Origin of the sequence: Nocardia brasiliensis IFM 10847 (assembly GCF_000710915.1) — a bacterium.
Taxonomy (GTDB): domain Bacteria; phylum Actinomycetota; class Actinomycetes; order Mycobacteriales; family Mycobacteriaceae; genus Nocardia; species Nocardia brasiliensis_A.
Genome location: NZ_BAUA01000024.1, coordinates 56065 through 113532 on the forward strand (window position 1 = coordinate 56065; position 57468 = coordinate 113532).

Here is a 57468-nt window from a genome sequence, read left to right on the forward strand (position 1 = left end):
CATCGACCACCGCTCCCGCCGACGCGTCGAACAGCGCTCCCGCCGACGCACCGACGACCGCGCCCACCGACGCAGCAATCCCCGCGACCGAGCCGACCACCTTCCCCGACACCGCCGCGGGTGCCGAAGCCCCCGCCCCGCTCGAGGAGATCGAGCCCACCGCGGGCCGCCTGGTCCGCCTACGCGGCCGCCTGTCCCGTTCGCAGAACGCGGTCGGCAAGAGCCTGCTCGGCCTGCTCGGCGGCGGCGACCTGGACGACGACTCGTGGGAAGAGGTCGAGGACACCCTGGTGCTGGCCGACCTGGGCACCGCGAGCACCGCCGCGGTGGTGGCCCGCCTGCGCGAGGAGATGGCCTCGCGCAGTGTCCGGACCACCGACGCGGCTCGTGCGGTGCTGCGGGACGTGCTGATCGAGGCGCTGCGCCCCGACCTGGACCGCTCGATCCGGGCGCTGCCACACGCCGATCACCCGTCGATCCTGCTGGTCGTCGGCGTCAACGGCACCGGAAAGACCACCACCACCGGCAAACTCGCGCGCGTGCTCGTCGCGGACGGCCGCCGCGTGCTGCTCGGCGCGGCCGACACCTTCCGGGCCGCCGCTGCCGACCAGCTGCAGACCTGGGGCGAGCGGGTCGGCGCGGAAACCGTGCGCGGCAAGGAGGCCGCCGACCCGGCCGCGGTCGCGTTCGACGCGGTGAGCGCGGGCATCGATCGCGGCGTCGACGTGGTCCTCATCGATACCGCGGGCCGCCTGCACACCAAGACCGGTCTGATGGACGAGCTGGGCAAGGTCAAGCGCGTCGTGGAGAAGAAGGCCGCCGTCGATGAGGTGCTGCTGGTGCTCGACGCCACCGTCGGTCAGAACGGCCTGATGCAGGCGCGCGTGTTCGCCGACGTGGTCGATATCAGTGGCGTGGTGCTCACCAAGCTGGACGGGACCGCCAAAGGCGGCATCGTCTTCCAGGTGCAGCACGAACTGGGGGTGCCGGTGAAGCTGGTCGGTCTCGGCGAGGGAGCCGACGATCTGGCGCCGTTCGAGCCGGGCGCCTTCGTGGACGCGCTGCTCGGCTGAGCCGCGCCGGTCGGGCCGGAAACCGCCTTACGTACCAGCATCGTCTCGGCAAACTGAGCCCGTGACCGAATTGTCCGACTCGTCCCGACATCTCGACGGGGCATCGCGGCTGACGCGGCAGTGTTTGCGGCGAAACCCGCCGAAAACCGAATGTTTGCTGTTTCTAGCGGGCCGGTAACCGGAGCCGCACCGGCGCCGGCCCGCACCGCACCGCCGCCCGAAAACTCCCGGTGTAAAGCGCGAAACGTGGCCGCAACACAACTGGCTCATCCGTTCACGCAGGTGAAACACCGCAGCTCTGTAGATGAAACACCGAGTGACCACCCTTCTGGTCAGGTCCATTTGCCGGAGTCGGCAGGGCCCGAGATGAGGAGGACATTAAGGTGGCATTTCCCCTTACCGGTGCACCGGACACCGGTGACACCGCATGGATGCTGGCGAGCTCAGCGCTCGTGTTGTTGATGACGCCCGGTCTGGCGTTCTTCTACGGCGGCATGGTCCGTTCGAAGAACGTGCTGAACATGATCATGATGAGCGTCAGCGCCATGGGCCTCGTCGGCGTGCTCTGGTCGCTGTACGGTTTCTCGACCGCCTTCGGTGACAACACCCTCGGCCTGATCGGTGACCCGACGCAGTTCTTCGGGCTGAAGGGTCTGCTCGGCGGCAACGCGGTGGCCGAGGTGAAGGACGCCACCGGCGCCGTCACCACCGCCGCCTCCGGCATTCCGCTCGCGGGCACGATTCCGATGAGCGTGTTCGTCGCGTTCCAGCTGATGTTCGCCATCATCACGGTTGCCCTCATCTCGGGTGCGGTCGCCGACCGCATGAAGTTCGGGGCCTGGCTGCTCTTCGCGGGCATCTGGGTCACGGTCGTCTACTTCCCGGTCGCGCACTGGGTCTTCGACTTCGACGCCAAGGACGCCGACGGCAATGTCGTGCACGAGGGCGGCTGGATCGCCAACAAGCTGCTCGCGGTCGACTTCGCCGGTGGCACCGCGGTGCACATCAACGCCGGTGCGGCGGCGCTCGCCCTGGTGCTGGTGCTCGGTAAGCGCAAGGGTTGGCCGACCACCGCGTTCCGCCCGCACAACCTGCCCTTCGTCATGCTCGGCGCCGGCCTGCTGTGGTTCGGCTGGTTCGGGTTCAACGCCGGCTCCGCGCTGACCTCCGGTGGTCTCGCCGGCACCACCTTCGTGACCACCGCGGTGGCGACGGCCGCGGCCATGCTGGCCTGGCTGCTGGTGGAGAAGCTGCGCGACGGGCACGCCACGTCCCTGGGCGCGGCTTCGGGCATCGTGGCCGGTCTGGTCGCGATCACCCCGTCCTGTTCGTCGGTGAACGTGCTCGGCGCGCTCGCGGTCGGCGTGGTCGCCGGTGCACTGTGCGCCCTCGCGGTCGGCCTGAAGTTCAAGTTCGGGTTCGACGACTCGCTCGACGTGGTGGGCGTGCACCTGGTCGGCGGCGTCGTCGGCACCCTGATGGTCGGTTTCGTCGCCGCGCCCGAGATGGGCGCCGCGAAGACCGGCCTGTTCTATGGCGGCGGCATCGATCAGCTGTGGCGTCAGGCGGTGGGCGCCGGTGTGGTACTTGCCTTCTCCTTCGTCGCCAGCCTGATCATTGCCTATATCGTGAAGTTCACCATTGGGCTGCGCGCGAGCGAAGAAGCGGAGTCGGTGGGCTTGGACGAGTCCGAGCACGCCGAGACCGCGTATGACTTCGCCGCCGTGGGCAGCACGGCACGTTCGGCCGTCAAGGAGGCATGACGAACATGAAACTGATCACCGCAATCGTCAAACCGTTCACCCTCGAGGACGTCAAGACCGGTCTCGAGCAGGCGGGTGTGCTCGGCATGACCGTCAGCGAAGTGCAGGGATACGGCCGCCAGAAGGGGCACACCGAGGTCTATCGAGGTGCCGAGTACTCCGTGGATTTCGTGCCGAAGGTCCGGGTCGAGGTGGTCGTCGACGACGCGTCCGTGGACAAGGTCGTCGAGGTGATCGTCGAGGCCTCGCGCACCGGCAAGATCGGCGACGGCAAGGTCTGGGTGACGCCGGTGGAGACGATCATTCGCGTCCGTACCGGCGAACGCGGTACCGACGCGCTGTAGATCTCGAATATCTGAGCTGAGCGGCGGCCCCGCTCCCACCGGAGCTCCGGTCGGGGCGGGGCCGCGACTGTTAGGGATGGGTGGTGGGTTGTGGCAGGTCAGCACGAGCACGACGGCAAGGTGTCCAACGGGGCGGCGGATCTGGTCCGCGCGCGTGGCCAACTGCTCGACGGCGGGGTGCCGCGCAATCCCCGGCTCGACGCCGAATCCCTGCGGCAGGCCCTGGTCGACCTGTTCGAGCTGTGGCTGACCAGTAAAGGCGCCGAACTCGGCATCACCCGCGACAGCGGACTCGCCGTGGTCGCGGTCGGTGGTCTCGGCCGCGGGGAGATGCTGCCGTACTCCGATCTCGACCTGGTGCTGCTGCACGACGACGTCGACCCCGCCCGGGTCGCCGAGGTGGCCGATCAGCTCTGGTATCCGCTGTGGGACGCCCACATCAAGCTCGATCACAGCGTGCGGACCGTCCCGCAGGCGCTGCGGGTCGCCTCGGACGATCTGATCGCCGCGCTCGGCATGCTGGAGGCCAGGCATATCGTCGGCGATCAAGAGCTGAGCAACTTGCTGATCGGCGGGGTGCGCCGGGAATGGCGCAACGGAATCCGTTCTCGCTTCGACGAATTGATCGCGCAGGCGCAGGCGCGCTGGGAACGCAGCGGCGAGATCGCGCACCGCGCCGAACCGGATCTGAAGAACGGGCGGGGCGGCCTGCGCGACATCCAATTGCTCGACGCGCTCGCCATCGCCCAACTGACCGACGCCATGCCGGGGCTCGGTCCCGAGGTGCCCGGTGGCGGGCTGAAACACGCCCATCGGCGCCTGCTGGATGTGCGGACCGAACTGCACCGGGTGGCGGGCCGGGCCCGCGACCAGTTGCGAGCCCAGGACGCCGACGAGATCGGCGCGGCGTTGCGCATCGGCGACCGATTCGACCTCGCGCGCACGCTCAGCGATTCCGCGCGCACGGTCAGCTATTCCGTCGACGTCGGATTGCGTACCGCGGCAAACGCTTTGCCGCGGCGCGGGCTCGCTCGGCTGCGTCGGATGCCGGTGCGTCGACCACTCGATGAGGGGGTGGTCGAGCACGGCGGCGAGGTGGTGCTGGCCAGAGACGCACGGCCGCAACGTGATCCGGGCCTGATCCTGCGGGTGGCCGCGGCCTCGGCGCAGACCGGTCTGCCGATGTCGGCCACCACGCTCAACCGGCTCTCCGAGGACGCGCCCGAACTGCGCGAGCCCTGGCCCAAGGACGCGCTGAACGATCTGCTCGTGCTGCTCGGCGCGGGCCGCGGCGTCATCGACGCGATCGAGGCGCTGGACCGAACGGGCTTGTGGGGCAGGCTGCTTCCGGAATGGGGCGCCGTGCGTGACCTGCCGCCGCGCGACGCCCTGCACACCTGGACCGTGGACCGGCACCTGATGGAGACGGTGGCCTACGCGAGCGGGATGAGCACGCGGGTGGCGCGGCCGGATCTGCTGGCGCTCGGCGCGCTGCTGCACGATATCGGCAAGGGGCGCGCGGGCGATCACAGCGTGGTCGGCGCGGAACTGGCCACCCATATCGGGCGCCGGCTCGGGCTGTGGCCGTCGGACGTGCGCACGCTCAGCGCGATGGTCCGCCACCATCTGCTGCTCCCGGACACCGCCACCCGGCGTGACTTGGCCGACCCCGCCACCGTGCAGCACGTCGTCGACACCCTCGGCGGCGATCCGGAACTGCTGGAACTGCTGCACACCCTCGCCGAAGCGGACTCGCTGGCCACCGGGCCCGGCGTGTGGGGCGACTGGAAGGCCTCGCTCATCGGCGATCTCGTGCGCCGGTGCCGGCTGGTGATGGCGGGCGGCGAACTGCCGCAACCGGAACCGATCGCACCGGAACTCATCGCGAAGGCCAAAGCGGGCGGCGTGCACGTCGAGCTGAAGCAGGGGGAGAGCAAGTACACCTACGCGGTGACGGTGATCGCGCCGGACGGCGCCGGACTGTTGTCCGACGCCGCCGGGGTGCTCGCCCTGCACTCGTTGCGGGTGCTCTCGGCCGCGCTCGGCAGCGAGGGCGAATCCGCTATCGACACCTTCGTGGTGTCGCCCAAGTTCGGTGATCCGCCGGATGCCGGACTGTTGCGCCAGGAGCTCATCCGGGCCATCGGCGGTGACCTCGATGTCGCCGCCGTACTCGCCAAACGGGAACGGGAGGCGGGCGGCGTCAAGCCGAGCGAGTACGCGCAGGCGCAGCCGCGGGTGCTGTGGTCGAGCACTTCGGTGCCGGGTCAGGTGCTGCTCGAATTGCGGGCCGAGGACCGGATCGGCGTGCTCAGCAGGCTGGCCGCCGCGCTGGAGAACTGTGGCGCCGACGTGCGCTGGGCCAAGGTGGTGACCATGGGTTCGGCGGTGGTCGACACCTTCTGCCTCGACCTCGGCGCCGCGGACGGGCCGGCCCGCCGGATGGAGATCGAGCAGGCGATCCTGGCGGTCGTGCCGCGTCCCGCGCCGAAGAAGCCGGAGGCGGGTATCCCCGGTCCGGAGATCATCGGGACCTGACACGCCACGAAGTAACCAATCTGTTGCACACGATTTGCTGTAACCCATATGTCGGCGCCTCCGGTCGTCTTAGGATCAGAGCATCCGGCTATCGCTGCATGAGGGGAGCACGTCGTTGGCAATTGAAGTTGTTTCGGCGTCGATGATGACGAGCGACGAGACCACGCATATGGCGCGGTGCGTCGGCGGGGACCGCTGGGTTGTTTCCTGGCTTCCCGGTCGCACATTGACCGGACAACAGGCCGTGACCGCGATGACCATCGCCTCGACGGTGGCCAGCTCACGGATCCCCACCACGACGGAATGGGCCGTCCTCGACGACCTGGCCCTGGAGCTGGGACTGACCGCGCGCGAGGCGGTCTACATGGTCGCCAAGGAGAACCACGACTACCGCAAGACCGCCAAACCGCGTCGCCGCTCGCTCGACTGATCGACCCGTTCCGACCTCGAAGGACGCACCGCCTGCGCGGGTGGGTCGGCTATCCCATTACCCTGGGAGGCAATTGACGTCCCCCGAGATCAGGAGCGCGATCGGTGTTCGAATCCCTGTCCGACCGGCTTACCGGTGCCCTCAAGGATCTGCGCGGTAAGGGGCGTCTGTCACCGGCCGACATCGACGCCACCTGTCGCGAGATCCGGCTGGCGCTGCTCGAAGCCGACGTCGCGTTGCCGGTGGTGCGCGGCTTCATTGCCCGAATCAAGGAGCGCGCCAAGGGCGCCGAGGTCTCCGCCGCGCTGAATCCGGCGCAGCAGGTCGTCAAGATCGTCAACGAGGAACTCGTCACGATCCTCGGCGGCGAGACCAGGCGGCTCACCCTGGCGAAGAACCCGCCGACCGTGGTCATGCTGGCCGGTCTGCAGGGCGCCGGTAAGACCACGCTCGCCGGCAAGCTCGCGAAATGGCTGAAGGGCCAGGGGCATCAGCCCTTGCTGGTGGCCTGTGACCTGCAGCGGCCCGGTGCCGTCACGCAGCTGCAGGTGGTCGGTGAGCGCGCGGGCGTGCCCGTCTTCGCGCCGCATCCCGGCACCTCCACCGGCGGCGGCGAGAACGCGCTGGGCGTCACGGCCGCCGACCCGGTCGAGGTGGCGCGCGGTGGTATCGCCGAGGCCAAGTCCAAGCAGTACGACGTGGTCATCGTCGACACCGCCGGTCGCCTCGGCATCGACGAGGAACTGATGCGCCAGGCCGCGGGCATCCGCGACGCCGTGCAGCCCGATGAGACCCTGTTCGTGCTCGACGCCATGATCGGTCAGGACGCGGTCAACACCGCCGAGGCGTTCCGCGACGGCGTCGGCTTCACCGGCGTCGTGCTGACCAAGCTCGATGGTGACGCCCGCGGTGGTGCGGCGCTCTCGGTGCGCAACGTGACCGGCGCGCCGATCATGTTCGCCTCCACCGGTGAGAAGCTCGAGGACTTCGACGTCTTCCACCCGGACCGGATGGCCAGCCGCATCCTCGGCATGGGCGACGTGCTCAGCCTGATCGAGCAGGCCGAGCAGATCTACGACGCGCAGCAGGCCGAGGAGGCCGCGCGCAAGATCGGCAGCGGCGAGCTCACGCTGGAGGACTTCCTGGAGCAGATGCTCGCGATCCGCAAGATGGGCCCGATCGGCAACCTGCTCGGCATGCTGCCCGGCGCGGGCCAGATGAAGGACGCGCTCGCCGCCGTCGACGACAAGCAGCTCGACCGGGTGCAGGCGATCATCCGCGGCATGACCCCCGCCGAACGGGACAACCCGAAGATCATCAACGCCTCCCGCAGGCTGCGCATCGCCAACGGCTCGGGCGTCCAGGTGTCCGACGTCAACCAGCTCGTCGATCGCTTCTTCGAGGCCAAGAAGATGATGGCCGCCATGGGTCGCCAGATGGGCATGCCCGGCGCCCGCCGCGGCAACAACAAGAAGGGCAAGAAGGGCAAGAAGGGCGGTCGCGGACCGACCCCGCCCAAGGCGCGCGGCGGTTTCCCCGGGATGCCCGCCGGGATGCCGGGCATGCCCGCCGGGATGCCCGACCTGTCCAACATGCCGCCCGGCCTGGACCAGCTCCCGCCCGGCCTGGAAGGTTTCGACATCTCGAAGCTGAAGTTCCCGAAGAACTGACCGCGTGCCGCGCACGAATTCGCACGCCGCGCACGAATTCGCACGCCGCGCACGAATTCGCACGCCGCGCACGAATTCGCTGACGAATTCGTGCGCGGCACGCCATTACGCGCGCGTCGGCCGAAGCGCCACCGCGACCCGCACGCAGTAGGTTGGGAGCAACCGACGCCGGCCATAGGAGGTCTCTGTGCATCTGCGTGGTGTTCTTCTCCCCGGTGACGAGGTCCGCGACCTGTGGGTTCGGGACGGAAACGTCTCGTTCGAACCCGTGCCCGGAGCGGAAACACTGTGCCGCACAGGGTGGATCGTGCCGGGTCTGGTGGACGCGCACTGCCACGTCGGGATCCGCTACGGCGGTGGTGACGAGGACCGGGCGGGGGCGATCGCGCAGGCCGAGACCGAACGGGACGTGGGCGCGCTGCTCCTGCGGGACGCCGGGTCACCGATCGACACGCGGTTCATCGACGACCATCCAGAACTGCCGAAGATCATCCGCGCCGGCCGGCACATCGCGCGCCCGCGCCGCTACATCCGGGAACTCGGCATCGAGTTGGACGACGAGCGCGACCTGCCGGAGATCGTGGCCGAGCAGGCGCGCTTCGGCGACGGCTGGGTGAAGATCGTCGGCGACTGGATCGACCGCTCGGTGGGGGATCTGCGTCCGCTGTGGAGCGACGCCATCCTGAAGGAGGCGATCGACGCGGCCCACGCCAACGGCGCCAGGGTCACCGCGCACGTGTTCGGCGAGGACGCGCTGCCCGGCCTGATCGGCGCGGGCATCGACTGCCTGGAGCACGGCACCGGCCTCACCGACGACACCATCGAGCTGATGGCGGCGCACGGCACCGCGCTGGTGCCGACCCTGGTCAATATCGACACGTTCCCCGAAATCGCCGACAGCGCGGGCAAATTCCCCGTCTACGCCGCGCACATGCGTGACCTGCACCGCCGCGTGCGCACCACCGTCGCGAACGCGCACGACGCGGGCGTGCCGATCTTCGCGGGCACCGACGCGGGCGGGTCGATCCGGCACGGCCGCATCGCGGACGAAATCGCCGCGCTCGGTGGCGCGGGCCTGTCCCCGCACGACGCACTGGGCGCGGCCTCGTGGAATGCTCGCACCTGGCTCGGCCGTCCCGGCATCGAACCCGGCGCGCCCGCGGATTTCGTTGTCTACCAGGAGGATCCCCGCCTCCACCCCGAGACCCTCGCCGCGCCGTACGCGGTGATCCTGCGTGGCCGCGTCTACGCCCAGCGGGACCCGGTCACGGGTCACCGCTGACAAGATCGCGCTTCAGGTGCGCCAGTGGCGGGTCTCGTGCGCCCAGGCCTGGAGTCCCGCCGCGAAACCCGCGCGCTGCTCGGGCGTGAGGGTGGCCATCGCGGCGAGCAGCGGTTCGGCGCGGCGGGCGAGGAAGGTCTCCATGTGCTCGCGCCACTGCGGCAGCAGCGCGACCAGGGTCCGGCGGCGGTTGGCCGGATCGGGTTGTCTGCTCACCCACCCCGCGCGGTCGAGGTCGCCGACGAGCTCGCTGACCGTGGACAGGGCCAGTCCCATCCGCCGGGCCAGCTCGCTGACGCTGAGCGCCGCCTCGGGCACCAGCTGTACGCAGACCGCGCCGTGCCGGGCGGTGAGACCGTGGGTGGCGAACGAATCCTGGTGCGCGACAGGCATATCGGAGCGCGCCCGGTCGAAGAAGTTGGCGATCAGCGGTACGTAACCGATCACCTCGGTGATCTCCGCGCGGCTCGGCAACCGGGGTGCGCTGGGCTTGTCGGGCATGGGTACAGCATATATATTCGGATTCACGAACTATTCGTGTATCCAAACCATTGGGGGTTGGGGTGTCCAGCTATCAGGACGCGGTCGTCGACGCACTCGAGCGCCTCGACGACCTCGGTTACGAACGCAACCTCGGGGGCGGCGATCTCGCCAACCACGGACCGATGGGCGCCGAGGCGCTGGCGGTGCTCGGGCACGGCGACGCGATTCCGGCTTGGGTCGCGACCTACCGCAAGGCGGCGCCGCACCACGAACCGCCGGTGCCGTACCAGCGCATCGACGGCACCGACGAGTCGGATTGGCGGGCCGCGCTGGGTGATATCGGTCGCGCGGGCGATTTCGAGGAACTGTTCCTGCGCGAGATCGCCGAGGAAGGCTGGCAGGCCGTGCTGGTGCGCTGGTGGCCGCGGTTGCTCCCGGGGCCGATGACCGGACTGACGCACGGACTGATCCGAACCGCGCATGCGGTGCGCGGGCTCACCGCCGCGCAACCGACTCCGGTGCAGCTGCGCGAACTGTCCCGCGGGCTGGGCTACTGGGCCGCCCGGTTCGTCGACGCCACGTGGGCGGGCACGTTGACCGGACAGCTGCCGGTGCCCGCCGCGCTGGCCGCGGTGCCGCGCCTGCCCGAACGGCCGCGCAGCCCGCAGGAGGGGTTGGCCCGGATGCGGAATCCACAGGCGATGCCGGGCTACATCGACGCGCTCACCGCGCTCGCCGCCGACCACACGGACCGGCTGATCTCGGAGATGACCGCGACGTATGCCGGGGTGTGCGTCGCGCACTCGGGCGCCGGGTTCCCGATCCCGCTGCTGCACGGCGTCACCGCACCCGCTGCGGCCCGGCTCGTGCTGCCGCAGTTGCCGCCGGAACTACACGGGCCTACCGTGGCCGCGCTGTGGCAGGCCCAGGTGACGCTGCTGATGATGGTCACCAACGGCCGCGACGGTGAAGACAGCGCGCTGGCCCGTGCGCAACGGGCCGAGGTGCCGGCCTGGGACGAACTGGTCGGCCGGGCCGTCGAGCACGGCGACGAGCATGTCATCAAGTTCACCGAGGCCTGCCTGCGCGAACACGCCCTGCGTCCGGACCCGCGGTATGCGTGGGCGGTCGATATCGCGCAGCGCCGGATCGAACGTCCCGACGCCGAAGGCGGTTCCGCGGTCGCGGTGCGTTTCGCCCGTCCGGCCGGCTGAGCGCCCCGCGACCGGCGGTGCACCGCCGCCGGTCGCCCGCGAGCGGCGCGCGTAGGGTCGGCTCTCATGAGCATTCGCCTCGGCTATCAAATGCCCAACTTCACTTACGGACAACCGGTGCGTGAGCTGTTCCCGACCGTGGTCGCGCAGGCCAGGGCGGCCGAGGCCGCCGGTTTCGACACCGTGTTCGTGATGGACCACTTCTATCAACTGCCGGGGCTGGGCACGCCCGACGATCCGATGCTGGAGTCCTACACCGCGCTGTCCGCACTTGCCGCCTCGACCGAGCGAATCCAGTTGTCGGCGTTGGTGACCGGCAACACCTACCGCAATCCCGCGTTACTCGCCAAGACCGTCACCACGCTGGACCTGGTCAGCGGCGCTCGCGCGGTGCTCGGCATCGGCGCGGGCTGGTACGAACTCGAGCACACGTCCTACGGTTTCCAGTTCGGCACGTTCACCGAGCGTTTCGAGCGGCTCGACGAGGCGCTGCAGATCATCCGGCCGATGCTGCGCGGCGAACACGCCACCTTCGACGGCAAGTGGTACAAGGCCGATCAGGCCATGAACGAGCCGCGGCTGCGCGACGATCTGCCGATCATGCTCGGCGGTTCCGGAGAGAAGAAGACCTTCGCCCTGGCCGCGCGGTACGCCGATCACCTCAATATCGTGTGCAACGCTTCGGAATTGCCGCGGAAGATGGCGGCGCTGCGCCAGCGCTGCGCCGAGATCGGCCGCGACCCGGCGACCCTGGAGGTCAGCTACCTGTGCATGCTGTTCCTCGACGAGGACGGGGACCAGGCGCGCAAGCAGCAGCGAGACTTCCTGCGAGGCAATGGCATCGAGCTGTCCGGGATGTCCGAGACGGAGCTGGCGCAGTCCGTCGCGGACCGCCAGTTCGCCGGCGACGCCGACGAGGTCGCCGACCAATTGCAGCGCCGCGTCCTCGATCACGGCGTACAGGGCCTCGTCGTCAACATGCTCACCAACGGCCATCGGCCGGGTGCGGTCGAGCTCGCGGGACATGCCCTTGCGCCGCTGGTGCGTTGAGCAGACGTGCCCTGAAAACCGTTGGGAGTACGGAAACTTTTCCGGTCGATAGAATCGGCAACGTGACAGCGTCCACACCGGAGCGGCGGGGTTCTTACGGATTCGACGCGCCACCGATCATGGTCCTGCTAGGCGTGCTCGCGCTCGGATCCCTGATCGGTGCGGTGGTCGACGTGCTGGTCGGCGAACTCGCGTCGGCGGCGGTGCTGGTGTTGATCGGGCTCGCGATGGCCGCGCAGTTCGGCCTGTTCCTGCACGCCACCCGGCGGGGCAAGTTCCGCGCCTGGGACGGACTGCTGGACGACCTGCGGCTGCGCGGCGACGAGCGGCTGCTCGATCTCGGCTGCGGGCGTGGTGCGGTGCTGCTCGCCGCGGCCAAGCGCCTGCCCGAGGGTAAGGCCGTCGGCATCGATCTGTGGCGTTCGGTCGACCAATCCGGCAACAATTCCGCGACCACCGAGCAGAACGCGGTCGCCGAGCAGGTCGCGGACCGGATCGAACTGCACACCGGCGACATCACCTCGTTGCCGTTCCGGACCGGCGAGTTCGATGTCGTCGTCTCCAGCCTGGCCATCCACAACATCAAATCCTCGGCGGGGCGCGCCGCCGCCGTGCGGGAGGCGCTGCGCGTGCTGCGCCCCGGCGGACACCTCGTCCTCGTCGATATCGGCCGGACCGGCGAATACGAGACCACCCTCGTCGCCAACGGCGCGCAAGCCCTGCGCGCCCGAACCCTCGGCTGGCAGCTCTGGTGGGGCGGCCCATGGATGCCGACCCGCACCCTGAGCGCCACCGCCCCACCCGCCGCCGTCTGAACGCCCGCGTGGCCTCAGTTGAAGAGGTTCGCGATGCCGGAGGCGATGGCGCGCAGCAGGCGGAAGCCGCCCGCGGTGGCGTATTCCACGGCGACGTCCTGGCCGATGTCGGTGACTGTCTCGCGGGCGGTGTCGCGGGCGGTGCTACGTCTGCGTCGGCGGCGGCGGAAGATCCCCATGACCTGTTATACCGGCGGGCCGCGGCGGCGCAACAAGTCCAGGCGATTTCAGGTGCTCGCGGTCCATCTGGCACAATGAACCACCGTCCTTCCGGACGAAGTGTCAGCCCGTCTCCGGTTACGTACCGCGCGGCGGTCACACACTCCAAGCGCTAAACCGGGCTCGCAGACCATGCGGGTCGCTGAATTGCGCCGTGACCAACCTATGAAAGAGGCAGAACAAGCATGGCTGTTCGCATCAAGCTCACCCGTATGGGCAAGATCCGCAACCCGCAGTACCGCATCGTCGTCGCGGACGCCCGCACCCGCCGGGACGGCCGGTCCATCGAGTCCATCGGCAAGTACCACCCGAAGGAAGAGCCGTCGCTCATCGAGATCGATTCCGAGCGCGCTCAGTACTGGCTGGGTGTCGGCGCGCAGCCGACCGAGCCCGTCCAGCGCCTGCTGGAGATCACCGGTGACTGGCAGAAGTTCAAGGGCCTGCCGGGCGCCGAGGGCACGCTGAAGGTCAAGGCCGCCAAGGCGTCCAAACTGGACCTGTTCAACGCCGCGCTGGCCGCCGCCGACAACGCCCCGACCACCGAGGCCGTCACCCCGAAGAAGAAGGCCGCCAAGAAGGACGAGGCCGCCGTGGCCGAGACCGAGGCTGCTGAGTAATGAGCGCAGTCGTCGCCGATGCTGTGGAACATTTGGTTCGCGGCATCGTCGCGAATCCGGATGACGTCCGCGTCGAGCTGATCACCGGCCGTCGCGGACGCACCGTCGAGGTGCACGTTCACCCTGATGACCTGGGCAAGGTGATCGGTCGCGGCGGTCGTACCGCGACCGCGCTGCGCACCCTGGTCGCCGGCATCGGCGGCCGGGGCATCCGGGTCGACGTGGTCGACACCGACCAGTAGATGGAACTTGTCGTAGGACGGGTCGCCAAGTCGCACGGCGTGCGTGGCGAGTTGGTCGTCGAGATACGCACCGACGAGCCGCAGGCCCGGTTCGCGCCGGGCAGCACGCTGCGCGGACGGCTGGCGCGGTCCAAGGAAGTTCGTGAGTTCACCGTGGAGTCGGCCCGAGAGCACTCGGGCCGGCTTCTGGTGTTTCTCGACGGCGTCAGCGGTCGCGAGGCGGCCGACGCGTTGCGCGGCATGCTGTTCGTGGTGGACAGCGCCGACCTGCCGCCCTCGGCGGATCCGGACGAGTACTACGACCACGAACTCGAGGGACTGACCGTCCAGCTCACCGACGAGACCGTGGTCGGCACCGTGCGCGAGGTCCTGCATTCGGCTGCGGGAGAACTGCTTTCGGTGCGGGCCGCCGCGGACGGCCGGGAGATCCTGATCCCGTTCGTCACCGCGATCGTGCCCACCGTCTCGCTGGCGGACCGGCTGATCGTCATCGATCCGCCCGAGGGACTGCTCGATCCGGAATAGGGGATGAGCGCATGAAACTCGACGTCGTCACGATCTTCCCCGAGTACCTCGAGCCGCTGCGGACCGCGCTGCTCGGCAAGGCCATCGACAAGGGCCTGATCTCGGTCGCCGTGCACGATCTGCGCGACTGGACGCACGACGTGCACAAGTCCGTCGACGATTCCCCGTACGGCGGCGGCCCCGGCATGGTCATGAAGCCGACGGTGTGGGGCGACGCGCTGGACGCGGTCTGTCCCGACGACGCGTTGCTCGTCGTCCCGACGCCCGCGGGCGTCCCGTTCACCCAGGCGACCGCGCAGCGCTGGGCCACCGAGGACCATCTCGTCTTCGCCTGCGGCCGGTACGAGGGCATCGATCAACGCGTCTTCGACGATGCCGCCCGTCGGGTGCGCGTCGAAGAGGTGAGCATCGGCGACTACGTCCTGATCGGCGGGGAGGCCGCCGTGCTGGTGATGGCCGAGGCCGTGGTCCGGCTGATCCCCGGTGTGCTCGGCAATCAGCAATCCCACCAAGAGGATTCGTTCTCGGACGGTCTGCTCGAGGGCCCCAGCTACACCCGTCCGGTCACCTGGCGCGAGCTCGAGGTCCCGCCGATCCTGCTCTCGGGCGACCACGCCAAGGTGGCCGCCTGGCGCCGCGAGCAGTCCCTCGCGCGCACCCGTGAGCGCCGTCCCGATCTCCTGCCCTGACGCGCCGGGTCTAGGGCAGCAGCCCGTGCCGCCGCGCCGCGACCACCGCCTCGTGGCGTGAGTGCGCGTCCAGTTTCGTCATCGCGTTGCGCAGATAGCTCTTGACCGTTTCCGCGGCGAGCGAGAGTCGTTGCGCCGTCTCCTGATTCGTGCATCCCAGGGCGACCTGGGAGAGCACGTCCAACTCCCGCCGGGACAACTGGGGCGCGTCGGCGGCAGGTTCGCCGGCCATGACGCGGGTGAGGCGTTCGCACACCGTGTGCAGCCGGCCGCGCAGGTTGTCGTCGTCGGCCGAGCGGGCCATGCCGCGCAGCTCGGCGTGGATGTCGCGGAGTTCCTCGGCGACCGCGGGCGCGGTGTCGGAGGCGGGCGCGGTCATCTCCAGCAGGCGCAGCCTGCGGTCCACCTCGTCCCGGATGGCGATCTCGGTGGCCAGCCTGCGACCCGCCTGCACGACCAGATCGGCGGTGCGGTCGCCGATCGGACTCGCGCCGCGGGTGGCGGCGTAGAGCACGGCCCGTGAACACTGGCCGACCACCACCGGCACGGCGACGATCGAGCGCAACCCTTCGCCGGACACCGGCCCGTCGTAGTGATGGGTGATCGTGGAGGTGTTGACGTAGTCGGCGACCGACGCCGGGCGGCCGGACTCCATCACCCGCCCGCCCAGCCCCGAGGTGCGCAGCACGGACAGACCGCGCAGTCCATTGGTCAGCGTGCCGACGAATTCCGATAGCAGCAGCGCATCGCCGTGTACCTCGCCGCCGAACGCCACCGGTACCCCGGCCGTGCCCGCTACCCAGCGGATTTCGGCGCGCAGCGCGTCTGAGTCGCGCGGGCGGAGCAGCGCGGTGTGGGTCATGGGACTCACCCTTTTCGGGGAGTGGCGAACTAGGTGTGACCCACATCCTATTAGGACCAACGGGACGTAGTGCGTGTTCGGTCACGCCTGGCGCGCGGCGGGGACGCGCCAGTGCGTGACCCGAACACTGAGGAGTGACGAGATGGGTATCGACTTGAATCCACGCGTGCGGGAGTTGCTGGACATGTACGACCGGCCGACGGCCTCGGCCGCCGACGTACTGTGCGACCGGCATCCCGCGAACGGGATCGCGTTCACCATCGTCGAGAGCGACCTGTCGTCGACCGATCTCACCTATGGCGAACTGCGGGAGCGCTCGTCCCGGTTCGCCGCGGCGCTGGCCGACCTCGGGATCGGGCCCGGCGATCGGGTCGCGACCTTGATGGCGAAGTCCGCGGACCTGGTGGTCGCCCTGCTGGCCATCTGGCGTCGCGGGGCGGTGCACGTCCCGCTGTTCACCGCGTTCGCGCCGCCCGCCATCGCGTTCCGGCTCGAGGCGAGCCGGACCACGGTCGTCATCGCCGACGCCGACCAGGCGAGCAAGCTCGCGCCCGGGCCGGACATGCCCGCGAACGCACCGTGGCAGGTCATCGTCAGCGGTGCGGCGCCGAGCGGCACGCTGAGCATGGCGCAGCTGCTGGCCGGCAAGTCCGCGAACGATCCGAACGCCGCCGCGGTCGCGGTCGGCGGCGACGGGCTGCTGATCCAGCTGTTCACCAGCGGCACCACCGGCACGCCGAAGGGGGTGCCGATTCCGTTGCGCGCCTTGGCTTCCTTCCAGGCGTACCAGGAGTTCGCGCTCGACGTCCGCACGGACGACGTGTACTGGAACGCGGCCGATCCGGGCTGGGCCTACGGTCTCTACTGGGCGATTCTGTCGCCGCTGTCCAGCGGCATCCGCAGCCTGCTGCTGCACGCGGGTTTCTCCGCGCCGCTCACCTGGCAGGTGCTCGAACACTTCGGCGTCACGAATTTCACCGCCGCGCCGACGGTGTACCGCGCGCTGCGGGCGGCGGGCGGCACGCCGCCGCGGATCAGGTTGCGCCGCGCGTCGTCGGCGGGTGAACCGCTCACGCCGGAGGTCGTGGCCTGGTCGCTGGAGAATCTCGGCGTCGCGGTGCGCGATCACTACGGCCAGACCGAGCACGGCATGCTCATCTGCAATGCCTGGCACGAGGCGCTCGACGCGGAGGTGCCCGCGGGGTCGATGGGACGCACACTGCCGGGCTGGACCTGCGCGGTGCTGGCCGACAACGCGGACACCGTCGCGCCCGTCGGCGAACTCGGCCGCGTCGCGATCGACACGGCCAACAGTCCGCTGCTGTGGTTCCTCGGCTATCTGGACGCGCCCGAACGCACCGCGCAGCGCTTCACGCCGGACGGCCGCTGGTACATCACCGGTGACGCGGGCTCGCAGGACGAGAACGGCTGCTTCCGCTTCTCCGCCCGGGACGACGACGTGATCATCATGGCCGGGTACCGGATCGGCCCTTTCGAGGTGGAAAGCGTACTGGTGCTGCACGATCAGGTCGCCGAGGCCGCCGTGGTCGGCATGCCCGACGAACTGCGCGGCGAGGTGCTGGAGGCGTTCGTGGTGTTGCGCAACGGTTCCGGGGGCAGCGACGAGCTCGCGGCGGAGTTGCAGGATCTGGTGAAGCGGAAGTTCGCCGCACACGCCTATCCGCGCACCGTGCATTTCGTGCCGGAGCTGCCGAAGACGCCCAGCGGCAAAGTGCAGCGATTCGTGCTGCGGCAGAAGGGAAACAAGTGATGTCGCAGCCCAGCTACGCTTCGGGGACCTCGCAGACTCCACTGCTCGGCGACACCATCGGCGGCAATCTCGACCGCGCGGTGGCGGCGCATCCGGATCGGGAAGCGTTGGTGGACAAGACCTCCGATCGTCGTTGGACCTATCGGGAGCTGGGCGCGGCGATCGACGCGCTGGCCACCGGGTTGGCCGCGCGCGGCATCGCGAAGGGGGACCGGGTCGGCATCTGGGCGCCGAACTGTGCGGAATGGTTCTTCGCGCAGTACGCGACGGCGAAGATCGGCGCGATCCTGGTGAACATCAACCCCGCCTACCGCACCAGCGAGCTGGAGTACGTCCTGCGGCAGGCGGGCGTGCGGGTGCTGATCGCGGCCGCGGAGTTCAAGACGTCGAACTATGTCGCGATGATCGACGAGGTCCGCCCGAACTGCCCGGCGCTGGAACAGGTGCTGATCCTCGGCACGCCGGAGTGGGATGAGCTGGCGCGGACCGCGATCGATCCGGATCGGCTGGCGGCGCGCGCCGCGGAACTGTCCATCGACGATCCGATCAACATCCAGTACACCTCGGGCACAACAGGTTTCCCCAAAGGGGCGACGCTGAGCCATCACAACATCCTGAACAACGGGTTCTTCGTCGGGGAGCTGTGCGGCTACACCGAGCAGGACCGGATCTGCGTGCCGGTGCCGTTCTATCACTGCTTCGGCATGGTGATGGGGAATCTGGCCGCCACCAGTCACGCGGCGACGGTGGTGATTCCGGCGCCCGCGTTCGATCCGGCGGCGACACTGGCCGCGGTCGAAGCCGAGCGTTGCACCTCGCTCTACGGCGTGCCGACCATGTTCATCGCCCTGCTCACCGAACTCGATACCGCCACACCGGATCTGTCCAGTCTGCGCACCGGCATCATGGCGGGCTCGCCGTGTCCGGTGGAGGTGATGAAGCGGGTGATCGATCGGATGGGCATGCACGAGGTGTGCATCTGCTACGGCATGACCGAGACCTCGCCGGTCTCCACCCAGACCCGCCGCGACGACGGCATCGACCGCCGCACCGCCACCGTCGGCCGGGTCGGTCCGCATCTCGAGGTCAAAATCGTCGATCCCGCAACGGGTCTCACCGTGCCCCGCGGCGAGCCGGGTGAATTGTGCACCCGCGGTTACTCGGTGATGCTCGGCTACTGGAGCGACCCCGGCAAGACCGCCGAGGCGATCGACGCCGCCCGCTGGATGCACACCGGCGATATCGGCGTGATGGACGACGACGGCTACCTGGCGATCACCGGGCGGATCAAGGACATGGTGATCCGCGGCGGCGAGAACATCTATCCGCGGGAGATCGAGGAGTTCCTCTACACCCACCCGGACATCCTGGATGCCCAGGTCATCGGCGTGCCCGACCCCAAGTACGGCGAGGAGCTGATGGCCTGGGTCCGGATGCGCGAGGGCGCGGCGCCGTTGGACGCGACGACGGTTCGCGAGTTCTGCGCCGGCAAACTGGCGCACTTCAAGATTCCGCGCTACGTGCACGTGGTGGACGAGTTCCCGATGACCGTCACCGGCAAGATCCGCAAGGCCGAAATGCGTGAATTGTCCCGTGCGCTACTCGCTTTGCCGGACCAGACCTGAGATGAGGTGCCCCGATTACTACGGTCATGTGACCTGGAGGCGGCGACCATAAGGTGGGATGAGTTCGACTGTCGGGGGGATCTGACACATCTGATATCGAGAGGCCTTGCATGTCCATCGGTTCGTTGTCCCGTGTCCTGTCTTGTGTTTTCGCCACCGCGGCGCCACTGCTGGTGTTCGCGCCGGAGGCTGTCGCCGCGCCGGACGGCCAGTACAGCTGCTCGGGTGTCTTCCTGCTGGGCGACGGCACAGGGGAAGTCGAGTCGTGCATCTACGCCGAGAACGGAGTACCGCGCGCCTTCGGCGGCCTCACCATCAAGAACACCATCACGCCGGACAACTGCACGATGGAGGTGACCGTCGTGGACCGTGGCGGCGCTCCCGACGGTTCCGACGCGCACGTCGCGACCAGCGAGTTCAACTGCTTCAACGGACGGTACCCGTCCCCGCCGCTGACCGTGGACGCCGCCGACGCGAAGCCGGGGCATCGCTACGTCACCGTCACCAAGGTCACCGTGAACGGTAACGTCAACTCGCCCATCTTCAGCCCGGAACTGGTCCTGTAGTAGATGATTCGCGGCTGCGCGCCGAAATCGCCGAACCGGGCCGGGCATCCTCGGCCCCGTTCGGCGTGCTCGCGTGCAGGCCGGACGCCCGCGGCGCGGTCGGTCGGGCAGGCCGGTTCACCTGGGTGCGGGCCCCGTGTCGGGCGACGGAGGTAGTGTCTCCGGCGTGACGACAGCGCCCGAGACCACCAGTGCAGAGTCCCAGCCCGTGTCCGCCCCCGCGACGATCGTGAGCCAGGCCAGCGTGAATCGCCGCATCGCCGACGAGCTCGCGGTGCGCGAGACCCAGGTGCGTGCCGCCGTCGAGCTGCTCGACGCCGGCTCGACCGTGCCGTTCATCGCGCGGTACCGCAAGGAGGTCACCGGCGGTCTCGACGACGCGCAACTGCGGCAGCTGGACGAGCGCCTGCATTACCTGCGCGAACTCGACGAGCGCCGCGGCGCGATCCTCGAATCCATCCGGGGCCAGGGCAAACTGGACGACGCCCTGCACCAGCAGATCATGCTCGCCGAAACCAAGGCCCGGCTCGAGGACATCTACCTGCCCTACAAGCCGAAGCGGCGCACCAAGGCCCAGATCGCCCGCGAGGCGGGGCACGAGCCCGTCGCCGACGCGCTCATCTCCGATCCGACCACCGATCCGGCGCAGTACAACGCAGAGCAGCTGGACGGCGCGCGCTCGATCCTGGTGGAGCGGTTCGCCGAGGACGCCGACCTGGTCGGCGAGCTGCGCGAACTGATGTGGAACCGGGGCCAGGTCACCTCGACGGTGCGCGCGGGCAAAGAGGAAGCCGGCGCCAAGTTCGCCGACTACTTCGAGTTCAGCGAGCCGTTCACCAAACTGCCCTCCCATCGCATCCTCGCGCTGCTGCGCGGCGAGAAAGAAGAGGTGCTGACACTGCACCTCGAGCCCGACACCGAGGAGCCCGAGCCCGGCGAACGGACCATCTACGAAGGCCGCATCGCGGTGAAATTCGGCATCGCGGACAAGGGCCGCGCCGCCGACAGCTGGTTGCTGGACACGGTGCGCTGGGCTTGGCGGACCAAACTTCAGGTGAGCCTCGGCATCGATACCCGCATGCGGCTGCGGCAGGCTGCCGAAAAGGACGCGGTCGACGTGTTCGCGGCGAACCTGCGCGATCTGCTGCTGGCCGCGCCCGCGGGCACCCGCACCACCATGGGCCTGGACCCGGGCTACCGGACCGGCGTGAAGGTGGCCGTGGTCGACGCCACCGGCAAGGTCGTCGCCACCGAGGTGATCTACCCGCACAAGCCGCAGGGACAGACCGAGAAGTCGCTGGCCGTGCTCGGCGCGCTCGTCGCCCGGTTCGGCGTCGAGCTCATCGCCATCGGCAACGGCACCGCCTCGCGCGAGACCGATGCCCTTGCCGCCGAGCTGATCTCGCGCATCCCGGAGAACAAGCCGACCAAGATCGTGGTGTCCGAGGCGGGGGCCTCGGTGTACTCGGCCTCGGCGTACGCCAGCCAGGAACTGCCGGACATGGACGTGTCGCTGCGCGGCGCGGTGTCGATCGCGCGCCGGTTGCAGGACCCGCTCGCCGAGTTGGTGAAGATCGACCCGAAGTCGATCGGTGTCGGTCAGTACCAGCACGACGTGTCCGAGACGCTGCTGGCGCGCTCGCTGGGCGCGGTGGTCGAAGACGCGGTGAACGCGGTCGGCGTCGACGTGAACACCGCCTCGGTGCCGCTGCTGTCCCGGGTGTCGGGTATCGCCGGTTCGGTCGCGGAAAGCATTGTCGCGCACCGGGACCAGCACGGACCGTTCCGCAGCCGGACCGCGCTGCTCGACGTGCCGCGTCTCGGCCCGAAGGCGTTCGAGCAGTGCGCGGGCTTCCTGCGTATCCGCGGCGGCGACGACCCGCTCGACACCTCCTCCGTGCACCCCGAGGCCTACCCGGTGGTGCGCCGGATCATGGAATCGACCGGCCGCGACATCACCGAGGTCATCGGCAACACCACCGTGCTGCGCGGGCTGCGCGCCGACGACTTCACCGACGAACGCTTCGGTGTGCCCACCGTGACCGACATCATCACCGAGCTCGAGAAGCCCGGCCGCGACCCGCGCCCCGAGTTCAAGACCGCCGAATTCGCCGCGGGCGTAGAGAAAGTGGCCGACCTGGAGCCCGGCATGGTGCTCGAAGGAGTCGTCACGAACGTCGCCGCGTTCGGCGCGTTCGTCGACATCGGCGTGCACCAGGACGGCCTCGTGCACGTCTCGGCGATGTCGCACAACTTCGTCAAGGATCCGCGCGAGGTGGTGAAGTCCGGCGACGTGGTCAAGGTGAAGGTGCTCGAGGTCGACGTCGCCCGCCAGCGCATCGGGTTGTCGCTGCGCTTGGACGACGAGCCGGGGGCGCCCGCCAAGGGCGAGAACCGGCAGCGCGGTCAGGGTGGCGACCGCAAGGGCGGTCCCGAGCGGCAGAATGGGCAGGGCCGAAACCAGGGGCGTAACCAGGGTCAGGGTCGCAACCAAGGCCAGGGGCAGTCGCGCGGCGGCGGCAACCAGCGCCGCAACGCGCCCGCGCCGAGCGGTTCCATGGCCGACGCGTTGCGCCGCGCCGGTTTCGGCCAGTAGGACCCCTATCGCGGACGGAGGATGCGGGAAGCCATGCGACGGTGGCTCGACGAAGATGTGATCGCGCAGGGCAGGCTTCCGCTGCTGTGCTTCCTGCTCGGGTTCATCGTCGGCTTCCTGCTCATCCGGCTCAGCGTCCGGCTGATCCGCAAACAGGTGCGGTGGTGGCCGGGCAACCTGCGCTCCGGCGGGGTGCACATCCACCACATGGTGTTCGGGGTGATCCTGGTGCTGGCCTCCGGCATCGGCATGGTCACCCTCTACCAGAGTGCCGACACCGCAACGGCTTCCGCGTTGGCGGCCGCCTTCGGCGTCGGGGCGGCGCTGGTGCTCGACGAGTTCGCGCTGATCTTCTACCTGCGTGACGTGTACTGGGAGGAGCAGGGGCGGACCTCGGTGGACGCGGTGTTCGTCGCACTCGCGGTCACCGGTCTGCTGCTGCTCGGCTTCCATCCGCTGTGGATGCTGGACATCAACGATTTCCGCAGCGACCCCAATATGGAGGTCCGGATCTTCGTCGTCGCGTTCTCCCTGGTGAACCTCGCACTCGCCGCCATCGTGATCGCGAAGGGCAAGATCTGGACCGGCTTGTTCGGCATGTTCTTCCTGCCGTTGCTCGTGGTCGGTGCGCTGCGGTTGAGCAGGCCGGGTGCGCCGTGGGCACGCTGGCGCTACGCCGACCGCCGCCGCCTGATGTACCGCGCGATCGTGCGCGAGCGGCGGTACCGGCGTCCGGTGATCCGCGCCAAGATCTTCGTGCAAGACCTGGTCGCCGGCAAACCGGATGTCGAACACGTCCGTACCGCCACCGAAGCCGAACTCACCAGAACGGTCGTCCCCGCCCCACCTGCCCCCCACCGCCACCACCTCTCCCTCTTCTCCCACGACCACGAACCCGACCACCCCGACCCCGAACTGGAACCAGTACCCCCCGACCGCCCCACGCCTTGACCCGTCCACCGGCCGTCCACAGCCGCGCCCGACCAGCCCGCTAGCAGCGCACGGCCCACAGCCGCACCGAACGAGCCCGCCCGTCGTCCCGAAGTCGCCTTGCCGCGCACGGATTGGCGTGCCGCGCACAAGTTCGCGTGCCGCGCGTGTATTCGCCGACGAATCGGCGCGCGGGACGCGAATTGATACGCGGAGCTGGCACCACCTGGGCGCGTGACTGTACGGCGCGTACGGATTTGTCTAGCGCGCAGAGGTTCGCCTGGCTCGCAGCGGTGCGCATGACGTGGCAAAACTGCCCGCCGCGGCACAGGGGCTTCTCTGCCGCGCACATGTTCGCGTGCCGCGCGCGTATTCGCCGACGAATTGGTGCGCGGGACGCGAATTGGTGCGCGGGGTGCGTGCTTTGCGCGGCGCGCGTATTCGCCGACGAGTTGGTGCGCGGGGCCGGTGCTTCGTGGCCTCGGCTAGTGGGTGGTGGGTAGAGGGAGGGTGGCGAGGCGTTCGGGGTGGGCGATCAGGTCGATGGCGGTGATTCGATCGTCGGCGACGGTGAAGGCGAGCACCGACTTCGGTGCGCCGTCGACGGTACTCAGCAGGCCCGCGACACCGTTGACGATCGCGGGCGCGACGTCGTACCGGTTGGCGAAGGTGTGGAAGGTGTCCAGCAGCCCGGCCACCGCCGACGCGCCGCGGATGATCTGGAGGCCGCCGGAGCCGCTGTCCGCGCGCAGCACCACCTCGGGATCGAGCAGGGCGAGCAGCGCGTCGAAGCTGCCCTCGCGCGCGGCGGAGAGGAACGCCGCGACCGCGCGGCGCTGGCGGGGCAGATCCGGGTCGAGGCGCGGCGCGCCGGCCTGCACGCGCCGCCGGGCTCGGCTGGCGATGGTTTTGGCCGCCGTCGACGACTTGCCCAGGATCGGCCCGATCTCATCGAACGGCAGCGCGAACATGTCGTGCAGCACGAACGCCAGCCGCTCTGCCGGATTCAACGAGTCGAGGACCACCAGCAACGCCAGGCCGACCGAATCCGCCAGCACCGCTTGCTGTTCCGGGTCGGCACTGTCGTCGAGGCGGACCACCGGGTCCGGCAGTTGTTCCTCGAACGAGTCCTCGCGCCGCATCCGCCGCGAGCGCAGCATGTCCAGGCACACCCGGCTCACGGCAGTGGTCAGCCAGCCGCCCAGATTGTCGATCGTGGCCGGGTTCACGCGGGCCAGCCGCAGCCACGCCTCCTGCACCGCATCGTCGGCCTCGGTCAGCGAGCCGAGCATCCGGTAGGCCACCGCCGTCAGATGCGCGCGGTGCGCTTCGAACCGGCCGGCCAGATGTTCGTCCACGTGTTCTCCTCCGCCTCGTCCCATACTTATGACGGTGCGCGCGGGCAGAGTGTGACAAGGCTCGTTACCTTTTCGTTCCGCCATCCGTCAGAGGAGCAGCAAACTCGACGGAAGGACTCCTCATGCACACCCGCGCGAAGGACCTCGCTTATCTGGGCGCCTCAGGTCTGCTGCTCACCGAATCGGTGGTCGGCGCCTACTGGGATCTCGCTCGAATCCCCCACGTCCGTACAGCTTTCGAGCATCTGGGCTATCCGATGTATTTCGCGAGCATCCTCGGTGCCGCGAAAACGGCGGCGGCGGCCGCGATCGTGCTGCCGGGGCCGCCGCGGGCCGAGGAATGGGCCTATGCCGGGCTGACTTTCGTCTTCGTGGGCGCGGCGGCCTCGCATCTCGCGGTCGGCGACAAACCGAAAGCGTGGGTCGGGCCGCTGGTCTTCGCGGGGCTCACCCTCGTGTCCTGGCGGCTGCGTCCGCCCGTGGGGCGACGAAATCCCGTGGCGCTGTTGCCTCGCCTGGGGCGATCCGCATGAGCATCGACGTACAGGGCACTGTCGCACCGGGATTCGAAAGCGTACGCACCGAATTCGCGGCGGTCGTCGCCGCGGATAACGGCGAATCCGGCGCGCAGCCGGCCGCTTTCGTGCACGGCACACCGGTGGTCGACCTGTGGGCCGGGCCGCAGGTGACCGGAGACACGCTGACGGGTCTCCTCTCCGCTACCAAAGGCGCGGCGACGGTGGTGGTCCCGTTGCCGGTGCAGGAGGGCAGGTTGAAACTGGATCAGCCGGTCGCCGCCTACTGGCCGGAGTTCGCCGAGCGCGGGCAAGGCGGGGATCACCCTGCGGCAGTTCACCACCATTCAGACGGACGGCCGGGATCTCGTCCGCGGCGATCACACCCCCTACTCGGTCGGTTTCGAGGCGAAAGGTCTGATCTATCCTTTTCTCGGCGCGCAGGCGTTCGGTCACACCGGCGCGGCAGGCTCGGACGGCTTCGCCGACCCGCACACCGGCCTGAGCTACGGCTACACCCGTAGACGTGCCGCGTTCGGTTTTCAGGCGGGCGAAAACGAGAGATTGGCCGCAGTGTTGCACCGTGCGGTGCGGAACCTGAGCCGGTGAGCGGGGGGCGATTTTTCTCGCGACCTGCCGATCTGGCACAATGCTCAGGTTGCCCTGGGTGCGTATCGGCCCGGCGCACCCCCTTAATCGGAGCATGAACCGGTCGAGCACGTCCCGTGCCGCCAGGGTCCTCTGTTCGCGCGAACCCAGAAGGATGGAAATGAACACCCTTGACTTCGTCGACGAGAAGTCGCTGCGCAGCGACGTCCCCGACTTCCGGCCGGGCGACACCCTCAATGTGCACGTGAAGGTCATCGAAGGCTCGAAGGAGCGCATCCAGGTCTTCAAGGGCGTCGTCATCCGACGCCAGGGCGGTGGCATCCGCGAGACCTTCACGGTCCGCAAGGTGTCGTTCGGTGTCGGCGTGGAGCGCACCTTCCCGGTGCACACCCCCAACATCGACCACATCGAGGTCGTCACCCGCGGTGACGTCCGCCGTGCCAAGCTCTACTACCTGCGTGATCTGCGCGGCAAGGCCGCCAAGATCAAGGAAAAGCGCTGACCTGACCGTTCAGCACCAAGCTTTTTTCCTAGCCCGGCCCCGGACCCCAGTTCCGGTGCCGGGCTACTGTTTTCGATGTGACCGACGAGGGAGCGTCAGCATCGGCTGACGAGGGGGTACGTCGCGCCGAGCGACGGGGTAAGCGCAAACAGCGACCGTTCTGGCAGGAGCTGCCGGTCTTGATCGTGATCGCGGCGGTGATCGCCGCGCTGATGGTCAACTTTGTGGGTCGGCCGTACATGATCCCGTCCGAATCCATGGAGCCGACCCTGCACGGTTGTGCGGGCTGCACCGGCGATCGAATCTACGTGCAGAAGCTGGGCTACTACTGGGGTGAGCCGAGACCTGGGGATGTAGTCGTCTTCGTCGGTCCGGAATCCTGGAACGATACCTACGTCTCGCACCGCTCGGACAATTCGGTCCTGCGTACTGTGCAGAACTTCTTCTCGTTCTTCGGCCTGGTGCCGCCCGACGAGAACGATGTGGTGAAGCGGGTCATCGCGGTCGGCGGTCAAACTGTCGAATGCTGTGACGCGCAGGGCCGGGTCGAGGTGGACGGCAAGCCGCTCGACGAGCCGTATGCGCGCTACCTCTTCCCCTATGTGCCAGGTCGGCCGTACGCCGCCGGCGGCGGTCGGGAGTTCGCGCCGGTCACGGTGCCCGAGGGAAATCTATGGGTGATGGGCGACAACCGCGACAACTCACGGGACTCCCGCGCGCACACCCGAGACGAGTTGCACGGCACCGTCCCGGTGGACAATGTCCGGGGCAAGGCGGTGTTCAAGATCTGGCCGCCGAGCCGGATCGGTCCCGTGCGTGCGCAGAATCCTCAGACAACTGACGGGACGTCGTAGCCCGGCGTCGGACGCGTCACAGGATGCCGGGCTAATCTGTTCGGCGTGGCAGACGAAAGTGGGTCGGTGTCGGTGTCCGATTCGGGCGACGAAGGGGTATCGCGGCGTCGCGGGAAGCGGCGGCGGGAGAAGAAGCAGCGGCCGTTCTGGCAGGAGCTGCCCATCCTCATCGTGATCGCCGCGGTGATCGCCGCGCTGATGGTGACTTTCGTCGGGCGGCCGTACGTGATCCCGTCGCAGTCGATGGAGACCACGCTGCACGGCTGCGCCGGGTGCACGGGCGACCGTATCTACGTGCAGAAGTTGAGCTACTACTGGGGCGATCCGCAGCCGGGTGACGTGGTCGTCTTCGTCGGCCCGCCCTCGTGGAACACGCACTACCAGTCGATCCGCTCGGACAACGCCGCGGTGCGCGGGGTGCAGAACTTCTTCTCGTTCTTCGGCCTGGTGCCGCCGGACGAGAACGATCTGGTGAAGCGGGTCATCGCGGTCGGCGGTCAAACTGTCGAATGCTGTGACGCGCAGGGCCGGGTCAAGGTGGACGGCAAGCCGCTCGACGAGCCGTATGCGCGCTACATCTTCCCGTACGTCCCCGGCCAGCCGTACGGTCCGGGCGGCGGCCGGGAATTCAAGCCGGTCAAGGTGCCCGAGGGGGCACCTGTGGGTGATGGGCGACAACCGCAACGAGTCCGCCGATTCGCGCGCGCACATCAGCGACGAACTGCAGGGCACCGTCCCGGTGGACAACGTCCGGGGCAAGGCCGTGTTCAAGATCTGGCCGCCGAACCGGATCGGTCCGGTGCGTTCTGAGAACGCCCAAGCGAACTGATCATCAGCGGCCGCAGCATAATTGGACGGTGGGGCAAAGCCGAGTGGTACACAGCAGTGGGTGGCCGCCGCGCGTGGTGATGCGCAAGGCCGGTGGCCTGCGCACGCTCGAAGCAGCGCTGATCCGGAGCGGACTGGGTCCCGTCGCGGGTGTCGACGAGGCCGGCCGCGGACCGTGCGCCGGGCCGCTGGTGGTGGCGGCCTGTCTACTGGCGCCGAAGGCCTACGACAAGCTGGCCGGGTTGGACGACTCCAAGAAGCTCACCGAGTCCGTCCGCGAAGAGCTGTATCCGGTGATCCTGCGCCTGTCGCTGGCCTGGAACGTGGTGGTCATCCCGGCCTGGGAGATCGACTCGATCGGCATCCACGTCGCCAATATCGAAGGCATGCGGCGCGCGGTGGCCGGGCTCGGGGAGCGACCGGGGTACGTGCTCACCGACGGCTTCCGGGTGCCCGGCATCCCGGTGCCGTCGCTGCCGGTGATCGGCGGTGACGCCGCCGCGGCCTGTATCGCCGCCGCCAGCATCCTGGCTAAGGTGACCAGGGACCGGATGATGGTCGAGCTGGACGAGCAATTTCCCGGCTACGGTTTCGCGTCGCACAAGGGCTACAACACGCCCGACCATATCGCCGCCCTGCACCGGCTCGGCCCCAGCGACGAGCATCGGCGCTCATGGCGAAATGTGCGGGAGATGGCCGGTCTCCGGCCGGTCGACGCCGTAGCCGAGGCCGCTGACGCGGTGCTCGCGGGCGAGGTCGACCCGATGCTGTCCGATGAGTCAGAAGCCATGCGTCCGGATAGCCGAGTGGCTACCGGCGCGACCCATGCGCGATGATGTCAGCAACTGACGCAACGCGGCGAGAAGGAGGACGTCCCACCCGATGAGTGCCGAGGACCTCGAGAAGTACGAAACCGAGATGGAACTCTCGCTGTATCGCGAGTACAAGGACATCGTCGGTCAGTTCTCGTACGTGGTGGAGACCGAACGCCGCTTCTACCTGGCCAACTCCGTCGAGTTGCGCCCGCAGAACGCCGACGGTGAGGTGTATTTCGAGGTGCGGATGAGCGATGCCTGGGTCTGGGACATGTATCGTCCCGCCCGCTTCGTCAAGCACGTCCGCGTGATCACCTTCAAGGACGTGAACATCGAAGAGCTCGAGAAGCCGGATCTGCGGCTGCCGGAGTAACCGGCGGCCTGTGCACGGCGAGTTGTGCACAGGGCGACCGCTCTCCACAGCCTTTGTATTTTCCCAGGTCAGCGTCCAGGCCCGCAGCGCGGCGCCGAGCACGCTGACCGGGTGACAGACAAACAGGCACTCGGTGCGCACGGAGAAGAACTGGCCGCGCAATTCCTGCGCACGGCGGGCATGGAGATCGTCGCCAGGAATTGGCGCTGCCGCTACGGCGAACTGGACCTGATCGCCCAGGACGCCGAGGTCACCGCCTTCGTCGAGGTGAAGACCCGGTCCGGGCTCGGTTTCGGGGTACCCGCCGAATCGGTCACCTTCGCCAAACGGCAACGCATCCGGCGCCTCGCGCTGCTGTGGCTGGCCGAACAGGAAGGGCCCTGGCGGCGGATCCGCTTCGATGTCGTCTCGGTGCTGCTGACCCGTGGCCACAAACCGGTGATCGACCATCTCGAGGCGGTGTTCTGATGGCGCTCGGCCGGGCCCACTCGGTCGCGGTCACCGGTGTCGACGGACTGCTCGTCGAGATCGAGGCCGATATCGGGCAGGGCCTGCCCTCGGTCCATCTGGTCGGGCTGCCCGACACCGCGCTGCAGGAGTCACGCAACCGGGTGCGCTCCGCCGTGGCGAACTCGGGGGAGAAGTGGCCGGACGGCCGGGTCATCCTGGCGCTCTCACCCGCGACGCTGCCGAAGATCGGCAGCGTCTACGACCTGGCCTTGGCCGTCTCGGTGCTGGACGCGGCCGGGGCGGTGCCGTCGGAGCCGCTGGCGAAGACGGTGCTGCTCGGGGAGCTCGCACTGGACGGCCGGGTGCGCCGGGTCCGCGGCATCCTGCCCGCGGTGATCGCCGCGCGTAACGCCGGCTGGCCCGCGGTCGTGGTGCCGGAAGCGGCGCTGGCGGAGGCCGGACTCGTCGACGGCATAACGGTTTTCGGCGCGGCGAGCCTGCGCACGGTGATCGCCTGGCTGCGCGGCGAAGCTTCGCTGCCCGAACCCGACGGCGACCTGCCCGCCCCGGTGCACCAGGGCGGCGATCTCAGCGAAGTGGTCGGGCAGGACGAAGCGCGATGGGCGCTGGAGGTGGCCGCCGCGGGCGGGCACCACCTGTTGCTCACCGGGCCGCCCGGCATCGGCAAAACGATGCTTGCGCAGCGTCTTCCGGGCTTGTTACCGCCGCTGTCGGAAACCGAGTCGCTGGAGGTGACCGCCATCCACTCGATGGCGGGCGTGCTGTCCGGCGACCATCCGCTGATCACCATGCCGCCGTTCGTCGCGCCGCATCATTCGACCTCGGTGACCGCGATGATCGGCGGCGGCTCGGGCACCGCGCGTCCCGGTGCGGTGAGCCGGGCGCATCGCGGCGTGCTCTTTCTCGACGAGTGCGCCGAGATCGGTACCAAGGTGCTGGAGGCGATGCGAACTCCGTTGGAGGAGGGCGAAGTTCGGATCGCGCGTCGTGACGGCGTCGCTCGTTATCCGGCGCGTTTCCAGCTGGTGCTGGCGGCGAACCCCTGTCCGTGCGCCCCCGCCCGCGATATCGACTGCATCTGCGCGCCGCTGGCCCGTCGCCGCTATCTCGGCAAGCTCTCGGGCCCGCTGATGGACCGAATCGACATCTGGGTACAGATGCGCGGCCAATCCGGGGCCGCGTTCAGCACGGACCAGTCCGAGAGCAGCGCGGTGGTGCGGGAGCGAGTGGCAGCGGCCCGTCAGGCGGCAGCACATCGCTGGCGCGAATACGGCTGGCTGACGAACGCCGAAGTCCCGGGTCACATTCTGCGGCAACGCTTCCGCCTACCACCCGAGGCGATCGCGCCTGTTGAAACCGCCCTGCGCCTGGGTCGCATGTCCGCCCGCGGCGCGGACCGGGCCATCCGCGTGGCCTGGACCATCGCCGACCTTCGCGCCGCGGCACTGCCCACCGACCGAGATGTGCTGGCCGCCCTGAACTTCCGCCAGCGAGGTGCGCCGTGAAGCCGAGCTACTGGACGCGGTGCGGCACCGCTTGGTCACCACGCGGTGAAAGAGCGGTGTGCACGCCCGTGCTGCGGTGTGGCGGCGCCCGCGCACAGGCCGACGGTTGCGGACTCGTGCGGGGTCGCGCCGAACGGCACGGTCCAGCACGGTCGACGGGTCGTGAGGCGCTGAGTTCTCCGCCGGGAGGTGTGCGGTGAGCGGCGCAGCAGGGCCGAGTGAGCGCCCTGCGGGGTCGGTGGCCGAGGACCACGAGCGACGGTTGGCGTGGGTGTACCTGTCGCGGGTGGTCGGCGGGCCCTGCGCGGCGCTGTCGGCACTGATCGAGTCGGTGGGGGTGGTGGAGGCGGCGAGGGCGGTACGCGAATGCGTGCTGCCGGAATCGTTGCGTGGGCCTACCGAGCGGCGACGTGGAACAGATTCGGCGGCAAGGGATCTGGAGTGGATGACGCGCATCGGCGGCCGGGTCGTGACACCCGACGATCCGGAGTGGCCAGCCTGGCGGCTGCTCGGCCTGGCGCAGCTCGATCCCGCACGGGATCGGGACAGCGCGGTGCCGCTCGTGCTGTGGGTGCGTGGCCCCCGCTCGTTGCGGCAGGCGAGCGAGCGTGCGCTCGCGGTAGTGGGCGCTCGATGCAGTACCGGGTACGGCAACCACGCCACCGCGGAGATCGCGGGGGAGCTCGCGGCGCAGGGATGGACGATCGTGTCCGGTGCGGCCTTCGGCATCGACGGGACGGCCCATCGTGCGGCCCTGGCGGCAGGCGGCGGCACCATCGCGATCCTCGCCTGCGGCATAGACCGTCCGTACCCCGCACAGCACGATCGTCTGCTGGCGGAGATCGCCGAAACCGGTGCGGTGGTCAGTGAATACGCACCGGGAACCACGGCACACAAACATCAGTTCCTGGCCAGGAACCGCTTGATCGCCGCCTTGGCGGACGGTGTCCTCGTAGTGGAGGCGGGCGCGCGCAGCGGTGCCCGCAACACGGCGAAATGGGCTCGGCGCCTGGGCCGTCCGGCGTTGGCGCTGCCGGGCCCCGTCACCTCGGCCGCCTCCGTGGGCTGTCACCGCATGATTCGTGACGGCGAAGCGAGACTGGTCACCTGTGCCGAGGAGGCGATCGAGGAGGCTGGTCCGCTCCGCCTGCCGCTACCCGGCGCAGCGAACCCGACCGCCGAAACCCTGTCCGGCGACGAGGCCGTCGTCTTCGCCGCACTACCGCAGAGCGGTTCCCGGACACCGCGTGAGCTCGCCGAGGCATCGGGCCTGTCGCTGGCGGCGGTGCGGGCCGCACTGCCGGCCCTGGAACTCGCCGGATCGGTCGGCACCGGCGCGGGCGGTTGGTTCCGCACGCCGGCCGATCGCCCAACTACCGAGAAAGCCTGACCACATGCACACAACCCCGATAAAAGAGGCAGGTCACAATGTATGGCACTGGTACCATAACCACCATGCTGAAAAAGACGACGGTCATGGTCGACGAGGAGGACTTGGCCCTGATCAAAGCCGCTGCCGCGCGGGAGGGCCGCCCGGAATCGGAGATTTTCCGCGAGGCGTTCCACATCGCCGCACTGCGTACGAAGCGGTGGAGCAAGGACTGGGACATCCCGACGTTCCGTTCCGGCCGCGCACGGACGCACGACGAACTCAAACAAATAGTGCACGAGGAGATCATCCGGCGGAATACGTGATCGTCGTCGCGGACACCTCGGGGCTCTTCGCCGCCTTCGATGTCAGCGCACCCGAGCACGACCGGGCGCGGTCCGCGTTGGCCGCCGCTGCGCTGACGGTGGTCTGCCCGCTGGTCTTTCTCGAGCTGGAGCACCTCGCGAAACGAGACTTCGACTGGTCGACGGCGGGTGTGATCAACGACTGGCTGCTCGAACACGAGCCGGCGGGCCGGGTTGCCGTGCCCGCCTTGCTCAGTGACTACCTGCGTAAGGCGCGCGCGGTGCAAAACATATACGCCGACCTGCGGCTCGATCTCGCCGACGCGGTGAACGTTGTGCTGGCCGCCGAATTCGAGACCGACGTGATCCTGACCCTCGACCAGCGGGACTTCCGGGCGATCCGCCCGCTGACGGGCGCCGAGGCCTTCCGCATCCTGCCGGAAGACCTGTGACGGCCGCCGCGCAGCGCCGCCACCCGAACCGGCGCGGTGGCTTGCCAATCGGGGGGACGGTGGGGACGGTGGTGTGATGGACGAACTACCCGAAGACCTGGAAGCACTGCTGACGGAGTACGGCAGGCATCTGCGTCTCGGGCGGAATCGCTCGGCGCATACGGTGCGCGCCTACCTCGGTGACGCGCGCGCACTGCTGGGCCACCTGTACGCCCGGTCCGCGGATTCCGCGGTGCGAGAACTGGATCTGCTGCTCCTGCGCTCCTGGCTCGCGCAGCAGTCCGCGGCGGGTGTGGCTCGGACGACGATGGCGCGGCGCGCCTCGTCGGCACGGACGTTCACCGCATGGCTCACCCAGACCGGCCGCCTGACCGTCGACCCGGGCCTGCGCCTCGGCTCACCCAAGGCGCACCGAGTGCTGCCCGCGGTGCTCGGCCGTCAGCAGGCGGTGGGCGCCATGGACGCGGCGGAATCAGGTGCCGCCCAGCACGAGCCGATGGCGCTACGCGACCGGTTGATCGTAGAACTCTTGTACTCCACCGGGATTCGAGTGAGCGAGCTGTGCGGCCTGGACATCGAGGATGTCGATCGGGAACGCCGCGTGGTGCGCGTGCTCGGTAAAGGCAACAAGGAACGGTCCGTGCCGTTCGGTGTTCCGGCGGACGAGGCGATCGGCGCCTGGCTCCGGCACGGTCGCCCCGCGTTCGCGACGACGGAGTCCGGCCGTGCGCTGCTGCTCGGCCGCCGCGGTAAGCGCCTAGATCAGCGACAAGCCAGAACCGTTGTGCACGAGGTGGTTTCGTCCATCCCCGGCGCGCCGGACATGGGTCCGCACGGTCTGCGGCACACGGCCGCCACCCACCTGCTGGAGGGCGGTGCCGATCTGCGCGTGGTCCAGGAACTTCTCGGCCACGCCAGCATGGCCACCACACAGCTCTACACGCACGTCTCGATCGAACGCCTCAAGAAGGTGCACGATCAGGCGCACCCCCGCGCCTGATCTCGGCAACGGTCCAGGTCCGGCATTCGCTGAACGTGATTCAATCGTGATTAGACAGGCTTAATCCTTCCTATAGAAGCACCGGCTTTGCTGGGCTTATGCGGTCCGCCGCCCTACGCTCGCTCTCGGGAAATGAGAACTCGCGCAACATTATTGCGCCCGAAAATCACCGACCGACGTAGGAAGTTGTCTTATCTTGAGATCGACCGATCCACGCCGATCCAGCGGCTGGATAATTTCGAGTGCAATCACAATATTGGTCAGCATCACCATCATCGCCTTGGCGGTGGCCGCCGGACCGGTCGGCGCCGAACCCACCCCCGACGGCTTGGACGACGCGATCAGCGACACCCTTGTGCGCGAACAGATTCCGGAAGCCACCGAGAAGGATCCGGTCATCGATCGCATGCGCAGTGACGGTGAATGGGTATTCGGTGCGGCGACCGTCCCGCAGGACGGCGACAGCGAGGACGCACCGAAATCGACGTTATATGTCGCGAAACTCGACGATGACGACGATTGGACGGTGGCGCTGGAAGGGACGCCGGAGTTCGGCCACCTGGTGAGCGCGGCACCGGAATCGGTGGTGAGCCACGGTGAGAAGGCGGCATTGACCGCGCCGCAACCGCGTTCGGCGAACACGGCGCTTTCTCTGCCGTGGCCGCAGGGGCAAGCGTGGTACATGGGCGGCGGTCCGCACGGCGTCTCCGGTTCGAGTCGCCCTTACAATTCTTTGGATTTCAACGGCGGCGACGGCCGAGTGGTGGCTCCCGCGTCCGGCCGGGTCTACAAGACGTGCGTCCGTAACGGCAGTGCCGAGGTGAAAATTGTGCACAACAACGGACTCAGCACCACCTATTACCACATGACCAATGTGATCGACGCCGCGAATGGATCCGAGATCGCGGCGGGAACGTATCTGGGACATATCGGAACCCAGCTGCCGTGCGGCGGTTTCGCCAGCGGTCCGCACGTGCACATGTCGCTCTACCGAGGCAACGAGCCGATCAGCTTGAACGGTACGACCATGGGCGGCTGGACTTTCCGCGAAGGTCCGGAAGCCTACGGCGGTTTCGCCGAGCGCGCGGGCAAGCAGGTCCGGGCCGGTGGCCGGTTGATGAACTATGGCGGCGGCGACGATTCGAATCCTGCGCCGCCGACCGCGACCCCCACACCGCCGCCGACATCGAAACCACCGATCACTCCGAAGCCGCCGACACCGGCACCGCCGACCCCCAAGCCGCCGACAACACCCCCGACGCCCGAACCCGATCCCACGCTGGCCAACGGCATCGTGCGCCCTTATCCGGACCGGAACCGAAAGGTCAACCTGCGCTCCGGCCCTGGCACTCGCAACGCGATCGTCGGCACGGTCCGCGACGGCGATTCCGTGACGATCGTCTGCACCGCTCGCGGTGACCGGCTCGACGGCAAGTGGGGCCCCACCGACCTGTGGAACAAGCTCGACACCGGCAAGTGGATCAGCGACGGCTTCCTCTACACCGGCAGCAACGGCCCGGTCGCCCCCGACTGCGCCGAGCCCGCGCCGCATCGCCCTCCCCCGGGGACCGGCACCGACGGCGAGGAGAACCCGACCGAGGACGAGTGGCCGGACAGCGAGTGGCCGGAGCCCGAATCGCCCGGTGACGACTGGCCGGACGACGGGTGGACCTGGGACTGGTGGCAGTACGACTGGTGAGACCCTCGCGCCCGGACCCACCTTCGAGGTGGGTCCGGGCGGGTGGCTAAACGACGTCGACCGGATCCGTTTGCGGCTGTTCGGCCGGTTTCCGCGGCGCGCGCAGCAGCGCCAGGCCGAGCAGCGCGGCCGCGAGGCTGAAGCCCGCGCTGATCCAGGAACCGGTGGACATCGCCGCGGTGAACGCCTCCTTGGCGGGTTCGGCGAAGCCGAGTTGGAAAGCGGCGCCGATGGATTCGCGCGCGGCCTCGGGTGCGTCCGCGGGCATGTGCTCGGTGAACACGCCCGCCAGCACGCTACCCAGCATTGCGATGCTGATCGCCATGCCGACCTGCTGCAGCGTGTCGTTCATCGCCGAGCCGACGCCCGCGTGTTCGAGCGGGATGGCGCTCATGATCGCCGCGTACGCAGCGGGTCCGGCCAGGCCGCCGCCGATGCCCATGACCAGCATGCTGACCAGCACCCACAGGTAGCCCTCGCCGACCGCCAGGATCGCGAAGGCACCGCTCATCACCAGCAGACCGGAGACGATCAGCGTCTTGTTGCTGAGCGTCTTGCCCAGGGTGGCACCGAGTCCGTTGCACACGGCGGCCGCCACCGCGTAGGGCAGGAGGGCCAGACCCGCTTTCATCGGTCCGTACCCGAGCACGAACTGCAGGTACTGGGTGAGCATCAGCATGACCGCGCCCATCCCGAACACCATCAGCAGCAGGGTCAGGCAGGTGCCGGTGAAGTCGCGGTTGCGAAACACCGCCAGCGGCAGCATCGGATGTTCGGATCGGCTCTCCCACACCACGAATCCGATCGCGGCGAGCGCGGCGAGCGCGATCATCCCGATGTTCCACTCGCGCTCGATGATCACGTAGACGGTCGAGACGAGTGCGACGATGGACAGCAGCACGCCGACGAGGTCGACCGGCCGCTGCTCACCGGTGGTTTCGGGCATCAACACCACCGCGGCGACGATCGCGAGGATCGCGACCGGGATGTTGAGCAGGAACACCGAGCCCCACCAATAGTGCTGCAGTAGAAAGCCGCCCAGGGTGGGTCCGGCCACGATGCCGACCATCGACACCGTCGACCAGGCCGCCATCGCCTTACGGCGTTCGTCCTCGGCGAAGGTGGTCATCAGGATGGACAGCGTGGACGGCATCAGCAGCGAGCCGCCGACGCCCATCGCCACGCGCGCGCCGACCACCTGCCACGGTTCGGTCGCGAGCACGGCGGCCAGCGACGCCACGCCGAACACGGCCAAGCCGAGGATCAGCATCCGGCGCCGGCCGAACCGGTCGGACAGGCTGCCCGCGGTGAGCAGTAGTCCGGCGAAGACCAGGACGTAGGCGTCCAGGATCCACTGGATGTCCGAGGGCGTGGCGTTCAGTTCCCGGATCAGGGACGGGATAGCGAGATTGAGCACGGTGCCGTCGAGCATCAGCACCAGCAAGGACAGACAGAGGACCCCCAGAATCCACCAACGGCGAGGATCTCGTACAACGTTCGATTCCACTCGCACAGCGTACGATGAACTGGAACAGTGTGCGAGTCAATATAGGATTGGGCTTGTGACCAAGCAGTTCGATTCGGTATGGCTCCGCGAACCGCGCCGGCCCAAGGCGTCGGGCTTACATCGCGAGCAGATCGTCGCCGCGGCGGTGGAAATCCTCGATGCCGAGGGGCTCGAGGCGTTGAGCATGCGCAAGCTCGGCGCCAAGCTCGGCGCGGGCGCGACCAGCCTCTACTGGTATGTCGCCAACAAGAACGAACTGCTGGAACTGGCACTCGACGAGTTCTGGGGGATGGCGGACACGCCGGAGTCCGACGACGTGCCGTGGCGAGAGCTGCTCTCCGCCTTCGCCTACAACTTCCGCGCGGTGCTGCGGGCGCACCCGTGGGGCGCGATGCTCATCGGCCGCCTGCCGAGCATGGGGCCGAACGCGCTGCGCGTCACCGATCGTTTGCGCCGCGCCTACGTCGGTGCCGGCTTCCGCGGCACCGACATCTATCTCGCCAGCGGAACGGTGATGTCGTATGTGCTCGGCGTGGTGCTGCCGGAGATCGCCTGGCGAAACTCCTACGGCCAGCTGGAGTTCGATCGTGAGTCCGTGGTGGAGATGATGGACCACGCGGCCCGCGACTACCCCGAACTACAAGCGGACTTCCGGGCCACGACACCCACCAATCCCGAGTTCGCCCGGGCCATGGCCTTCGACTTCGGCCTGCTCTGCGTGCTGGACGGCCTCGAGGCGCGGCTGGGTGACGACATGGAATTCCAGCAGAGCTACACCCCGCCGGGGTAAAGCGTGGCCTCCGGAGTGATCGCGCCGTCCGGCTCGTCGAGGTATTCGCCAGCGAGGGCCCGCCGAACCTGTTGCCGGACAGCCGGGTTGGCCGGTTCGAGGCCGCCGTTGCCGAGCGGCCTCGGCGGTGGTCGGGTGCGCCGCGGATCTTGTTTGCTCCACTATTGCCGCAATCGCGGCGTCGCAGGGAGCGCTGACACGTGTTCCTTTTCGTATTCCGCCCTTTCCGTCGAAGGTGGGTTGATAAACTAGAACGCGTTCTAGATTCATGGGCGATGCCGCCGCACGTCGCGCGGTGCACGGGAAGGCGTTCGAGTGAGCACCCACACGGTCCTCGGCCAGGAAGTTCGCATGCCCGTGCGGATCCGGCTGGCACACGCGTTCATGGCGAGCTATCTGGTGCCCGCCGACGCCGCGCAACGACTGATCGACTACTCCGGTCTGCGGGTGCTGCGGCTGCCCGCCGGGCGAGCGATGTGCTCACTCGTCTTCGTCGAATACGTGGACGGTGATCTCGGTCCCTACAACGAGTTCGGTGTCTCGTTCATGGTCCGCCACCATCGGGCCGATCGGGGCCGCGGCGATCTCCGCGCGCTCGTGGCGAACCAGGCGGGGGTGTTCATCCATCAACTCCCGGTCGACGGCGACTTCACGCTGGCCGCCGGGCGCGGCATCTGGGGATTTCCCAAGCAACTCGCCGACTTCGACGTGCACCACGGCGGTCCGCTCCGGCACGGCACGCTCCATCAGGACGGCGATCTCATTGTCGATCTGACCGTTCGGCAGGGTGTCGCCACGCCGCGTCGCACGAGTGCGGCCACCTCCTTCGAGGCCTACTCGCACATCGACGGCGTAACCCGGTGCACACCTTGGCGAATGGAACCGTCCGGCGTGCGCGGCCGCCCTGGCGGTGCCACGCTGACCCTCGGCGATCATCCCATCGCCGCCGAATTGCGCGCACTGCGTCTGCCGCATCGCGCGATCATGACCTCGACCATCGCCGGACTGGCCATGACGTTCGAGGACGCCGTCCCCGTCTGAGGCGGGATAACCGCATGGTCACGGCGTCGCGCGGTGCATGGATTCCCCACGCGCGCCCGGTTAGGGTGACTTAGCCGAGCGTTTGCCTGTGTGGGAAGGTGCCCAGTGGATTCCGATGACCAGTGCCGTGCGTCGATGACGGTGCTGTTCGGCGCGACATGACGCTGCCGAGCCCGGACGCCGAATCCGAGGACGGGGAAGCGGACCTCGACTACCGGTTCACCCTCGCCAACGAACGCACCTTCCTGGCCTGGATGCGCACCGCGCTCGGCTTGCTCGCCGGCGGCGTCGCGGTACACACGCTGGTGCAACCCTTCCGGATGGGCGGCGTGCGGCGGGCGCTCGCGCTGAGCTGTCTGGTGCTCGCCGTGGTCGTCGCGATCGGTGCGTACGCGCATTGGCGACGAGTCGGCGTGGCGATGCGGCAGGGGCAGCCGCTGCCCGAAACCGTGCTGGTGCCGATCCTTTCGGCCGGGATCGCCGTGGTCTCGATCCTCGCGACGGTCGCGGTGTTGCTCCGATGAGCCGCGCCGGACTTGCCGCCGAACGCACCGCGCTGGCTTGGCGGCGCACGGCGGTCGCCGCGATGCTCACCGGCGCGCTGTTCTTGAATCACGCGGTGACCAGCGGATGGCGTCCCGCGATGCTCGCACCGATCGGTGCCGCGCTCACCATGACGGCGTTGGCCTGCGCCTGTTTCGCACGCAACCGCAGTTTGCATTCGGGCCACTACGGCCACGGCAGAACCGTTGTCGCCGTGGCGGCCACGGTCGTCGTCGCGGTGGCCGTGCTTGCCGTGGTCATCACGTTGACCGATCCATGGCCCTAGTACATCCACGGCACAGCATCTTTCGGCACTCGACTTCCAGGAGGATGACATGAGCACAGCGACCGAGCCGAGCGATTTCATCGTCGCGGAGCAACAGCGTGCGGCCGCCTCGATGCCGTTCGCAGACACCACCGACTTCGCCGACGCGGACCGCGGTTTCGTCGCCGCGCTGGAACCCGGCGTGGTGACCGCCGCCGACGGAACCGTGCTGTGGGACAACGACTCCTACGAGTTCCTGCGCGAACCCTGCCCAGCCTCGGTCAACCCGAGCCTGTGGCGGCAGTCCGGGCTGGTGATGAAACAGGGGCTGTTCGAGGTCACCGAAGGGATCTACCAGATTCGCGGGCTCGACCTGTCCAACATGACTTTGGTCGAAGGCGAGACCGGGGTGCTCGTGATCGACCCGCTGATCTCGGCCGAAACCGCCGCGGCCGGGCTCGCGCTGTATCGCGCGCAGCGCGGAGATCGTCCGGTGACCGGGCTGATCTACACCCACTCGCACGTCGACCACTTCGGTGGTGCGCTGGGGGTGACCACCGTCGAGGAGGTCGCGGCGGGCCGCTGTCCGGTGCTCGCGCCGGCCGGTTTCATGGAACACGCGGTGGCCGAGAACATTTACGCGGGCACGGCGATGGCACGCCGGGCCGGGTACATGTACGGGGCGGTGCTGCCGCGCGGGCCGCTCGGCGCGGTCGGAGCCGGGCTCGGACAGACCACCTCGGTGGGTACGGTCACCTTGATTCCGCCGACCATCGATATCACCGCGACGGGTCAAACGGAGACCGTCGACGGCATTCGCATCGTCTTCCAGGTCACGCCCGGCACCGAAGCACCGGCCGAGATGAACTTCTACTTCCCGGACCGGCGTGCGCTGTGCATGGCCGAAAACGCCACGCACACACTGCACAATCTGCTCACGCTGCGCGGTGCGCTGGTCCGCGACCCCTACGTCTGGGCCAAATATCTGACCGAGGCGATCAACTTGTTCGCCCGGGAGTCGGACGTAGTGTTCGCCTCCCATCACTGGCCCACCTGGGGGACCGAGCGGCTGGTGGAATACCTTGCGCTGCAACGAGATCTATACGGGTACCTGAACGACCAGACTTTGCGGCTGCTGAACCAGGGTTACGTCGGCGCGGAAATCGCCGAAATGCTCACGCTGCCACCGGCGGTCGACGGCGCCTGGCACACCCGCGGGTACTACGGATCGGTCAGTCACAACGTCAAGGCCATCTATCAGCGATACATGGGGTGGTTCGACGGCAACCCCGCTCACCTCTGGGAGCATCCACCGGTCGAATCCGCGAAGCGGCACGTGGAATTCATGGGCGGGGCCGAGGAAGTGCTGCGCAAAGCGCGGAAGTCCTATGACGCCGGGGACTTTCGGTGGGTCGCCGAGGTGGTCAACTACGTCATCTTCGCCGATCCGGCGAACGACGCCGCCAAAGCGTTGCAGGCCAGCACCTTCGAACAACTCGGCTACGGGGCGGAGAACGCCACCTGGCGCAACTTCTATCTCAGCGGGGCCTACGAACTGCGCTACGGCTCGTTCGGCACTCCGACCAAACCCAACTCGCCGACGATGCTCGCCGCCATGACCGTGGAGCAGATATTCGACGCGATGGCGCTGCGCGTCGACGGTCCGAAGGCGTGGAATCAGCGGGCGCTGACGGACTGGGAGCTCAGCGACGAAAAGCGCACGCACCGGCTCGAACTGCGCAACGGACGCCTGACCCATTACGAAGTGCCCGACGGTGTCGGTCTCCCGGAGCCCGACGCGACGTTCACGTTGACCAAGGCGACGCTGGTCCGGGTCCTGTTGCTCGGCGAGGATTTCGGGGTCGCGGCCGCTGCGGGCGATATCCAGATCGAAGGCGATGTCACCAAGCTGGCCGAGCTGGTCGGCGTGTTCGACGCACCTGACCCGGACTTCACGATCGTCACGCCGCGCGGAAGTATCGGATAGTCCGCCTGCGAAAACCGTTCGACGCCGATAGCCCCTCTCCTTACGGTGGTGATCATGTCAACCGAACGACCCCCGCTGCGGACGCGGCTGCGCGACGCGCTGTCCGTGGCGATGAAGGCGCGCGATCGCCAAGCGATCTCCGCACTGCGGTCCACCCTCGGCGCTATCGACAACGCGGAGGCCGTCGATGTCGGCGAGCACCGCGCAGGTTCGGTGGAAAACTCCCCGGTCGGACTCGGCGTCGCCGAGGTGGCGCGTCGCGAGCTCACCGAATCCGACGTCGAGCAGATCGTCCGCGCGGAAATCGCCGAACGTCGCACTGTCGCAGCTCAGTACGAGGCGCACGGGCGCACCGAGCAAGCCTCGGATCTGCGTGCGCAAGCGGAAGCGCTGGAGGCGCAGCTGTAGGGGTGTCGTGCCGGTTGCCCGGGTTACGGCTCAGTGTGTGCCAGAGCCGGTTTCGCAGGCAGAGGTGCGTAGATTCTGCCAACCGGGACGTATCGCGGGCGTATCGAAAACTGCATACACGCCCGTAACGCCGCACTGCCTTCACTGGAGACATGAATCAGTGTCAACCGGCCGAGTTCGACCGATTCGGGGCGGCCGTACCCAGGGGTGTCGGGGCGCGATCCTTCGAATGCGAAGCGAGCCAGATCGAACCCGGATACTACGAGCGGCGCCGGGCAGCCGGAGATCGTGGTTGCCCGGTTCGCAACGCCCACCACTGGGGGGTGCGGCGGTGACGGATCAGCAACTCGCCGAGACTTCGCCTGCCACCGAAACCGCTACCACGCAAGATGATTGGCATCCGGCGACACAGATCGCTTTCCGTTTCTGCGTCGTCTATTTCGGCCTGTACAACCTGCTCCTGAATTTCGTTCCCTTCACAGTGATCGGACTCTTCGGGCCGTGGTTCCGCCGATACAGCGGGTGGTGGATCCCGTCCCATACGGATCCGGTCACCGGTTGGGTGGGCCGAATGGTCTTCGGGGTCGACACCGCGCTGCACCAGGACTCCGGCGCCGGCGATCAGACGGCTGCCTGGGTGCTGATGTTCTGCGTCCTTGTCGTCGCCGTGGTCGCTGCCGCGGTGTGGACGGTCTTCGACCCGCGTGCCTCGCACCCCCGGCTGATGGCGTGGTTCACGCTGTTCCTGCGGGTGTCTTTGGGCGCGACGATGCTGGGCTTCGGGTTCGCCAAGCTGATCCCCACTCAGATGCCCGGCCCCGGGCTGGCCCAGCTGCTACAACCGTACGGCGACCTGAGTCCGGCCTCGGTGCTGTGGTTGCAGGTCGGCAGCTCTTACCCGTACGAGATGGCGCTCGGCGCAGTGGAAGTCGTGGCCGGGCTGTTGGTGTTCGTGCCGCGGACCGCGGTACTCGGTACCGCGCTGAGTCTGGCGAGCACCGCGCAGATCCTGCTGATGAACATGACCTTCGACATCCCGGAGAAGTTGCTCGCCTCGCACCTGCTCATGATCTGCCTGATCCTGCTCGCGCCGTATCTGCGCCGACTGGTCGATGTCTTTGTCCGCCACCGTGCGTGCGAGCCGTTGACACAACCCGTGCTGTTCGCCGACGACCGGAAGAACCGCGTCGCACTGTGGCTCACGGTGTGCCTCGGTATCTGGATCGCGCTGGTCAGCGGCACCGATCGTTGGCGGGTCTGGCAGGAGCAGTACGGTGCCGCCAGCCCGAAATCCGAGCTGTACGGTATTTGGGACGTCCGCGAGTTCAGCCTCGACGGCCGCACCCTCCCGCCCCTGACCACCGACGAAACCCGCTGGCAGCGGTTGGTTTTCGATGATCCGCAGCAGGCGACCTATCAAGAGATGGACGGCGACCTCATCCCCGTCGGTGCGAACTTCTCGCCCAACGAAATCGTCGAACTCGGCAAAGTTGAAACCACTGGCACAACAACACCTTTGGCAACGCTGTCCTACGAGCAACCCACCCCGAACCAGCTGCTTCTCCGCGGCACCCTCCGCGGTAGTCCGGTAGTGATCACCCTCGAACACGTCGACCTGAACAGTTTCACCCTCCGCAGCCGTGGGTTCCACTGGGTCCAGGACTACATCTACTTCGGATGAATTCTTCGGCCGAGCGGCGGCCCAGGCGGCCCCGGGGCGGGCACAGAGCGACCAGGTGAGTGTTGCCGGACAACCACTGTGGGCGCACGCGCGCACTCCTGGAGAGGCGAGCGTGCGCCCTGGACGTGTGCTTACACGCTGGTGGACAGGGTGCGGATGTATCGACCCGCGAAGAACCGCTGAATCCCGCGGACCACCGGACCGCCGAGGCGGGTGTACCAGGTGCCTGGGCGGGAGAACGCGGTGACCACGCCGTAGACGCTGTCGTCGGCCGGGTCGTATTCGACGGCGAACAGTTCCTCGCCGATCTCCGGATGTCCGGGCAGCGTGCCGTAGGCGAAGCCGCGCTGGTTCGGCGCGGCCAGCACGTACACCACCTGGCATGGCGCGATGATGCTCAACGGTCCGATGCCGAGACGTACCGTGAGCCTGGTACCCGGCTCGGCCGTCGGCGTGGTCGCGGTGTGAAAGATATGGGTTCCCTTCTGCATTCGATACCCGAGAACCTCCACCGCCGCATGTTCGAACAGCGCCCGCCCCTGCCCGATCCGCCGCCGTAACCGAAAATGGTGGTACCCCTGCGGCGGTTCACCACTGGTGGCACCGACTTCCGGATAGGTGAACGAAGGCTCGCCCGGCGCATACTCCATCCCCTGATCTTCACCCCCTATCCCCGATCGCGGAACAATTCCGCCCCGTCTCCTCCGACACACCGCCCGCCTCGCAGACGAATCCAACCGACAGCTTCCCCGAGTACCCGGCCGTCAGTGGTGCGCATCATTTGCGGAGCGGCCGGAAAAAGTCGCAGACGTCGCCGACGAACAGGTCCGGAACCTCGAACGCGGGGAAGTGACCGCCTTCGCGGTGCGCTCGGAAGAAGGCAACACTGTCGCCGGGGTCGAGAACTTTGCGAACGAGCGGATCGCTGTAGAACACCGAAACCCCGTGTGGCACATCCGACGGCGCGCCCCAGCCCGTGTTCTCGGCGTGCGCCATCTCCCAGTAGAAGTCGGCTGCCGCCGGTCCGGTTCGGGTGAACCAGTAGAGGCTGGCGGTGATCAGCACATTCTCGCGGCTGATCGGAGTAGCCGGGTTGGCCCACGCGGCGAGCTTCTCGGCGATCCAGGCCAGTTGCAGGATGGGGGAGTCGGCCAAGCCTGCCGCAACGGCGTTGGGCTGGGTGGACTGCAACACGCGATAGCCCTTCCCCTGAGCCCAGCTTCGTTGCGCTGCTTCGAGTTCGGTGCGTTCCGCCGGGCTCAGGCCGTCCGGTACCGGAAAATCCTCGCCCGCCATACCGAGTTGGAGCCGATCGCCGTGGGTGAGTGCGCCGATCACGCGATCGGGCAGCAGCGCGGCCAGCCGGCCCGTCACGCCGGCGCCGAGATCGCCGCCTTCGACACCGAAGCGCTCGTAACCGAGTCGGGTCATCAGCTCCCCGAACGCGAGCGCGGTTCGTTCGAGGTGCCAACCGCGCGCGGAGAGCGGGCTGGAGAAGACGAAGCCGGGCAGCGAGGGGATGACGAGGTGGAAGGCGTCGGCCGGGTCGCCGCCGTATGCGCGCGGGTCGGTCAGCGGTCCGGCGGCTGCGAGGAATTCCACGAATGAGGTGGGGTAACTGTGATTGAGCAGGAGTGGGACCGCGTTCGGCTCCGGCGAGCGCAGATGTAGGAAATGGATTGTCTGGCCGTCGATTTCGGTGCGGAACTGGGCGTAGGTATTCAACTGTGCCTCATGGGCTCGCCAGTCGAACTCCTCCGCCCAGTGGGCGGCCAGTTCGTGCAGGTAGCGCGGAGGGATGCCACGGTCCCCCTGCGTGTCGGCACCGGGCACCGGGTACGGCGATCGGGTCCGGGCCAGGCGGGTACGCAGATCATCGAGCTCGACCTGCGGAATCTGAATCCGGAAGGGAATGATGTCAGCGTCCATGCTCAGCAACCTAGGGACCGACTAGGCCACAACCTGTCCTAGATCGCCGGGGCAAGACCGTGTCGCGTGCCACTCCGGTCGCGTGCGCTCTCCGTAGTCCGGTGTGGATCGTCATCAAGAAGCCGCCGCGACCGCTCTCGGCGAGCTGTCGCACCCTTTCGGCGCGGGTCGTCATCGTCCGATACGGGCGGGAGCTGAGGGCGAGGTGGGTTTCAGGCGTAGGGGAGTGAGGTGGAGTAGGCCGAGGGGGTCGAGATATTCGCGTTTGCGTCTGCCGGACCCTTCGCTGCGCAGACCCCAGTGCAGGCAGGCTCCGCAGCCTTCGTGTCCGGGTTCGAGTGTGCCGATCGGTGTGCCGCGCGTGACTCGGCGGCCCACCGACACCTCGGCTCTGACCGGTTCGTAGGTGGTCCGCAGGCCGCCGGGGTGATCGATCGAGATCACGGGTTTGCCGGCGACGATTCCCGCGAACACCACGATCCCGTCACCTGCGGCCAGCACCGCTTGGCCCGCCGCGCCCGCGAGGTCGACGCCGCGATGTCCAGGCAGCCAGGCTTGCGCGGGTTTGTCGAACCGCCGCACCACGGCAGGCCGCGGTTGCAGCGGCCAGCCGAACGGCCCGACGGGTTCGGCGACCGCGAGCGATTCGCCACCGACGACAAGCGCCAGCCCCATCCCCACCACCGTCGCGAACCTGAGCGCGCCAGCCCATTTCATTTCGCCGGTCGTCCCGCGCCCACCGACGGCGACGACAGCGGCGCAGGCGAGACGAGCCCACAGAACTCGGAATCACTCGGCGACATGAAAAACGGTGCGGGACCGACATACTCGCAATACTCGCGATCCAGTGGCGTGCGCTCGAACGGATCCGCGCCACCGGCCGCGCAGTCGGGCGCGGGTGCCGGAATCAACGTGATCTGCCCCAGCGACGCACACCAGGCAGGCACCGGCGCCCCCGCTGGGCCAGTTGGCAAGTTTCCGCCGAACCCCTCGTCCACCGTCCGCGGCGTCGGCCGCCGCAACTCACAAGCCGAACCCGAACACTCCCGGCCGACCGCACCGGCACCGTGCGACGCAGGACCACCATCCGCCTCGACCGGACCGTGCGTGCCGTCGTTGCGCGGCGATCCCACTGCATCGAAAACACTTGCCGCGCTCGGCGCATCAGCCGGGCTGGGCTTCCCGTCCAGCGCGGTCGCACCGGATGACCGGGTCGCTGTGCGCTGTGCGGCGGCAGCGGATGGTTCCGCCCGGTCATCGACCACGGCATCCGCACCTGGCCGCCCGGCAAAACCGAGCGATCCTCCCGCAAAGCTCGCACCAACAGCGCGACCCGGCCCGGACCCATCGGGAGACCAGGACGTATCAGTGGGAGCAGTCACGCCGCTCGTGCTCAGCGGCACTGCCGTACCGGGCGGCGCATTCACCACGCCCAGCACGAAGAACAGGGGGATGACCAGTGTCGTCAGCGTCGAGATCGGATGTGGAGGCATACCGAAAAGCCTCATCGCCCGGACGAGATCCCGGTACCCCCACCACCTCGAATGTGCACAACTTTCCGACTTGTGGACATCGCCCGTTCCACCTCGCGTGCACCCCATTTCACCCCGTTGACAGGCCGATTTAGCAGCGGGCGACGGACCCGATAGACTGGTCGAGCGGTCTGTGCCTGCATGGACCGACTTCGCGCGCCACCCCGTGCTTGTTCGCAACGGCGCTGTTCGAACCAGTCACATCCTCGGGTTCGCGGCAGCTCCTGTGCGGAGCAGGGAGTCGTCGGCTGGTCCCCACCCTCGCGGTCGGGTCCGACGATTCGGAGGCGCCAGGGCAACGAATCACCGATTCGCTGCGTCAACCGGCAACGAAAGAGAGATACGAGAGCCATGGCTGTCGTAACAATGAAGCAGCTGCTCGACAGCGGCGCACATTTCGGGCACCAGACTCGGCGCTGGAACCCGAAGATGAAGCGGTTCATCTTCACCGACCGCAACGGCATCTACATCATCGACCTGCAGCAGACGCTGACCTACATCGATAAGGCCTACGAGTTCGTCAAGGAGACCGTCGCCCACGGTGGCACCGTCCTCTTCGTCGGCACCAAGAAGCAGGCCCAGGAGTCGATCGCGGCCGAGGCGACTCGCGTCGGGATGCCCTATGTCAACCAGCGCTGGCTGGGTGGCATGCTCACCAACTTCTCCACCGTGCACAAGCGTCTGCAGCGCCTCAAGGAGCTCGAGGCGATGGAGCAGACCGGTGGTTTCGAGGGTCGCACCAAGAAGGAAATCCTCATGCTCACGCGTGAGATGAACAAGCTGGAGCGCACCCTCGGCGGTATCCGCGACATGGCCAAGGTGCCCTCGGCCATCTGGGTCGTCGACACCAACAAGGAGCACATCGCCGTCGGCGAGGCGCGCAAGTTGAACATCCCGGTCATCGCGATCCTGGACACCAACTGCGACCCCGACCTGGTCGACTACCCGATCCCGGGTAACGACGACGCGATCCGTTCCGCCGCGCTGCTGACCAAGGTCGTCGCCTCCGCGGTGGCCGAGGGCGTGCAGGCGCGGGCCGGCCTGTCCTCCGGTGACGACAAGCCGGAAGCCGGCGCGGGCGAGCCGCTCGCCGAGTGGGAGCAGGAGCTCCTCGCGTCGGCCGCCCCGGCCGCCGAGGCGCCTGCCGAAGCTCCGGCCGAGGCTGCTGCCGTGGAGACCCCGGCCGAGGCCTGAGTCTCGTAACTCGCTGTTCCAGCGGTGATCACCAACGCGTGCGATGGTGATCACCGCTGCCCAGTACTCGAAGAACTTTCTCCGAAGGAGGCTCGCCACCGATGGCGAACTACACCGCTGCCGATGTGAAGCGGCTCCGCGAGCTCACCGGCTCCGGAATGATGGATTGTAAGAACGCGCTGGCCGAGACCGACGGCGACTTCGACAAGGCCGTCGAGATCCTGCGCATCAAGGGCGCGAAGGACGTCGGCAAGCGTGCCGAGCGGACCACCGCCGAAGGCCTGGTCGCCGCCAAGGGCGGCGTGATGGTCGAGCTCAACTCCGAGACCGACTTCGTCGCCAAGAACGCGGAGTTCCAGGAGCTGGCCGACCAGATCGTGACCGCCGCCGCGGCCGCCAAGCCCGCCGACCTGGACGCGCTGAAGGCCCTCGACCTCGGCGGCAAGACCGCCGACGAGGCCGTGCAGGCGCTCGCCGCGAAGATCGGCGAGAAGCTCGAGCTGCGTCGCGTGATCTCGCTCGACGGCCCGGTCGCCACCTACCTGCACAAGCGGGCCTCGGATCTGCCGCCGGCCGTCGGCGTGCTGATCGAGTACCAGGGTGAAGGTGACGCGGCCGCCGAGGCTGCCCGTGCCGCCGCCATGCAGGTCGCCGCGCTCAAGGCGAAGTACGTGACCCGCGACGAGGTTCCGGCCGATGTCGTGGAGAACGAGCGTCGTATCGCCGAGCAGACCGCGCGCGAGGAGGGCAAGCCCGAGGCCGCCCTCCCGAAGATCACCGAAGGCCGCGTCAACGGCTTCTTCAAGGACGTCGTGCTGCTGGAGCAGTCGTCGGTCACCGATTCGAAGAAGACCGTCAAGGCCCTGCTGGACGAGGCCGGTGTCACCGTGACCCGCTTCGCCCGCTTCGAGGTCGGCTCCAACTGATCGTGCCCCGCACGGTCAGCCCGACCTGGTCTGACAACCGCCCTATGGCTATATCGAGCAGACCCCTCGTCGACCCGTTTCGCCGGTTGACGGGGGGTCTTCTCATGCCGCCGAACCCGTATGAGGCAGGATAGGAGCCGCTCCGTGTTGAGGAGCCTTTCCGAGCTGCCGAATTCTTTGACGCACTTGCCTGCCGAGAACAACGTTGACCGCCGAAGGAGAAGAACACCCATGACGGACCCGGGGAACGACCGCCCAGGATATCGCCGGGTACTTCTCAAATTGGGTGGCGAGATGTTCGGCGGCGGCAGGGTGGGACTCGACCCGGACGTCGTGGAGGCGGTCGCCGAGCAGATCGCCGAGGTCGTCGCGACCGGCGTGCAGGTGGCCGTGGTGATCGGCGGCGGCAACTTCTTCCGCGGCGCCGAGCTCGAGGAGCGCGGCATGGAGCGGGCCCGCTCGGACTACATGGGCATGCTCGGTACCGTGATGAACAGCCTTGCGCTGCAAGACTTTCTGCAGAAGCAGGGGATCGAGACCCGGGTGCAGACCGCGATCACCATGGGTCAGGTCGCCGAGCCCTACCTCCCGTTGCGCGCCAAGCGGCACCTGGAGAAGGGGCGCGTGGTGATCTTCGGTGCGGGCATGGGCATGCCGTACTTCTCCACCGATACGACCGCCGCGCAGCGTGCGCTGGAGATCGGCGCCGAGGTGGTGCTGATGGCGAAGGCGGTCGACGGGGTGTTCACCGCCGACCCGAAGGTCGACGAGAACGCCACCATGTTCTCCGAGATCACCCACAAAGAGGTCATCGAACAAGGTCTCAAGGTGGCCGACGCGACCGCCTTCAGCCTCTGTATGGACAACCAGATGCCGATGCTGGTGTTCAATTTGTTGACCAAGGGCAATATCGCCCGAGCGGTCGCCGGTGAGAAGATCGGCACATTGGTTCGGTCCTGACCCCGCGACCCGCGGACGATGACGATGACGACGCTGTGGAGCCGGTGTCTAAGGAAGGACATGGTCGTGATTGAAGAAGCGCTCTTCGACGCCGAGGAGAAGATGGAAAAGGCTGTCACGGTGGCGAAGGACGATCTCGGATCCATTCGCACCGGACGCGCCAACCCGGGCATGTTCTCCCGGATCGTGGTCGACTACTACGGTTCGCCGACGCCCATCACCCAGATATCCAGCATCACCGTGCCCGAGCCGCGCATGGTCGTGATCAAGCCCTACGAGCAGGCTCAGCTCGGCGCGATCGAAACCGCCATCCGCAACTCGGATCTCGGCGTGAACCCCACGAACAACGGTGACATCATTCGGATTTCGGTGCCGCAGCTGACCGAGGAGCGCCGCCGCGAGCTGGCCAAGCAGGCCAAGGGCAAGGGCGAGGACGCAAAGGTGTCAATCCGCAATGTCCGCCGCAAAGCCATGGACGAACTGTCGCGCATCCAGAAAGATGGCGAGGCGGGGGAAGACGAGGTCGGGCGCGCCGAGAAGGACCTCGACAAGACCACCGCCAAATATGTCGGCCAGGTCGACGAACTGGTCAAGCACAAGGAAGCGGAACTGCTCGAGGTCTGACGCCACGGCGTGCGCACCGGGGCAGGCGCCGCGGGTTCGAACGCAGCCGAAGGCCCGCTCGGGCGGAGGACGAACGGAACGACGAGTTGAGCGACGGGACAATCGTGGCCGAGAACGCCGCCGCGACCGGTGCGGCAGAGGAGCCGATGCCGGTGGACGGTACAGCTGAAGCGAGGCAGGAGCACGTGCGCGATGCGGGAGCATCTGGTCACGAGGCTCTAGCCGACGCGACGGTCGGCTCGACGGTCCCGGGGTCCGAATGGTCCGCGGCCGGGGGCGACGCTGACGTGGTCGCCGCCGATGAGCACGACCCCGAGGCGCACGGCCCGCAGGCCGTGGTCGCCGGCGCTCCGGCGTCCGGCTCGCGGGCAGGCCGGAACCTGCCCGCGGCACTGGCGGTCGGGTTCGGACTCGGCCTCTCGCTCATCGCGATCCTGCTGTTCGTGCCGAAGGTGTTCATCGGTGTCGTCGGCGTCGCGGTCGGCGTCGCCACCTGGGAGGTTGCCAAACGACTGCGCGAGGCCGACGTGCTGGTCCCGCGCATCCCGCTCATCGTGGGCGGGCAGGCGGTGTTCTGGCTGGGCTGGCCATACGGGGCCAGCGGTGTCGCCGGTGCGTTCGCGGCGACGACGCTGACCTGCATGGTGTGGCGGCTGTTCGATCACGGCTTGCAGACCGCGCCACGAAACTTCCTGCGCGACACCGCCATCACGATCTTCACGCTGGCCTGGATCCCGCTGCTCGCCTCCTTCGCCACCCTGCTGCTGCTCGAAGACGACGGCAACCTGCGGGTGCTGACCTTCATGATCCTGGTCGTCTGCTCCGACGTCGGCGGCTACGTCGCCGGCGTCCTGTTCGGCAGGCATCCGATGGTGCCGTCGATCAGTCCGAAGAAATCCTGGGAAGGTTTCGGCGGGTCGCTCGTCTTCAGCGTCATCGGCGGCCTGCTCACCGTCACCCTGCTGCTCGACGCCAACTCGATGATCGGCGTCGTGCTCGGTGTGGGCCTCGTGCTCGTCGCCACCTGCGGTGACCTGATCGAATCCCAGATCAAACGCGAACTCGGCATCAAGGACATGGGCACCCTGCTCCCCGGGCACGGCGGCATCATGGATCGCCTCGACTCGATGCTCCCCTCCGCCTTCGTCTCCTGGTTGGTGCTCAGCACGCTGCTGTGAAACGGGTTCACCTGGGAGTATGAATTCTCCAGGTCCGACGTCCCCGGGAACCCTACTCGCGTCCGTGCACTGGTTCGGTGACCTATTTCTTGGCCGCGCGGCGCAATTGGAGGATGCGGACACCGCCGACGAGGGCCATGACGAGTGCACCGCCGATCACCGACAGCAGCACCGCGACACCGAGCGGCAGCGAGAAGTGCCAGAAGAACAGGCCCACGTTCACCTGGTCGAGGTTCTGCAGGATGAAGACCAGCAGGACGATCAGGATCAGTGCGCCGGCGATCAAGGCCACCCAGGTGTTGCCCGTGCGTGACGACAGGGACTGGCGGTGCTTGGTCGGAACCGTGGTCGTCGGCCCGGTTGTCGCAGGTGGAGCGAGCGGTTCGGGGGTGGGAGCGGTGCGCTCGTCCGTCAGATCGGGATCGGGCTCCGGCAGGTGGTCAGGATTGGTCGACATGGGTCGATCATTACCCACTGCTATCACAACCACACGTATTTCCCGGCAACGAACCGGGCATGTCGTCCGGCTGGAGCGGGCGAGTGTGCGGCGCATTCGCCCAGATGGGAGAATGGGGGAACTATGACCGTCTCCCTGCCCCTCGTTTTCGATGCCCCGCGCCGTGGCATGCCGCCCCGGCACCTCGCCGACCTCGATGCCGAGGGCAGGCGGGCGGCCGTCGAGGAGCTGGGACTCCCGAAGTTCCGCGCCGACCAGATCGCCCGCCAGTACTACGGCAGGCTGCAAGCCGACCCGGAACAGATGACCGACCTGCCCGCGCAGGTGCGCGAGAAGATCGGCGAGGCACTGTTCCCGCCGCTGATGTCGGTCGTCAAACACGTCGCCTGTGATGCGGGCGAAACCCGAAAGACGTTGTGGCGCGCGGGCGATGGCACGCTGCTCGAAAGCGTGCTGATGCGCTACCCCGACCGGGCGACGCTGTGCATCTCCAGTCAAGCGGGCTGCGGTATGGCGTGCCCGTTCTGCGCGACCGGCCAGGGCGGCCTGAACCGCAACCTGTCCACCGCCGAAATCGTCGACCAGGTCCGCGCCGCGGCCGCCGCCATGCGCGACGGCGAAGTCACCGGCGGCCCCGGCCGACTCTCCAACATCGTCTTCATGGGCATGGGTGAGCCCCTGGCGAACTACAAGCGGGTCGTCGCCGCGGTTCGCCGGATCACGTCGCCGTCGCCGGACGGTTTCGGTATCTCGCAGCGCAACGTCGTCGTCTCCACCGTCGGCTTGGCCCCCGCCATCCGCAAACTCGCCGACGAAGACCTTTCGGTCACTCTCGCCGTCTCCCTGCACACCCCCGACGACGAACTCCGCGACACCCTCGTCCCGGTCAACAACCGTTGGCCGGTCGCCGAGGTTCTCGACGCCGCCCGTTACTACGCCGACAAGTCCGGTCGCCGCGTGTCCATCGAGTATGCGTTGATTCGTGACATCAACGACCAGCCCTGGCGGGCCGACATGCTCGGCTCCAAATTGCACAAGGCGCTCGGCTCCCGCGTACACGTCAATGTCATCCCGCTCAACCCCACCCCGGGCAGCAAGTGGGATGCTTCGCCGAAACCCGTTGAAGCGGAGTTCGTTCGGCGTGTGAACGCCCAGGGTGTGCCGTGCACGGTGCGTGATACCCGCGGTCAGGAGATCGCTGCGGCTTGTGGGCAGTTGGCGGCTGAAGGCTGACGCGCCCGTCGTCCGCCTACATTGGAGAATGCTATAAGCGGAGCTGGCCTGGGGTCTATGCGGTTGTCGCGGTGCTGTTTTCCGTAGGTTGCTATTGCGTGTCATTGGCCAGGTATACGCAAGGCGATAAAGACTATTCGGTCGCTTTATTTGCCTGTCTGCTTAGGTGTCGATGTAAAACGGGCAATGTGGCCAATGGGCTCTCCGGTGGAACCGTTCTGAGGTATGGTCTTCAAGTTCCGGCGCGCTCCGGATTGTTGCTCTACTAGTGCGGAGCGTGCAATTAGGTGGAGGAACGGCTGAGACAATCTTAGAAGAGGGGTTTCGAGGAGATGGGCGTGATATTTTCAAAGGAGGAGCTGGAAGGTTTTCGAGAGGCCGCACAATCTCTAAAGCTTTATCGACGCGCCGAATTGAGTGGGGCGGCAGGCGCTGAAGGATTGATCGAACAACTTTATGTCGATCCTCTTCCTAACGACCATGTCTTGAATACTATGCTCAAGGAAAGTACAACCTTTATCGTTGGGCGAAAAGGCACTGGAAAATCGACGGTATTTCAGCGCGCACAACACGAGCTTAGAAAAAGAACTGATGTAACTTCTGCGTACATAGATATAAAGACTGTATTCGAAGCATCTCAGGTAGACCCTGAGCTCGCCACGCAAGCGGCGGCTATAACCGGAGCTATGCCGGAGGGTGCATTAGAGAGGCTGCTGCTGCATAAGGCCTTTTTGACGGCCATAATCAAGTCGATTCGCGATGAGATTCGCCGGCGCATCGATCCGACGATATGGAGAAAGTTCAAAAGGGTTCTGATTGGTAGGAGTCTGGACGAGCTGTTCGAGGGGCTGGATGAGATTCTTGCTGAGGCGGAGCACTGCAACTTCGAGAGCGTGCTGGGTTCTTATGCCCAGAAGGGAAGACTGTCATCGAGCCAGCAAGTCGGTAGTAATACCTCGGTCTCCGCAAAGGCTGGAGTTGCAACCTCTCCATCGCTCACGGCGAATGTAGACGCCTCACGTAGTTATACGAAAAGTTCTGCGGATGAGTCTGAGTATGTAGACGTTTTGATGCGTACCTTCGATGTAAAGAAGTACATCCTGCAGCTAAAGGAATTGTTGCAGAACTTCAGGATCGACAAGCTGTACATTTTTATTGATGACTTCTCGGAGTTGCCGCCTGAGGCTATGCAGATAGTAGTAGATGTTTTGTTGGGGCCTCTTAATAACTGGTCCGATGAGCTCGTAAAATTCAAGATCGCGGCATATCCTGGTAGAATCTATTACGGGCAGATCGATAAATCTAAGATAGACGAGATTAATCTGGACCTTTATGCCTTGTATGGAACGGGCGACATCGTAGGAATGGAAGAAAAGGCGATCGACTTCACGCGAAGATTGATCGAGCGCAGGATCGAGCATTACGTCCGAACGCCTGCGTCGACTTTCATCATATCGCGTGGACAGTCAGAGCTGTGGCGCCAACTTTTCTATGCCACGATGGCTAACCCGCGCAACCTTGGATATCTGTTGTTCTTTGCATACGAGGCTGCGATTATATATAATCGTCCAATTAGTCCAAGGATAGTCCGTGACGCTGCTCGTCGATACTATGAAGAGAAGGTGAATGCCTATTTTGAGATGAATAGATTCCTTCTTGAGAGCTTCGATGAGCGGTCGTCTATTTTTAGTCTCAAGGAGTTGCTTGAGAATATCGTTTCTCGCGCCAGATCTCTTCGTCGACATTCGTCGACAATAATTGATGAACTGCAAGGCCGGGCGCCTACCAGTCATTTCTACATGGGACTCGAGTTGGAGTCGTTGCTAGGAACTCTGGAGCTGAATTTCTTCGTAACAAAGTACTATGTTATGGCGGACCGTGACGGCCGGAAAGTGTCGGTATACGCTTTGAACTATGGGCTTTGTGAGCAGAGCAAGATTGAGTTCGGTCGTCCTGTGGGCTCGAGGGATCAGCGTTATCGGCAGTATTATGTAGAACGAATATTCGACTACTCGTTGATTCTTCGGGACTATCTTTCTTCTAATCAGGAGATCGTCTGCGGGCATTGTAATGGACGGCATGATTACTCAGAGTTGGATATGTTGCGTCGATATTCTATGTTGTGCCCTACATGTCGCGTGGGAACGTGTGCCGTCATAAACCTGTCGAGAAAGTACGAGGATACCCTCCGGAGTATCGATAATGACCTTCTACTGCCGCGGATCGAGCTGGGGATATTGCATACGATTAGCAGCGAAGGTAGACCTCTAAACGCGAGTGAAGTGGCTGGCGACCTGGACTGCTCTTATCAGCTTATTGGTAAGCGTGCCAAAGCGCTTGCGGAGCGAGGCTTGGTGAATAGGGATAATTTCGTCCAGAATCGGCGACAGTTTACGACCACGCCCCTGGCTGAGAGGATCTACTTGCAAGGCTTGTAGTGTAGGCATTATGAGTATACGTGTTTTGAACACGTTACATCGCTGAGCGCGCCGAGAGCGGGCGAACACCCGCGACTCTGCCTCTTGTGCCCAACTAGCCAGCGACGATATCGCCTACGTCTTCGGTCTGCGAAAGGTATCGATACTCAGACAACGACTGCGCGGAAGAGCATGCGCCACCGCCATTTTGGGAAGGTTTGTGCTGCGGGGGAGGAGTGGCCCCGCCCGCACCACGGCTGTGGGATCAGACTAGAGTTCGCGGCCACAGCGGATGCGGCCGGTAACGCATCGAGCCGTCGTTGTGGCGCATGCCTCTACCCAAGATGCTCTGATCCGAATGGATGCCGAAACGTGTGAGACCGAACACGTGTCGCCTCACATCGTGCCGAGGGTGCCGGCGAGGAGGATGCCGCCGATGATGATGGCGGGGACGCCGAAGGCGATGGTGCCGACTATGGCGCCGAGGGCGGCGCCGGGGATGGCGGTGACGATGCAGCCGCCGAGGAAGCCGGGGATGGTGAGGACGCCGAAGGTGGGGAGGGTGGCGGCGCCGCCGACGAGCAGACCGCCGAGGAGGCAGCCGAGGGAGGCGCCGACGAGGGTGCCGATGATGGTGCCCAGGGCGGTGCCGATGCCGACGACGGTGGAGAAGGTCGACAGGGCGGCGCCGAACGCGGGGGAGGTCGGGTCCAGGGCGACGTCGTGCAACTGGTCGGTGGTGCCGGGGGCGGGTGTCGCGGTCGCGGGGTCGACGCTCGGGGTCAGGGTCGCGGTGTTGCCGTCGATGACGGCGGCGATCGGGTAGCGCTGGTTGTC

Annotated in this window: 56 protein-coding genes and 1 pseudogene (2 of these 57 cut by a window edge); 47 read left to right on the forward strand and 10 right to left on the reverse strand. The window is 67.3% G+C overall.

Going from position 1 to position 57468, the window contains the following annotated elements:
- The 7 genes from ftsY to NBRGI_RS04920 form a co-directional block, all read left to right on the forward strand.
- Positions 1 to 1073 carry the 3' portion of a signal recognition particle-docking protein FtsY gene (ftsY, locus tag NBRGI_RS04885; RefSeq protein ID WP_436839319.1) on the forward strand. The gene continues 475 nt to the left of window position 1, outside the view, so 1073 of the gene's 1548 nt are visible here — the last part of the coding sequence; the start codon falls outside the window, past its left edge; its stop codon occupies positions 1071 to 1073.
- 383 nt (positions 1074 to 1456) lie between these two features.
- Positions 1457 to 2836 (forward strand): ammonium transporter, encoded by a 1380-nt coding sequence (locus NBRGI_RS04890; RefSeq protein ID WP_029893045.1) that lies wholly within the window; start codon positions 1457 to 1459, stop codon positions 2834 to 2836.
- 5 nt (positions 2837 to 2841) lie between these two features.
- Positions 2842 to 3180 carry a P-II family nitrogen regulator gene (locus NBRGI_RS04895; protein WP_014352094.1) on the forward strand — a complete coding sequence of 113 codons (339 nt, stop codon included), beginning with the start codon at positions 2842 to 2844 and terminating at the stop codon, positions 3178 to 3180.
- A 90-nt stretch (positions 3181 to 3270) separates the two neighbouring features.
- On the forward strand, positions 3271 to 5718 hold the full coding sequence (locus tag NBRGI_RS04900; RefSeq protein WP_029893046.1) for a [protein-PII] uridylyltransferase: 2448 nt from the start codon (positions 3271 to 3273) through the stop codon (positions 5716 to 5718).
- 115 nt (positions 5719 to 5833) lie between these two features.
- Complete coding sequence (locus tag NBRGI_RS04905; RefSeq protein WP_029893047.1) at positions 5834 to 6148, forward strand: hypothetical protein; 315 nt, start codon at positions 5834 to 5836, stop codon at positions 6146 to 6148.
- A 104-nt stretch (positions 6149 to 6252) separates the two neighbouring features.
- Positions 6253 to 7818, forward strand: coding sequence for a signal recognition particle protein (ffh, locus tag NBRGI_RS04910; protein ID WP_029893048.1), 1566 nt, complete (start codon positions 6253 to 6255; stop codon positions 7816 to 7818).
- Between the two features lie 187 nt (positions 7819 to 8005).
- Complete coding sequence (locus NBRGI_RS04920) at positions 8006 to 9100, forward strand: amidohydrolase family protein (RefSeq protein ID WP_029893049.1); 1095 nt, start codon at positions 8006 to 8008, stop codon at positions 9098 to 9100.
- Positions 9101 to 9112: 12 nt separating this feature from the next.
- Here NBRGI_RS04920 and NBRGI_RS04925 read toward each other — a convergent pair whose 3' ends face one another.
- A complete protein-coding gene (locus tag NBRGI_RS04925) occupies positions 9113 to 9601 on the reverse strand; it encodes a MarR family winged helix-turn-helix transcriptional regulator (protein ID WP_029893050.1) in 489 nt (162 codons plus the stop codon).
- A gap of 62 nt (positions 9602 to 9663) precedes the next feature.
- Between NBRGI_RS04925 and NBRGI_RS04930 the strand changes: the two genes are divergently transcribed.
- The 3 genes from NBRGI_RS04930 to NBRGI_RS04940 all read left to right on the forward strand — a co-directional run bounded on the left by NBRGI_RS04930 (position 9664) and on the right by NBRGI_RS04940 (position 12662).
- Positions 9664 to 10797: a questin oxidase family protein gene (locus NBRGI_RS04930; protein ID WP_036557497.1), complete on the forward strand. Its 1134-nt coding sequence runs from the start codon at positions 9664 to 9666 to the stop codon at positions 10795 to 10797.
- Positions 10798 to 10863: 66 nt separating this feature from the next.
- Positions 10864 to 11847, forward strand: a complete 984-nt coding sequence (locus NBRGI_RS04935; RefSeq protein ID WP_029893052.1) for an LLM class F420-dependent oxidoreductase — start codon at positions 10864 to 10866, stop codon at positions 11845 to 11847.
- 62 nt (positions 11848 to 11909) lie between these two features.
- Complete coding sequence (locus NBRGI_RS04940) at positions 11910 to 12662, forward strand: class I SAM-dependent methyltransferase (RefSeq protein ID WP_029893053.1); 753 nt, start codon at positions 11910 to 11912, stop codon at positions 12660 to 12662.
- 14 nt (positions 12663 to 12676) lie between these two features.
- On the opposite strand, the gene NBRGI_RS47990 is transcribed toward NBRGI_RS04940, so the two are convergent.
- A complete protein-coding gene (locus tag NBRGI_RS47990) occupies positions 12677 to 12841 on the reverse strand; it encodes a hypothetical protein (protein ID WP_158439779.1) in 165 nt (54 codons plus the stop codon).
- Between the two features lie 225 nt (positions 12842 to 13066).
- Here NBRGI_RS47990 and rpsP point away from each other — a divergent pair, with 225 nt between their 5' ends.
- The 4 genes from rpsP to trmD are packed head-to-tail and all read left to right on the forward strand — an operon-like array spanning position 13067 to position 14954.
- Positions 13067 to 13498: a 30S ribosomal protein S16 gene (gene rpsP, locus NBRGI_RS04950; protein ID WP_029893054.1), complete on the forward strand. Its 432-nt coding sequence runs from the start codon at positions 13067 to 13069 to the stop codon at positions 13496 to 13498.
- The gene (locus NBRGI_RS04955; protein ID WP_011210690.1) at positions 13498 to 13740 is read left to right on the forward strand and encodes an RNA-binding protein; all 243 of its coding nucleotides are present in this window, start codon (positions 13498 to 13500) and stop codon (positions 13738 to 13740) included. Before rpsP ends, NBRGI_RS04955 begins: the two co-directional genes overlap by 1 nt.
- Positions 13741 to 14265 carry a ribosome maturation factor RimM gene (gene rimM, locus NBRGI_RS04960; protein ID WP_014987047.1) on the forward strand — a complete coding sequence of 175 codons (525 nt, stop codon included), beginning with the start codon at positions 13741 to 13743 and terminating at the stop codon, positions 14263 to 14265.
- Positions 14266 to 14276: 11 nt separating this feature from the next.
- Positions 14277 to 14954, forward strand: coding sequence for a tRNA (guanosine(37)-N1)-methyltransferase TrmD (trmD, locus tag NBRGI_RS04965; protein WP_029893055.1), 678 nt, complete (start codon positions 14277 to 14279; stop codon positions 14952 to 14954).
- Positions 14955 to 14964: 10 nt separating this feature from the next.
- Here trmD and NBRGI_RS04970 read toward each other — a convergent pair whose 3' ends face one another.
- A complete protein-coding gene (locus tag NBRGI_RS04970) occupies positions 14965 to 15816 on the reverse strand; it encodes a helix-turn-helix transcriptional regulator (protein ID WP_029893056.1) in 852 nt (283 codons plus the stop codon).
- 142 nt (positions 15817 to 15958) lie between these two features.
- Here NBRGI_RS04970 and NBRGI_RS04975 point away from each other — a divergent pair, with 142 nt between their 5' ends.
- The 5 genes from NBRGI_RS04975 (at position 15959) to NBRGI_RS04995 (ending at position 23325) form a co-directional block, all read left to right on the forward strand.
- Positions 15959 to 17587, forward strand: coding sequence for an AMP-binding protein (locus NBRGI_RS04975; protein ID WP_029893057.1), 1629 nt, complete (start codon positions 15959 to 15961; stop codon positions 17585 to 17587).
- Entirely contained in the window at positions 17587 to 19212 is a 1626-nt protein-coding gene (locus NBRGI_RS04980; RefSeq protein WP_029893058.1) for an AMP-binding protein, read from the forward strand. Before NBRGI_RS04975 ends, NBRGI_RS04980 begins: the two co-directional genes overlap by 1 nt.
- Before the next feature lie 110 nt (positions 19213 to 19322).
- A complete protein-coding gene (locus NBRGI_RS04985) occupies positions 19323 to 19778 on the forward strand; it encodes a hypothetical protein (RefSeq protein ID WP_029893059.1) in 456 nt (151 codons plus the stop codon).
- Between the two features lie 208 nt (positions 19779 to 19986).
- On the forward strand, positions 19987 to 22374 hold the full coding sequence (locus NBRGI_RS04990; protein WP_235210858.1) for a Tex family protein: 2388 nt from the start codon (positions 19987 to 19989) through the stop codon (positions 22372 to 22374).
- A gap of 33 nt (positions 22375 to 22407) precedes the next feature.
- Positions 22408 to 23325 (forward strand): hypothetical protein, encoded by a 918-nt coding sequence (locus NBRGI_RS04995; RefSeq protein ID WP_029893061.1) that lies wholly within the window; start codon positions 22408 to 22410, stop codon positions 23323 to 23325.
- 464 nt (positions 23326 to 23789) lie between these two features.
- Here NBRGI_RS04995 and NBRGI_RS05000 read toward each other — a convergent pair whose 3' ends face one another.
- The gene (locus tag NBRGI_RS05000; protein ID WP_029893062.1) at positions 23790 to 24686 is read right to left on the reverse strand and encodes a sigma-70 family RNA polymerase sigma factor; all 897 of its coding nucleotides are present in this window, start codon (positions 24684 to 24686) and stop codon (positions 23790 to 23792) included.
- Positions 24687 to 24784: 98 nt separating this feature from the next.
- On the opposite strand from NBRGI_RS05000, the gene NBRGI_RS05005 reads away from it, so the two are divergent.
- From NBRGI_RS05005 to NBRGI_RS05065, 14 genes and pseudogenes are all read left to right on the forward strand, one after another.
- Entirely contained in the window at positions 24785 to 25195 is a 411-nt protein-coding gene (locus NBRGI_RS05005) for a DoxX family protein (RefSeq protein ID WP_029893063.1), read from the forward strand.
- Positions 25192 to 25701 carry a serine hydrolase domain-containing protein gene (locus NBRGI_RS46160; protein WP_235210855.1) on the forward strand — a complete coding sequence of 170 codons (510 nt, stop codon included), beginning with the start codon at positions 25192 to 25194 and terminating at the stop codon, positions 25699 to 25701. Before NBRGI_RS05005 ends, NBRGI_RS46160 begins: the two co-directional genes overlap by 4 nt.
- 245 nt (positions 25702 to 25946) lie before the next feature.
- Positions 25947 to 26288: a 50S ribosomal protein L19 gene (rplS, locus tag NBRGI_RS05010; protein WP_029893064.1), complete on the forward strand. Its 342-nt coding sequence runs from the start codon at positions 25947 to 25949 to the stop codon at positions 26286 to 26288.
- A 77-nt stretch (positions 26289 to 26365) separates the two neighbouring features.
- Complete coding sequence (lepB, locus tag NBRGI_RS05015; protein WP_029893065.1) at positions 26366 to 27142, forward strand: signal peptidase I; 777 nt, start codon at positions 26366 to 26368, stop codon at positions 27140 to 27142.
- 72 nt (positions 27143 to 27214) lie between these two features.
- Positions 27215 to 27971: pseudogene (gene lepB / locus NBRGI_RS43420) on the forward strand (signal peptidase I).
- Between the two features lie 79 nt (positions 27972 to 28050).
- A complete protein-coding gene (locus NBRGI_RS43425; RefSeq protein WP_036557528.1) occupies positions 28051 to 28806 on the forward strand; it encodes a ribonuclease HII in 756 nt (251 codons plus the stop codon).
- Between the two features lie 46 nt (positions 28807 to 28852).
- Positions 28853 to 29158 (forward strand): DUF2469 domain-containing protein, encoded by a 306-nt coding sequence (locus NBRGI_RS05030; RefSeq protein WP_011210678.1) that lies wholly within the window; start codon positions 28853 to 28855, stop codon positions 29156 to 29158.
- 111 nt (positions 29159 to 29269) lie between these two features.
- Positions 29270 to 29626 carry a YraN family protein gene (locus NBRGI_RS05035; RefSeq protein WP_029893067.1) on the forward strand — a complete coding sequence of 119 codons (357 nt, stop codon included), beginning with the start codon at positions 29270 to 29272 and terminating at the stop codon, positions 29624 to 29626.
- Positions 29626 to 31134, forward strand: coding sequence for a YifB family Mg chelatase-like AAA ATPase (locus NBRGI_RS05040; protein WP_029893068.1), 1509 nt, complete (start codon positions 29626 to 29628; stop codon positions 31132 to 31134). Before NBRGI_RS05035 ends, NBRGI_RS05040 begins: the two co-directional genes overlap by 1 nt.
- Before the next feature lie 238 nt (positions 31135 to 31372).
- Complete coding sequence (dprA, locus tag NBRGI_RS05045) at positions 31373 to 32524, forward strand: DNA-processing protein DprA (protein ID WP_036557504.1); 1152 nt, start codon at positions 31373 to 31375, stop codon at positions 32522 to 32524.
- Between the two features lie 65 nt (positions 32525 to 32589).
- The gene (locus tag NBRGI_RS05050; protein ID WP_029893070.1) at positions 32590 to 32829 is read left to right on the forward strand and encodes a ribbon-helix-helix protein, CopG family; all 240 of its coding nucleotides are present in this window, start codon (positions 32590 to 32592) and stop codon (positions 32827 to 32829) included.
- Entirely contained in the window at positions 32826 to 33260 is a 435-nt protein-coding gene (locus NBRGI_RS05055) for a PIN domain-containing protein (RefSeq protein WP_029893071.1), read from the forward strand. The genes NBRGI_RS05050 and NBRGI_RS05055 overlap by 4 nt, the downstream gene beginning before the upstream one ends.
- A 76-nt stretch (positions 33261 to 33336) precedes the next feature.
- The gene (locus NBRGI_RS05060) at positions 33337 to 34260 is read left to right on the forward strand and encodes a tyrosine recombinase XerC (RefSeq protein ID WP_029893072.1); all 924 of its coding nucleotides are present in this window, start codon (positions 33337 to 33339) and stop codon (positions 34258 to 34260) included.
- A 256-nt stretch (positions 34261 to 34516) separates the two neighbouring features.
- Complete coding sequence (locus NBRGI_RS05065; protein WP_051727506.1) at positions 34517 to 35959, forward strand: peptidoglycan DD-metalloendopeptidase family protein; 1443 nt, start codon at positions 34517 to 34519, stop codon at positions 35957 to 35959.
- A 46-nt stretch (positions 35960 to 36005) separates the two neighbouring features.
- Here NBRGI_RS05065 and NBRGI_RS05070 read toward each other — a convergent pair whose 3' ends face one another.
- On the reverse strand, positions 36006 to 37466 hold the full coding sequence (locus tag NBRGI_RS05070) for an MFS transporter (protein ID WP_029893074.1): 1461 nt from the start codon (positions 37464 to 37466) through the stop codon (positions 36006 to 36008).
- A 55-nt stretch (positions 37467 to 37521) separates the two neighbouring features.
- On the opposite strand from NBRGI_RS05070, the gene NBRGI_RS05075 reads away from it, so the two are divergent.
- The 7 genes from NBRGI_RS05075 to NBRGI_RS05105 all read left to right on the forward strand — a co-directional run bounded on the left by NBRGI_RS05075 (position 37522) and on the right by NBRGI_RS05105 (position 44181).
- The gene (locus NBRGI_RS05075) at positions 37522 to 38256 is read left to right on the forward strand and encodes a TetR/AcrR family transcriptional regulator (RefSeq protein WP_036557507.1); all 735 of its coding nucleotides are present in this window, start codon (positions 37522 to 37524) and stop codon (positions 38254 to 38256) included.
- Positions 38257 to 38571: 315 nt separating this feature from the next.
- Positions 38572 to 39297 (forward strand): acetoacetate decarboxylase family protein, encoded by a 726-nt coding sequence (locus tag NBRGI_RS05080; RefSeq protein ID WP_029893075.1) that lies wholly within the window; start codon positions 38572 to 38574, stop codon positions 39295 to 39297.
- Between the two features lie 158 nt (positions 39298 to 39455).
- Complete coding sequence (locus tag NBRGI_RS05085; protein ID WP_036557510.1) at positions 39456 to 39821, forward strand: YidH family protein; 366 nt, start codon at positions 39456 to 39458, stop codon at positions 39819 to 39821.
- Entirely contained in the window at positions 39818 to 40126 is a 309-nt protein-coding gene (locus tag NBRGI_RS05090) for a DUF202 domain-containing protein (RefSeq protein ID WP_029893077.1), read from the forward strand. The genes NBRGI_RS05085 and NBRGI_RS05090 overlap by 4 nt, the downstream gene beginning before the upstream one ends.
- 49 nt (positions 40127 to 40175) lie before the next feature.
- Positions 40176 to 42092 carry an alkyl/aryl-sulfatase gene (locus NBRGI_RS05095; RefSeq protein WP_029893078.1) on the forward strand — a complete coding sequence of 639 codons (1917 nt, stop codon included), beginning with the start codon at positions 40176 to 40178 and terminating at the stop codon, positions 42090 to 42092.
- Positions 42093 to 42146: 54 nt separating this feature from the next.
- Positions 42147 to 42500, forward strand: coding sequence for a hypothetical protein (locus tag NBRGI_RS05100; protein ID WP_036557537.1), 354 nt, complete (start codon positions 42147 to 42149; stop codon positions 42498 to 42500).
- A gap of 331 nt (positions 42501 to 42831) precedes the next feature.
- Entirely contained in the window at positions 42832 to 44181 is a 1350-nt protein-coding gene (locus NBRGI_RS05105) for a hypothetical protein (protein ID WP_036557513.1), read from the forward strand.
- A 131-nt stretch (positions 44182 to 44312) separates the two neighbouring features.
- On the opposite strand, the gene NBRGI_RS05110 is transcribed toward NBRGI_RS05105, so the two are convergent.
- From NBRGI_RS05110 to NBRGI_RS05120, 3 genes are all read right to left on the reverse strand, one after another.
- Positions 44313 to 44831, reverse strand: coding sequence for a DUF1990 family protein (locus tag NBRGI_RS05110; RefSeq protein WP_029893081.1), 519 nt, complete (start codon positions 44829 to 44831; stop codon positions 44313 to 44315).
- Positions 44832 to 44958: 127 nt separating this feature from the next.
- Complete coding sequence (locus NBRGI_RS05115) at positions 44959 to 46110, reverse strand: epoxide hydrolase family protein (RefSeq protein WP_029893082.1); 1152 nt, start codon at positions 46108 to 46110, stop codon at positions 44959 to 44961.
- A 171-nt stretch (positions 46111 to 46281) separates the two neighbouring features.
- A complete protein-coding gene (locus NBRGI_RS05120) occupies positions 46282 to 46785 on the reverse strand; it encodes a M23 family metallopeptidase (protein WP_029893083.1) in 504 nt (167 codons plus the stop codon).
- 1208 nt (positions 46786 to 47993) lie between these two features.
- Between NBRGI_RS05120 and rpsB the strand changes: the two genes are divergently transcribed.
- From rpsB to NBRGI_RS05150, 5 genes are all read left to right on the forward strand, one after another.
- Positions 47994 to 48836: a 30S ribosomal protein S2 gene (gene rpsB / locus NBRGI_RS05130; protein WP_029893085.1), complete on the forward strand. Its 843-nt coding sequence runs from the start codon at positions 47994 to 47996 to the stop codon at positions 48834 to 48836.
- A 101-nt stretch (positions 48837 to 48937) separates the two neighbouring features.
- Entirely contained in the window at positions 48938 to 49762 is an 825-nt protein-coding gene (gene tsf / locus NBRGI_RS05135; RefSeq protein ID WP_029893086.1) for a translation elongation factor Ts, read from the forward strand.
- 231 nt (positions 49763 to 49993) lie between these two features.
- Positions 49994 to 50722: a UMP kinase gene (pyrH, locus tag NBRGI_RS05140; RefSeq protein WP_014987009.1), complete on the forward strand. Its 729-nt coding sequence runs from the start codon at positions 49994 to 49996 to the stop codon at positions 50720 to 50722.
- 66 nt (positions 50723 to 50788) lie between these two features.
- On the forward strand, positions 50789 to 51346 hold the full coding sequence (gene frr / locus NBRGI_RS05145) for a ribosome recycling factor (protein WP_029893087.1): 558 nt from the start codon (positions 50789 to 50791) through the stop codon (positions 51344 to 51346).
- Positions 51347 to 51432: 86 nt separating this feature from the next.
- On the forward strand, positions 51433 to 52524 hold the full coding sequence (locus NBRGI_RS05150; protein ID WP_228832625.1) for a phosphatidate cytidylyltransferase: 1092 nt from the start codon (positions 51433 to 51435) through the stop codon (positions 52522 to 52524).
- An 82-nt stretch (positions 52525 to 52606) separates the two neighbouring features.
- Here NBRGI_RS05150 and NBRGI_RS05155 read toward each other — a convergent pair whose 3' ends face one another.
- On the reverse strand, positions 52607 to 52981 hold the full coding sequence (locus NBRGI_RS05155) for a LapA family protein (RefSeq protein WP_029893089.1): 375 nt from the start codon (positions 52979 to 52981) through the stop codon (positions 52607 to 52609).
- Between the two features lie 123 nt (positions 52982 to 53104).
- Here NBRGI_RS05155 and rlmN point away from each other — a divergent pair, with 123 nt between their 5' ends.
- Entirely contained in the window at positions 53105 to 54214 is a 1110-nt protein-coding gene (gene rlmN / locus NBRGI_RS05160; protein ID WP_029893090.1) for a 23S rRNA (adenine(2503)-C(2))-methyltransferase RlmN, read from the forward strand.
- Positions 54215 to 54552: 338 nt separating this feature from the next.
- Positions 54553 to 56652, forward strand: a complete 2100-nt coding sequence (locus NBRGI_RS44960) for a MarR family transcriptional regulator (RefSeq protein WP_148310696.1) — start codon at positions 54553 to 54555, stop codon at positions 56650 to 56652.
- 375 nt (positions 56653 to 57027) lie between these two features.
- On the opposite strand, the gene NBRGI_RS05170 is transcribed toward NBRGI_RS44960, so the two are convergent.
- A protein-coding gene (locus NBRGI_RS05170) for a hypothetical protein (protein WP_029893092.1) crosses the window boundary here: on the reverse strand, positions 57028 to 57468 show its 3' portion. The gene runs 240 nt beyond the window's last position; 441 of the gene's 681 nt are visible here — the last part of the coding sequence; its start codon lies off the right edge, out of view — the gene reads right to left on this strand; it ends in the stop codon at positions 57028 to 57030.

Bases quoted from the DNA above. Each gene is read 5' to 3' on its own strand.
- NBRGI_RS04895 (WP_014352094.1), top strand. From the start codon at position 2,842: ATGAAACTGATCACCGCAATCGTCAAACCGTTCACCCTCGAGGACGTC.
- NBRGI_RS04925 (WP_029893050.1), bottom strand. From the start codon at position 9,601: ATGCCCGACAAGCCCAGCGCACCCCGGTTGCCGAGCCGCGCGGAGATC.
- NBRGI_RS04935 (WP_029893052.1), top strand. From the start codon at position 10,864: ATGAGCATTCGCCTCGGCTATCAAATGCCCAACTTCACTTACGGACAA.
- NBRGI_RS47990 (WP_158439779.1), bottom strand. From the start codon at position 12,841: ATGGGGATCTTCCGCCGCCGCCGACGCAGACGTAGCACCGCCCGCGAC.
- rpsP (WP_029893054.1), top strand. From the start codon at position 13,067: ATGGCTGTTCGCATCAAGCTCACCCGTATGGGCAAGATCCGCAACCCG.
- NBRGI_RS04955 (WP_011210690.1), top strand. From the start codon at position 13,498: ATGAGCGCAGTCGTCGCCGATGCTGTGGAACATTTGGTTCGCGGCATC.
- rimM (WP_014987047.1), top strand. From the start codon at position 13,741: ATGGAACTTGTCGTAGGACGGGTCGCCAAGTCGCACGGCGTGCGTGGC.
- trmD (WP_029893055.1), top strand. From the start codon at position 14,277: ATGAAACTCGACGTCGTCACGATCTTCCCCGAGTACCTCGAGCCGCTG.
- NBRGI_RS04970 (WP_029893056.1), bottom strand. From the start codon at position 15,816: ATGACCCACACCGCGCTGCTCCGCCCGCGCGACTCAGACGCGCTGCGC.
- NBRGI_RS04975 (WP_029893057.1), top strand. From the start codon at position 15,959: ATGGGTATCGACTTGAATCCACGCGTGCGGGAGTTGCTGGACATGTAC.
- NBRGI_RS04980 (WP_029893058.1), top strand. From the start codon at position 17,587: ATGTCGCAGCCCAGCTACGCTTCGGGGACCTCGCAGACTCCACTGCTC.
- NBRGI_RS04985 (WP_029893059.1), top strand. From the start codon at position 19,323: ATGTCCATCGGTTCGTTGTCCCGTGTCCTGTCTTGTGTTTTCGCCACC.
- NBRGI_RS04995 (WP_029893061.1), top strand. From the start codon at position 22,408: ATGCGACGGTGGCTCGACGAAGATGTGATCGCGCAGGGCAGGCTTCCG.
- NBRGI_RS05000 (WP_029893062.1), bottom strand. From the start codon at position 24,686: ATGGGACGAGGCGGAGGAGAACACGTGGACGAACATCTGGCCGGCCGG.
- NBRGI_RS05005 (WP_029893063.1), top strand. From the start codon at position 24,785: ATGCACACCCGCGCGAAGGACCTCGCTTATCTGGGCGCCTCAGGTCTG.
- NBRGI_RS46160 (WP_235210855.1), top strand. From the start codon at position 25,192: ATGAGCATCGACGTACAGGGCACTGTCGCACCGGGATTCGAAAGCGTA.
- rplS (WP_029893064.1), top strand. From the start codon at position 25,947: ATGAACACCCTTGACTTCGTCGACGAGAAGTCGCTGCGCAGCGACGTC.
- NBRGI_RS43425 (WP_036557528.1), top strand. From the start codon at position 28,051: ATGCGCAAGGCCGGTGGCCTGCGCACGCTCGAAGCAGCGCTGATCCGG.
- NBRGI_RS05030 (WP_011210678.1), top strand. From the start codon at position 28,853: ATGAGTGCCGAGGACCTCGAGAAGTACGAAACCGAGATGGAACTCTCG.
- NBRGI_RS05040 (WP_029893068.1), top strand. From the start codon at position 29,626: ATGGCGCTCGGCCGGGCCCACTCGGTCGCGGTCACCGGTGTCGACGGA.
- NBRGI_RS05050 (WP_029893070.1), top strand. From the start codon at position 32,590: ATGCTGAAAAAGACGACGGTCATGGTCGACGAGGAGGACTTGGCCCTG.
- NBRGI_RS05060 (WP_029893072.1), top strand. From the start codon at position 33,337: ATGGACGAACTACCCGAAGACCTGGAAGCACTGCTGACGGAGTACGGC.
- NBRGI_RS05085 (WP_036557510.1), top strand. From the start codon at position 39,456: ATGACGCTGCCGAGCCCGGACGCCGAATCCGAGGACGGGGAAGCGGAC.
- NBRGI_RS05090 (WP_029893077.1), top strand. From the start codon at position 39,818: ATGAGCCGCGCCGGACTTGCCGCCGAACGCACCGCGCTGGCTTGGCGG.
- NBRGI_RS05095 (WP_029893078.1), top strand. From the start codon at position 40,176: ATGAGCACAGCGACCGAGCCGAGCGATTTCATCGTCGCGGAGCAACAG.
- NBRGI_RS05100 (WP_036557537.1), top strand. From the start codon at position 42,147: ATGTCAACCGAACGACCCCCGCTGCGGACGCGGCTGCGCGACGCGCTG.
- NBRGI_RS05110 (WP_029893081.1), bottom strand. From the start codon at position 44,831: ATGGAGTATGCGCCGGGCGAGCCTTCGTTCACCTATCCGGAAGTCGGT.
- NBRGI_RS05115 (WP_029893082.1), bottom strand. From the start codon at position 46,110: ATGGACGCTGACATCATTCCCTTCCGGATTCAGATTCCGCAGGTCGAG.
- NBRGI_RS05120 (WP_029893083.1), bottom strand. From the start codon at position 46,785: ATGGGGCTGGCGCTTGTCGTCGGTGGCGAATCGCTCGCGGTCGCCGAA.
- rpsB (WP_029893085.1), top strand. From the start codon at position 47,994: ATGGCTGTCGTAACAATGAAGCAGCTGCTCGACAGCGGCGCACATTTC.
- tsf (WP_029893086.1), top strand. From the start codon at position 48,938: ATGGCGAACTACACCGCTGCCGATGTGAAGCGGCTCCGCGAGCTCACC.
- pyrH (WP_014987009.1), top strand. From the start codon at position 49,994: ATGACGGACCCGGGGAACGACCGCCCAGGATATCGCCGGGTACTTCTC.
- NBRGI_RS05155 (WP_029893089.1), bottom strand. From the start codon at position 52,981: ATGTCGACCAATCCTGACCACCTGCCGGAGCCCGATCCCGATCTGACG.
- rlmN (WP_029893090.1), top strand. From the start codon at position 53,105: ATGACCGTCTCCCTGCCCCTCGTTTTCGATGCCCCGCGCCGTGGCATG.